Annotated in this window: 50 protein-coding genes and 3 pseudogenes (1 of these 53 cut by a window edge); 21 read left to right on the top strand and 32 right to left on the bottom strand. The window is 68.5% G+C overall.

Translation table 11 applies throughout. The annotated features are described in order from the left end of the window. Positions 1-142 precede the first annotated feature (142 nt). The 3 genes and pseudogenes from ASG51_RS09835 to ASG51_RS09825 form a co-directional block, all read left to right on the top strand. Positions 143-571, top strand: a pseudogene (locus tag ASG51_RS09835) (transporter); the annotation flags it as partial. A 1-nt stretch (position 572) separates the two neighbouring features. Beyond that, a pseudogene (locus tag ASG51_RS09830) lies at positions 573-1,001 on the top strand (transporter); the annotation flags it as partial. Between the two features lies 1 nt (position 1,002). Continuing rightward, the coding region (locus ASG51_RS09825) for a transporter (protein ID WP_162245241.1) at positions 1,003-1,450 on the top strand (448 nt) is incomplete at its 5' end. A gap of 49 nt (positions 1,451-1,499) precedes the next feature. Here ASG51_RS09825 and ASG51_RS09820 read toward each other — a convergent pair. Continuing rightward, entirely contained in the window at positions 1,500-2,768 is a 1,269-nt protein-coding gene (locus tag ASG51_RS09820) for an EAL domain-containing protein (protein ID WP_056274574.1), read from the bottom strand. A 174-nt stretch (positions 2,769-2,942) separates the two neighbouring features. On the opposite strand from ASG51_RS09820, the gene ASG51_RS09815 reads away from it, so the two are divergent. Further along, complete coding sequence (locus ASG51_RS09815) at positions 2,943-5,069, top strand: adenylate/guanylate cyclase domain-containing protein (protein ID WP_056380513.1); 2,127 nt, start codon at positions 2,943-2,945, stop codon at positions 5,067-5,069. Positions 5,070-5,079: 10 nt separating this feature from the next. Here ASG51_RS09815 and ASG51_RS09810 read toward each other — a convergent pair whose 3' ends face one another. The 3 genes from ASG51_RS09810 to pyk all read right to left on the bottom strand — a co-directional run bounded on the left by ASG51_RS09810 (position 5,080) and on the right by pyk (position 7,984). Next, a complete protein-coding gene (locus tag ASG51_RS09810) occupies positions 5,080-5,475 on the bottom strand; it encodes a DUF3307 domain-containing protein (RefSeq protein WP_056380830.1) in 396 nt (131 codons plus the stop codon). 116 nt (positions 5,476-5,591) lie between these two features. After that, positions 5,592-6,245, bottom strand: a complete 654-nt coding sequence (locus ASG51_RS09805; RefSeq protein WP_162239171.1) for a FecR family protein — start codon at positions 6,243-6,245, stop codon at positions 5,592-5,594. A gap of 317 nt (positions 6,246-6,562) precedes the next feature. Continuing rightward, on the bottom strand, positions 6,563-7,984 hold the full coding sequence (gene pyk / locus ASG51_RS09800) for a pyruvate kinase (protein WP_056380511.1): 1,422 nt from the start codon (positions 7,982-7,984) through the stop codon (positions 6,563-6,565). 498 nt (positions 7,985-8,482) lie between these two features. Here pyk and ASG51_RS09795 point away from each other — a divergent pair, with 498 nt between their 5' ends. Continuing rightward, complete coding sequence (locus ASG51_RS09795) at positions 8,483-9,502, top strand: PAS domain-containing protein (RefSeq protein ID WP_056274578.1); 1,020 nt, start codon at positions 8,483-8,485, stop codon at positions 9,500-9,502. Positions 9,503-9,774: 272 nt separating this feature from the next. Here the strand turns inward: ASG51_RS09795 and ASG51_RS09790 are convergent, their stop codons facing one another. From ASG51_RS09790 to ASG51_RS09760, 7 genes are all read right to left on the bottom strand, one after another. Beyond that, positions 9,775-10,017, bottom strand: a complete 243-nt coding sequence (locus ASG51_RS09790) for a hypothetical protein (protein ID WP_156389646.1) — start codon at positions 10,015-10,017, stop codon at positions 9,775-9,777. A 256-nt stretch (positions 10,018-10,273) separates the two neighbouring features. Further along, on the bottom strand, positions 10,274-10,855 hold the full coding sequence (locus ASG51_RS09785; RefSeq protein WP_056380507.1) for a helix-turn-helix transcriptional regulator: 582 nt from the start codon (positions 10,853-10,855) through the stop codon (positions 10,274-10,276). A gap of 393 nt (positions 10,856-11,248) precedes the next feature. Next, positions 11,249-11,776: a gamma carbonic anhydrase family protein gene (locus tag ASG51_RS09780; protein ID WP_056380505.1), complete on the bottom strand. Its 528-nt coding sequence runs from the start codon at positions 11,774-11,776 to the stop codon at positions 11,249-11,251. 13 nt (positions 11,777-11,789) lie between these two features. Further along, positions 11,790-12,575: an enoyl-CoA hydratase gene (locus ASG51_RS09775; RefSeq protein WP_056380502.1), complete on the bottom strand. Its 786-nt coding sequence runs from the start codon at positions 12,573-12,575 to the stop codon at positions 11,790-11,792. Then, positions 12,572-13,807, bottom strand: a complete 1,236-nt coding sequence (locus ASG51_RS09770; protein WP_056380500.1) for a CoA transferase — start codon at positions 13,805-13,807, stop codon at positions 12,572-12,574. Before ASG51_RS09770 ends, ASG51_RS09775 begins: the two co-directional genes overlap by 4 nt. Positions 13,808-13,871: 64 nt before the next feature. After that, entirely contained in the window at positions 13,872-15,173 is a 1,302-nt protein-coding gene (locus tag ASG51_RS09765) for an MFS transporter (protein ID WP_056213782.1), read from the bottom strand. A 307-nt stretch (positions 15,174-15,480) separates the two neighbouring features. Then, a complete protein-coding gene (locus tag ASG51_RS09760) occupies positions 15,481-16,656 on the bottom strand; it encodes an aminotransferase class V-fold PLP-dependent enzyme (RefSeq protein ID WP_056213781.1) in 1,176 nt (391 codons plus the stop codon). Between the two features lie 221 nt (positions 16,657-16,877). On the opposite strand from ASG51_RS09760, the gene ASG51_RS09755 reads away from it, so the two are divergent. After that, complete coding sequence (locus ASG51_RS09755) at positions 16,878-17,606, top strand: GntR family transcriptional regulator (protein WP_056380498.1); 729 nt, start codon at positions 16,878-16,880, stop codon at positions 17,604-17,606. Between the two features lie 52 nt (positions 17,607-17,658). On the opposite strand, the gene ASG51_RS09750 is transcribed toward ASG51_RS09755, so the two are convergent. Continuing rightward, positions 17,659-18,705: a threonine aldolase family protein gene (locus ASG51_RS09750; protein WP_056380496.1), complete on the bottom strand. Its 1,047-nt coding sequence runs from the start codon at positions 18,703-18,705 to the stop codon at positions 17,659-17,661. Positions 18,706-18,836: 131 nt separating this feature from the next. Between ASG51_RS09750 and ASG51_RS09745 the strand changes: the two genes are divergently transcribed. After that, positions 18,837-21,851: an FAD-binding and (Fe-S)-binding domain-containing protein gene (locus ASG51_RS09745; protein WP_056380495.1), complete on the top strand. Its 3,015-nt coding sequence runs from the start codon at positions 18,837-18,839 to the stop codon at positions 21,849-21,851. A gap of 109 nt (positions 21,852-21,960) precedes the next feature. Then, positions 21,961-22,791: an oxidoreductase gene (locus ASG51_RS09740; RefSeq protein ID WP_056380492.1), complete on the top strand. Its 831-nt coding sequence runs from the start codon at positions 21,961-21,963 to the stop codon at positions 22,789-22,791. A 26-nt stretch (positions 22,792-22,817) separates the two neighbouring features. Here ASG51_RS09740 and ASG51_RS09735 read toward each other — a convergent pair whose 3' ends face one another. Then, positions 22,818-23,711, bottom strand: coding sequence for a hypothetical protein (locus tag ASG51_RS09735; RefSeq protein WP_244480109.1), 894 nt, complete (start codon positions 23,709-23,711; stop codon positions 22,818-22,820). A 440-nt stretch (positions 23,712-24,151) separates the two neighbouring features. Here ASG51_RS09735 and ASG51_RS09730 point away from each other — a divergent pair, with 440 nt between their 5' ends. Beyond that, positions 24,152-24,439 carry a hypothetical protein gene (locus ASG51_RS09730; protein ID WP_056213765.1) on the top strand — a complete coding sequence of 96 codons (288 nt, stop codon included), beginning with the start codon at positions 24,152-24,154 and terminating at the stop codon, positions 24,437-24,439. A 22-nt stretch (positions 24,440-24,461) separates the two neighbouring features. On the opposite strand, the gene ASG51_RS09725 is transcribed toward ASG51_RS09730, so the two are convergent. The 4 genes from ASG51_RS09725 to ASG51_RS23325 all read right to left on the bottom strand — a co-directional run bounded on the left by ASG51_RS09725 (position 24,462) and on the right by ASG51_RS23325 (position 29,183). After that, positions 24,462-25,181 (bottom strand): hypothetical protein, encoded by a 720-nt coding sequence (locus tag ASG51_RS09725; RefSeq protein WP_056380488.1) that lies wholly within the window; start codon positions 25,179-25,181, stop codon positions 24,462-24,464. A 200-nt stretch (positions 25,182-25,381) separates the two neighbouring features. After that, positions 25,382-26,818 (bottom strand): MATE family efflux transporter, encoded by a 1,437-nt coding sequence (locus ASG51_RS09720; RefSeq protein WP_200941334.1) that lies wholly within the window; start codon positions 26,816-26,818, stop codon positions 25,382-25,384. Further along, a complete protein-coding gene (locus ASG51_RS09715) occupies positions 26,811-28,724 on the bottom strand; it encodes a monovalent cation:proton antiporter-2 (CPA2) family protein (RefSeq protein ID WP_056380483.1) in 1,914 nt (637 codons plus the stop codon). The genes ASG51_RS09720 and ASG51_RS09715 overlap by 8 nt, the downstream gene beginning before the upstream one ends. A 189-nt stretch (positions 28,725-28,913) precedes the next feature. Continuing rightward, a complete protein-coding gene (locus ASG51_RS23325) occupies positions 28,914-29,183 on the bottom strand; it encodes a DUF1127 domain-containing protein (protein ID WP_082513967.1) in 270 nt (89 codons plus the stop codon). Positions 29,184-29,363: 180 nt separating this feature from the next. Between ASG51_RS23325 and ASG51_RS09710 the strand changes: the two genes are divergently transcribed. The 3 genes from ASG51_RS09710 (at position 29,364) to ASG51_RS09700 (ending at position 33,000) form a co-directional block, all read left to right on the top strand. Then, entirely contained in the window at positions 29,364-30,788 is a 1,425-nt protein-coding gene (locus ASG51_RS09710; protein ID WP_056380481.1) for a PLP-dependent aminotransferase family protein, read from the top strand. 137 nt (positions 30,789-30,925) lie between these two features. Next, positions 30,926-31,927 carry a 4-hydroxy-3-methylbut-2-enyl diphosphate reductase gene (gene ispH / locus ASG51_RS09705; RefSeq protein WP_056213754.1) on the top strand — a complete coding sequence of 334 codons (1,002 nt, stop codon included), beginning with the start codon at positions 30,926-30,928 and terminating at the stop codon, positions 31,925-31,927. A gap of 92 nt (positions 31,928-32,019) precedes the next feature. Continuing rightward, a complete protein-coding gene (locus tag ASG51_RS09700) occupies positions 32,020-33,000 on the top strand; it encodes a homoserine kinase (RefSeq protein ID WP_056380479.1) in 981 nt (326 codons plus the stop codon). Positions 33,001-33,058: 58 nt separating this feature from the next. Here the strand turns inward: ASG51_RS09700 and ASG51_RS09695 are convergent, their stop codons facing one another. Further along, positions 33,059-33,541: a peroxiredoxin gene (locus tag ASG51_RS09695; RefSeq protein ID WP_056351505.1), complete on the bottom strand. Its 483-nt coding sequence runs from the start codon at positions 33,539-33,541 to the stop codon at positions 33,059-33,061. 218 nt (positions 33,542-33,759) lie between these two features. On the opposite strand from ASG51_RS09695, the gene ASG51_RS09690 reads away from it, so the two are divergent. Next, entirely contained in the window at positions 33,760-34,368 is a 609-nt protein-coding gene (locus ASG51_RS09690; RefSeq protein WP_056213748.1) for a YqgE/AlgH family protein, read from the top strand. A 9-nt stretch (positions 34,369-34,377) separates the two neighbouring features. Here the strand turns inward: ASG51_RS09690 and ASG51_RS09685 are convergent, their stop codons facing one another. Continuing rightward, positions 34,378-35,193 carry a hypothetical protein gene (locus ASG51_RS09685; RefSeq protein WP_347379732.1) on the bottom strand — a complete coding sequence of 272 codons (816 nt, stop codon included), beginning with the start codon at positions 35,191-35,193 and terminating at the stop codon, positions 34,378-34,380. Between the two features lie 595 nt (positions 35,194-35,788). Here ASG51_RS09685 and dnaK point away from each other — a divergent pair. The 4 genes from dnaK (at position 35,789) to ASG51_RS23320 (ending at position 40,284) form a co-directional block, all read left to right on the top strand. Continuing rightward, complete coding sequence (dnaK, locus tag ASG51_RS09680; protein WP_056213744.1) at positions 35,789-37,702, top strand: molecular chaperone DnaK; 1,914 nt, start codon at positions 35,789-35,791, stop codon at positions 37,700-37,702. A 155-nt stretch (positions 37,703-37,857) separates the two neighbouring features. Next, entirely contained in the window at positions 37,858-39,018 is a 1,161-nt protein-coding gene (dnaJ, locus tag ASG51_RS09675; RefSeq protein ID WP_056213741.1) for a molecular chaperone DnaJ, read from the top strand. A gap of 178 nt (positions 39,019-39,196) precedes the next feature. Then, positions 39,197-39,832, top strand: a complete 636-nt coding sequence (locus tag ASG51_RS09670) for an rRNA adenine N-6-methyltransferase family protein (protein WP_056380475.1) — start codon at positions 39,197-39,199, stop codon at positions 39,830-39,832. 122 nt (positions 39,833-39,954) lie between these two features. Next, positions 39,955-40,284 (top strand): hypothetical protein, encoded by a 330-nt coding sequence (locus tag ASG51_RS23320; protein ID WP_244480108.1) that lies wholly within the window; start codon positions 39,955-39,957, stop codon positions 40,282-40,284. Positions 40,285-40,326: 42 nt separating this feature from the next. Here the strand turns inward: ASG51_RS23320 and deoA are convergent, their stop codons facing one another. The 4 genes from deoA to ASG51_RS09645 are packed head-to-tail and all read right to left on the bottom strand — an operon-like array spanning position 40,327 to position 43,643. Beyond that, complete coding sequence (gene deoA, locus ASG51_RS09660) at positions 40,327-41,640, bottom strand: thymidine phosphorylase (RefSeq protein ID WP_056380473.1); 1,314 nt, start codon at positions 41,638-41,640, stop codon at positions 40,327-40,329. Next, the gene (gene deoC, locus ASG51_RS09655) at positions 41,637-42,380 is read right to left on the bottom strand and encodes a deoxyribose-phosphate aldolase (RefSeq protein WP_056380472.1); all 744 of its coding nucleotides are present in this window, start codon (positions 42,378-42,380) and stop codon (positions 41,637-41,639) included. Before deoC ends, deoA begins: the two co-directional genes overlap by 4 nt. Next, positions 42,380-43,210 carry a purine-nucleoside phosphorylase gene (locus tag ASG51_RS09650; RefSeq protein WP_244480107.1) on the bottom strand — a complete coding sequence of 277 codons (831 nt, stop codon included), beginning with the start codon at positions 43,208-43,210 and terminating at the stop codon, positions 42,380-42,382. Before ASG51_RS09650 ends, deoC begins: the two co-directional genes overlap by 1 nt. A 4-nt stretch (positions 43,211-43,214) precedes the next feature. After that, a complete protein-coding gene (locus tag ASG51_RS09645; RefSeq protein ID WP_056380828.1) occupies positions 43,215-43,643 on the bottom strand; it encodes a cytidine deaminase in 429 nt (142 codons plus the stop codon). A gap of 203 nt (positions 43,644-43,846) precedes the next feature. Between ASG51_RS09645 and ASG51_RS09640 the strand changes: the two genes are divergently transcribed. Then, positions 43,847-44,068 carry a DUF2093 domain-containing protein gene (locus ASG51_RS09640; protein ID WP_056213726.1) on the top strand — a complete coding sequence of 74 codons (222 nt, stop codon included), beginning with the start codon at positions 43,847-43,849 and terminating at the stop codon, positions 44,066-44,068. A gap of 223 nt (positions 44,069-44,291) precedes the next feature. Here ASG51_RS09640 and ASG51_RS09635 read toward each other — a convergent pair whose 3' ends face one another. The 4 genes from ASG51_RS09635 to ASG51_RS09620 all read right to left on the bottom strand — a co-directional run bounded on the left by ASG51_RS09635 (position 44,292) and on the right by ASG51_RS09620 (position 49,980). After that, positions 44,292-46,454, bottom strand: a complete 2,163-nt coding sequence (locus tag ASG51_RS09635; RefSeq protein ID WP_200941333.1) for a TonB-dependent siderophore receptor — start codon at positions 46,452-46,454, stop codon at positions 44,292-44,294. 442 nt (positions 46,455-46,896) lie between these two features. Beyond that, entirely contained in the window at positions 46,897-47,880 is a 984-nt protein-coding gene (lpxK, locus tag ASG51_RS09630; protein WP_056380466.1) for a tetraacyldisaccharide 4'-kinase, read from the bottom strand. A 10-nt stretch (positions 47,881-47,890) separates the two neighbouring features. After that, complete coding sequence (locus tag ASG51_RS09625; RefSeq protein WP_056380826.1) at positions 47,891-49,198, bottom strand: 3-deoxy-D-manno-octulosonic acid transferase; 1,308 nt, start codon at positions 49,196-49,198, stop codon at positions 47,891-47,893. A 5-nt stretch (positions 49,199-49,203) separates the two neighbouring features. Continuing rightward, positions 49,204-49,980 carry a lysophospholipid acyltransferase family protein gene (locus ASG51_RS09620; RefSeq protein WP_056380465.1) on the bottom strand — a complete coding sequence of 259 codons (777 nt, stop codon included), beginning with the start codon at positions 49,978-49,980 and terminating at the stop codon, positions 49,204-49,206. 317 nt (positions 49,981-50,297) lie between these two features. On the opposite strand from ASG51_RS09620, the pseudogene ASG51_RS09615 reads away from it, so the two are divergent. Together ASG51_RS09615 and ASG51_RS09610 are read left to right on the top strand one after the other, a co-directional pair. Continuing rightward, positions 50,298-50,798, top strand: a pseudogene (locus ASG51_RS09615) (VIT1/CCC1 transporter family protein); the annotation flags it as partial. Positions 50,799-50,898: 100 nt separating this feature from the next. Continuing rightward, a complete protein-coding gene (locus tag ASG51_RS09610) occupies positions 50,899-51,798 on the top strand; it encodes a metallophosphoesterase (protein WP_056380825.1) in 900 nt (299 codons plus the stop codon). 27 nt (positions 51,799-51,825) lie between these two features. On the opposite strand, the gene ASG51_RS24610 is transcribed toward ASG51_RS09610, so the two are convergent. The 5 genes from ASG51_RS24610 to ASG51_RS09590 all read right to left on the bottom strand — a co-directional run bounded on the left by ASG51_RS24610 (position 51,826) and on the right by ASG51_RS09590 (position 55,677). After that, entirely contained in the window at positions 51,826-51,978 is a 153-nt protein-coding gene (locus ASG51_RS24610; RefSeq protein WP_200917569.1) for a hypothetical protein, read from the bottom strand. A 330-nt stretch (positions 51,979-52,308) separates the two neighbouring features. Then, on the bottom strand, positions 52,309-52,884 hold the full coding sequence (locus ASG51_RS09605; RefSeq protein WP_056213717.1) for a hypothetical protein: 576 nt from the start codon (positions 52,882-52,884) through the stop codon (positions 52,309-52,311). A gap of 154 nt (positions 52,885-53,038) precedes the next feature. Next, the gene (locus ASG51_RS09600; RefSeq protein ID WP_056213714.1) at positions 53,039-53,494 is read right to left on the bottom strand and encodes a hypothetical protein; all 456 of its coding nucleotides are present in this window, start codon (positions 53,492-53,494) and stop codon (positions 53,039-53,041) included. 90 nt (positions 53,495-53,584) lie between these two features. Then, positions 53,585-55,108, bottom strand: coding sequence for a chromosome partitioning protein ParA (locus ASG51_RS09595; RefSeq protein WP_277996203.1), 1,524 nt, complete (start codon positions 55,106-55,108; stop codon positions 53,585-53,587). 290 nt (positions 55,109-55,398) lie between these two features. Then, the gene (locus tag ASG51_RS09590; protein WP_056380460.1) at positions 55,399-55,677 is read right to left on the bottom strand and encodes a hypothetical protein; all 279 of its coding nucleotides are present in this window, start codon (positions 55,675-55,677) and stop codon (positions 55,399-55,401) included. Positions 55,678-56,152: 475 nt separating this feature from the next. Here ASG51_RS09590 and ASG51_RS09585 point away from each other — a divergent pair, with 475 nt between their 5' ends. After that, positions 56,153-56,609, top strand: the 5' portion of a protein-coding gene (locus ASG51_RS09585; RefSeq protein WP_244472664.1) for a Crp/Fnr family transcriptional regulator. 311 nt of this gene lie beyond the right edge of the window; 457 of the gene's 768 nt are visible here — the first part of the coding sequence; the start codon lies at positions 56,153-56,155; the stop codon falls past the right edge of the window.

Below are 56,609 nucleotides of genomic sequence, written 5' to 3'. Positions count from 1 at the left end.
CGTGATCCGAACGCCATTCAGATTTCGCACCGGAAACGAGACCTACGAAAACTCCGGAGCCGTCCGCAGGTGCGACGGTCCGCCGACCGGGACAATGGGCGCGGCACCCGCCGTTCGGACGACCCTGCGCGCCCTCCAATCGCTGGCGCGCCGCCTGTCGGCTGCCGTCGCCCTGCTGGCCCTCGCCGGCGCCCCCGCGATGGCGGGGTCCGCGGCCCAGCCGGGCCAAACCATCGGTGCCGCGGCCGGCGCCCAGCTCCCGGTGGGTCTCTACTTCGTCAACACGTCCAGCTTCGGGGTGCGCGACACGCGCCCGCTCGACTCGGAATCGAACGTCAACCTGCCGGCCTTCGTCTGGGCGACGCCCTGGACCCTGTTCGGCGCGCGCCTGAACCTCATCGCGATCCAGCCCGTCGTGGCGTCGAGCCCCCGCGGCACGCCCTACCAGAGCGGCATCGGCCAGCCGCTGCTGGCCGGCCAGCTCGCCTGGAACCTCGGCAACAATTTCGGCGTCAGCTACCTCTTCGGCCCCTGGCCCGGGCGCTGCACGCCACCGTGGAGATCGACGCGGNCCGCCGCGATCCCGTGCGAACGGGCGTCGTGGCGTCGAGCCCCCGCGGCACGCCCTACCAGAGCGGCATCGGCCAGCCGCTGCTGGCCGGCCAGCTCGCCTGGAACCTCGGCAACAATTTCGGCGTCAGCTACCTCTTCGGCGGCTACCTGCCGATCGAGACCCGCTTCCTGACCCAGAACGCCTCCCTGAGCCACCGCTTCGCCGCCAGCTACACCGGGGACGGCCTGAAYCTCACGGCCAACCTGCTCTACGGGATCTTCCTCGACTCGATCTCGCCGCAGGGCGGGGTCTATCCCGACTATCTCAACCTCGATCTCACCGCGACGAAGAAGTTCGGCAAATGGGAGGTCGGCCCCGTGGCCTTCGCCTCCACCGACCTGCCGACCCGGTTCCCGGGCTATCGCCGCCAGGGCCAGATCGCGGTGGGNCCAGAACGCCTCCCTGAGCCACCGCTTCGCCGCCAGCTACACCGGGGACGGCCTGAACCTCACGGCCAACCTGCTCTACGGGATCTTCCTCGACCCGATCTCGCCGCAGGGCGGGGTCTATCCCGACTATCTCAACCTCGATCTCACCGCGACGAAGAAGTTCGGCAAATGGGAGGTCGGCCCCGTGGCCTTCGCCTCCACCGACCTGCCGACCCGGTTCCCGGGCTATCGCCGCCAGGGCCAGATCGCGGTGGGCGGCCTCGTCGGGTACAATTTCGGCCCGGTGAACCTGCAGGCCTACGTCACCCAGGACGTGGTCGAGCGCAATTACGGCGGCCGCGACACCCGAGGCTGGCTCCGGGTCATCGTGCCGATCTACAAGGAGAGCACCAACGCCGCCGCGCCATCCGTCCCACTGACGGGCCCGGGGCGGATCGAACGCCGATAGCGGTTCTCGAAAACCGTTCCTCGGAGCCGCGCCGCGCCCGTCGCTTCGGTCAGGCGATCAAGCGGAGGGCGGCCTGATGGTCGGTCGGGGCGGGCCAGGTCGCGATGGCGCTCAGGGCGCCTGCCAGGGGGGCCGGCCGACCGAAATAGAAACCCTGGCCGAAGGCGCAGCCCATGCCGGCGAGAAGGTCGGCCTCGCCGGCCTGCTCGATTCCCTCGGCCACCACGGACACCGCCAGATCGTCGGCCAGCCGGAGAATCGTCTGCACGATGCCCCGGCTGGTCTGGTCGGCCAGGAGGGTGCGCACGAAGGCGCGGTCGATCTTCAGAGTCGTCACCGGCAGGGTGCTCAGATAGCTCAGCGAGGAATAGCCCGTTCCGAAATCGTCGATCGCGATCCCGAGGCCGGCGTTCCGGCACTGCGTGAGCGCGGCAGCGGCACGCTCAGGATCGTCCATCAGCATGCTCTCCGTGACCTCGATCTTGAGGCTGGAGGGGGCGATCCGGGTCCGCGCCAGGAAGTCGGCGATCATCTCGGGGAACGAGGCGCCGGCGAGGTCGCGCCCCGAGACGTTGACGGTCATGAAGAGCGGACCGTCGAGCGCGCCGGGATTGGTCTGGGCGGCGAGCAGGAGCTCGGGGAAGACCCGCCCGACTTCCTCGAAGGCATACGCGGTCAGGTCGACGATGAGACCGGACGCCTCGGCCGCCGGGATGAACTCGATGGGCGGCACCAGGCCCCGGGTCGGGTGGCGCCAGCGCATCAGGGCCTCGAACCCGGCCAGCCGCCGGGACGACAGCCGCACGATGGGCTGGAAGTACAGCTCGAACTCGCCGTTGCGCAGGCCGGCGCGGATCTCGCGCTCCAGCGACAGGGCGCCGAGGGCGGCCGCGAAGGTCTCGGACGGGGGGGCATCGGCGCCGAGGACCGGCGGCGGCGCCGTTCCCTTCATCTGCTCGAGGATGGCCACCGTCTGCCGGTAGCGCGACAGCACCACGCCCAGGCACATCCGCAGGATCGGATCGGTCTGCGCGATGCGGTGGGCGAGCTGCTCCTCCGTGATGACGACGAGTTCGCTGTCCTCCAGGGCTCGCACGGCGGCGGAGCGCGGCTGGTGATCGAGGATCGCCATCTCCCCGACGATCTCGCCGGGGCCGCGATGCGCCAGGATGAGGTCCCCCTCCGGACGCTCGAGGACGATCTCCAATCGGCCGCTCACGATGAGGTAGGCCGCATCGCCCAGGTCGCCGGCCGAGAACAGGCGCGCACCGGCCGGGAGGTGATGATGGTCCAGGGACTTCGCTTGGGAACGCGGCACGGAAGGTTCCAGGCTGGGCACAGTGATGGCCCGGGGCGAACCGTGCCGGGGGCCGGTTAAGAGCTGGCGAACGGCAACCGCTTTGTTTCACGCGCCGTCTCCTATCCTTAACGAGATCTCAGCACGGCGGCGCGAGACTGATCGCGAAGACGCCCCGCGCGGAGCCTGCACCCGATGTTCCTGTCACGACGCCTGGCCCCGGTGGGCGTGGGCCTTGCCCTGGTGCTGGCCCTCCTGGCCGTGCGGACCGTCGTTCCGGAGCCGTTCGAGCGCCTGCGGCAGGCGGCCTTCGACAGCGCCCAACGGATCAGCCCCCGCGCGACCGACGGCGCCGCGGTTCGGGTCGTCGACATCGACGAGGAGAGCCTGAAGCGGCACGGCCAGTGGCCCTGGCCGCGCCACGTGGTGGCGGACCTCGTCGCGGCCCTGCAGAACCTCGACGCCGGCGTCGTCGCCCTCGACATGGTCTTCGCCGAGCCCGACCGCACCTCGCCCGCGCTCCTGGTGCCCGACTGGGCGCGGCGCTTCGGCTTTCGCGCGGCGGAGCCCGAGACGGCCCTGCCGGACCACGATGCCGCCCTGGCGGCGGTGTTCGCCCGGGGCCGCGTCGTCGCCGGCTTCGCGCTGACGCCGGACGCGCAGGGCGAACCCGTCACGCGCAGCGCCGGCTTCGCGACGATCTCCGGCGATCCCGGCGAGACGGTCCCCAACTTCCGAGGCTCGGTCCAGAACCTGCCCGTGCTCGATGCGGCCGCCGCCGGCCACGGCAGCTTCACCATCGCGGCCGGCAGCGACGAGATCATCCGGCGCCTGCCGCTGCTCGCGACGGTGGGAAACCGCCTGGTGCCCTCCCTCGCCCTCGACGCCCTGCGGGTGCTGCAGGACGAGGAGAGCTTCAAGGTGCGGGCGGAGCGCGATGGCGCGACCCTGACCGGCTACACGATCCGCGTCGGGGCGGTCGATCTCTCCGTCGACCGCTCCGGCGCCCTGGCCCTCCACTTCCCGAAGGCCCGCTCGACGCCGACGATCGCCGCCTGGCGCCTGCTCGATCCCGATCAGCGTCCGGGCCTGCGCCCGGAGATCCAGGGCCGCGCGGTCTTCGTCGGCACCAGCGCGGTCGGCTTGTCCGACCTGCGCCCCACGCCGATGACCCCGTTCGAGCCCGGCGTGAACCTGCACGCGATGGCCCTCGATCAGGTCATCGGCGGGCAAGCGCTCAGTCGCCCGGCCTGGGCGCTGGGTGCGGAGATCGTGGCGGCGCTGGTGCTCGGCCTCGCCGCCGCCCTGGCCTGCGGTTTCGGGCGGCTCAGCAGCGCCGGGCTCGGCATGGCCTTCCTGGCGCCCGTGCCGACCTTCGCCGCCCTGGCCCTGTTCGCCCGGGGCGGCCTGCTCCTCGACCCGACGCTGCCGTCCCTCGGCCTCCTCGTCGCCCATGCGGGCGGGAGCCTCGCCCGCTATGCGGGCTCGGAGCGTTCCGCCCAGCGCCTGCGCACCGCCTTCACGCACTACCTGTCGCCGGACCTGGTGGCGGTGCTGGCCAGCGACCCCGGCCGGCTGAAGCTCGGCGGCGAGACCCGCGAGATGACGTTCCTCTTCACCGACCTCGAGGGCTTCACCGCGATGACCGAGGCCTCCGGCGCCGAGGCCCTCGTCAACCTGCTGAACGCCTATCTCGACGGCCTGTGCTCCATCGCGATGGCCCATGGCGGCACCGTCGACAAGATCGTCGGCGACGCGGTGCACGTCATGTTCAACGCGCCCCTCGACCAGCCCGACCATGCCGCGCGGGCGGTGGCCTGCGCGCTGGCCCTCGACGCCTTCGCGGAGGCGTTTCGCCAGCGGCAACGGGCCCAGGGCGTCCCCTTCGGCGCGACCCGCATCGGCATCAATACCGGACGTGCCGTGGTCGGCAATTTCGGCGGGACGCGCCGCTTCGACTACACGGCGCACGGCGATGCGATCAACGTTGCGGCGCGGCTCGAATCCGCCAACAAGGCGCTCGGCACCCGCATCTGCATCGCCCGCACCACCTGCGACCAGGTGTCCGGCGTCAGCTTCCGGCCCATCGGGACCCTGATGCTGAAGGGCAAATCCGTGGGCGTCGAGGTCTTCGAGCCGACGGGACAGGCCAGCGACGCCCTGGACGCCTATCGCGTGGCCTTCGGACGGTTGGTCGCGGGGGACGCCGGCGCGGCCGAGGCGCTGCTGGGCCTGCACGCGGCCAACCCCGACGACCCGATCCTGGCGCTCCATGCCCGCCGCATCCGGGCGGGCGAGCGCTCCGTCAGCATGGCGGCCTGAGACGAGAGTCTCAGGGGAGGACGAGGAGCACCACCAGGGCGATGTTCGTGAGCTGGTGCAGGAACTGATCGAAGCCCATCAGCCACCAGAAGCGCGGGTCGGTCATGGGCCAGCGGGTGCGGTGGGCGACCAGGGTCTTAGCCCGGTCGATCAGTCCGTGGACCACGAAGTCGAGGAGCGCGAGCCACCACAGGGCGGGTTTGTAGAGCAGGGCGATCGCCAGGGTGCCGAGGGCATGCGTCCCGGCATGGACGGCGAGCGGCGCCGCCCAGCCCGCGACCCGCTCCTTGCCGCGGGCCATCCAGTCCGTCTGGACGACGAAGTCGATCAGGTAATGCTTGGCCGCCATTGCAACCAGGAGGGCCGCCAGGGTCGACAGGGGGACGGGCATGTCGAGGGCCTGCACCAGGGCGGTCTCCAAAGGGTCGGGCGGCGCGGGACCGCGATACCGCCCGGGCATCGCCGCAGGCTACCGGAACGGTGGGTGGAATCCCACCGCCCCGGCGCCTGCCGCAGGATTCGTCAGCGGTTCAGAGTGGGGACGAACTGCGCCTGTTCGCTGATCGTGACCGTCGCCACGGCGCGCTTGGTCCGGTCGTCCGGCCAGGGGGCGGCCGCCTCGGGTGCCCGGCCCTTGTAGACCATCGTCCCCTGACCCTTGCGCATGAGCACGCTGCCGCGCTTGGTCTTGAGCATCACCTCGCCGTCGAGCACGAGCACGCCGTAGCCACCGTCGATGGCGCCGCCCCAGACCGTCGTCCCGCGCACCCCGAGGGTGCCGACGGCGGTCTTGATCGCGACGTTGCCGCCGGTCGGCCCTTCGATTTTGCCGCCGACGAAGAGGAAGGCGCCGCGCGCCACCGAGAGGGCGAGCTTCCCGCCCTGCGCGCCGGGCTTGTAGACGAAGTCGTCCACGGTGAGCCTGCCGTTCTCGCCGAGGGTCAGCACGGTGTCGTCGGCGAGCTTGGCCTCAAGGCGCGACTCGGCACCGGTGCGGATCATGTCCTTGAAGAACACCGGCCCCTGGGGAGCCATGTCGCGGGCCTGGCCGGACTGGGAGGCGACGGCTTGGCGGTCGACCTTGGCGACCACGCCGACCTGCTGGGGTGCGGCGATGGCCGGCGCGACGCCGACGAGGAACAGGGCAGCGAAGGTGCCGAAGGATTTCAGGGTCACGGTCATCGTCCACGAGACAGGGGCGGGAGAGCAGGCACGTGGACGGGATAGCGAAGGTCCGCTCGGGTTGAACGACGGCAAGGCACCGGTACACGTCCCCGGGGTCTACGCCCGCGCCGTTAAGCATCGCTGAATAGCCTGACCCCGTTGAAGCGCGTCCGACCTTCGTCTTGCGAAAACGCGCCTAGACGCTGGAGGACGGGCGAAACACGGCACAGTTGCCGGTATTGTCGAAGAGTTGTGCCCGGGTGCTCGGCCGGTTTCGATCCACGCCCACCGCGCCGCCCGACAGGGACCGGCTCAGGCGGAGGGGGGGTTTAGGCGGAGGGGACTTGCGCGACACGAATGTTGTTGGTGGTGCCGGCCACCGCGAAGGGGATGCCGGCGGTGATCACGACGCGGGCGTGGGGCAGGGCGAAACCTTCCTCCACCGCGTGAGCGAGCGCATTGGCCACCATCGCCTCGTAGGAATCCACCTCGTCGGCGCGCAGGCTGTGCGCCCCCCAGAGCAGGCACAGCCGGCGCGAGGTCGCGAGATCCGGCGTCAGGGCCAGGATGGGCACCTGCGGCCGGCGTCGCGCGATCCGGGCCGCGGTGGTGCCACTGAGCCTGTAGGCCACGATGGCGGCCGCCCCCACCGCGTCGGCGAGGGTCGCGGTGGCGCTGGCGACGGCGTGGGGCGGCGTCTCCTCCTCGCCCGGATCGGTGGCGGTGATCAGCGAGCGGTAGAGCTTGTGCGTCTCGGTCCGGTGGATGATGCGGGCCATCATGGTCACGGTCTCGACCGGATACTGGCCGGTGGCGGATTCGGCCGAGAGCATCACCGCGTCCGCCCCGTCATAGATGGCGGTGGCCACGTCCGAGGCCTCGGCCCGGGTCGGCGTCGGGGCCGAGACCATGGAGTCGAGCATCTGGGTGGCGACGATCACCGGTTTGACCGCCAGCCGGCAGGCCCGGATCAGCTCCTTCTGGCGTCCGGGCACGTCCTCGTGCGGGATCTCGACCCCGAGATCGCCCCGCGCCACCATGACGGCATCGGACAGGCGGATGATGTCGTCGATGCGCTCCAGGGCCTGGGGCTTCTCGACCTTGGTCATCAGCCCGGCCCGGTCACCGATCAGGGCCCGGGCCTCGATGAGGTCGGCGGGCTTCTGGACGAAGGAGAGCGCGACCCAGTCCACCCCGAGCTCCAGCCCGAAGGCGAGGTCGGCCCGGTCCTTGGCGGTGAGCGGGGAGAGGTCGAGGAGGGTGCCGGGCAGGTTCACGCCCTTGCGGTTCGAGAGCGTTCCGCCAGTGATCACCTCGGCGGTGAGGCTGTCACCGGTCAGGCCCGTGACCCGCACGCGCACCCGTCCGTCGTCGATGAGCAGATCCTGGCCCGGGGCCACCGCCAGGAAGATCTCCCGGTGGGGCAGGGGGATGGCGTGCCGGTCGCCTTCGGCGCCCTCCAGCACGAAGCGCACCGTCTCGCCGGGCGCGACGTCGAGGCGCCCGCCCGCCAGGGTGCCGAGGCGGATCTTGGGCCCCTGCAGGTCCTGGAGGATTCCGATAGGCCGGCCGGTCTCCCGTTCCAGGGTGCGGATCGCCGCGTAGACCCGGGCATGGTCGTCCTGCGTGCCGTGACTGAAGTTGAGGCGGAAGGTGTCGACCCCGGCGACGAAGAGCCGGTGCAGCATGTCGGGTGTCGACGAGGCGGGTCCGACGGTCGCGACGATCTTGGCGTGGCGGTTGCGGCGCATGAATCCCACGGCCGCGCACGGCCGCCTCCCTGGATCGAAGGCAGAGGATCACGCCGGGATGCACCGTCCTGACGGTGATCCCGACGGGTGAGGCAAGCGGTGACGATGTCGGCCCGCCGGAACGTCCGGCGACCATCGGCTGAGGCGAAAATCCTAGCGCAGGGCAACGCCAGGGTAAACGCCGGACGGCCGTCCGTCTCGCCGGACCACTCCCCGCTCGGAAACGCGCTGCGATGCCGGACACGAATCCCGGGACGCCGACGGTCTGATCGTCACGCGCCCGATCGGTGCCGCCCAGCGCGTCCGCAACGGTACGGCGACTCCTGTCGGTCTGGGGGATCGCACGCGACCAAGCTTTCGCCGCCGCAGACGCAACTTCAGATTTAGTATTCGATTACCTGTCGTTGAATGATCCGGGAAATTTCGCCTTTCGCATCGAATGCCGTAAAAATAAAACCTTCATTGGATGTTTTCTTCGCTGCGAGGCCTATTGCGACGATGGACGTCGACAGCCTGCCATTCTCGTCGAAGCAATTCCTGCGTCTCCTCGACAGCCAGGGCATCAGCGGCACGTGGGAATGGCACTTCGCCAGCGACCAGCATGTCTGGTCCTCCGGCCTGTTCCGCATCCTCGGCCTCGATCCTCAGACGACCCGCCCAAGCTACGACCTTTTGATCGGCCTTGTGCATCCGGAGGATCGTGGGAGGATGGCGAGCGGCTCCGGCCTCATCGGGGCCATGTCGCAGGAAAAGCAGACGATCCGCGTGATCCGTCCGGGCGGCTCGAATCGCGTCCTGTCGCTTCGCAGCGAGATCCACCTGGCCCCCGACGGACGTCCCCTGGGGATTGCCGGAAGCGTCCTCGACGTGACGGAGCGGGAAAATCTGAGACGGGCCCTCGCGGCGGAGCGGCGACGCCGGCGAGCGCTGTTCGACCGCACCCGGACCCTGACCTTCTCCAACGATCCGGACTACGCCTACACCTTCACGGAAGAAGCCTACGAATTGACCGGCCTCTCACCCGAGGAGACGGCGGACGACGCGTTTCTGGCGATCGTGACCGAGGAGCGGGAACACTGGCGCGCCGTAAGCCTCGCGGCGCACCAGGTCGGACAGGTCTACACGATGAAGCCGGTCCTCTATATCGCCGGCGGGAAGCGGGAGCGCTTCGAGATCTTCACGGTTCCGATCGTCGATGGGCGCGGCCAGGTGGTGGACTGGAGCAATCTCGCGCGGCCCCTCGGCACACGGGGAAGTCCACCCGTCGGGATGCTGCTGAAGGGGCTCGAGCAGGCGATCGCCGGACGTCACCTGCGTGCCGCCCGCGCCCTGCTGGACTGGTCCATGTCCGATCTCGCCAGGGCCGCAGGCCTCTCCTTGTCGACCGTGAAACGCATGGAGGAGCATCCGGACGGCACGGCCCAGCAATCCCGGCACAAGGCCGTGGAGACGCTGCGACGGTTCGGAATCCGGTTCTCCGTCATGGACGACGGCCTGATCGCCGTCGGGCATCGCTGAGGGCGACGGATCTCTGCGCCGCACGCGCCCGCCGGAAGATTCCGCGACGAGACGATTTCACGGCGCGACGATCGCGAGGACGGACCCTGCCGCCGAACGCGCGGTCCCGTCGCGGACCGGCGCGCATCGATGGCGCGCCGAGCGGGATCGCATGAGGCGGTTCGGTCGCTCAAGCACCGGCGGAGGATCGGTTCAACACGAAGACCCGCCCCCGATGGCCCGGGGACAGGCCTCGTACCGCGCCCGACCCTCGTCGCGCTGCATCGCGCCACTCAGAGGCTCCCGTCGCCGTGATGGCCGTCCTGGAGGCGAATGGCGATGTCGGTTCCGTCCGCGTTGAAATCCTGACGCGCGGTGGTGGGCTCGGCCGGTATGGCGGGTTTCGTCTTCGCCGCGTCCAGGGCCGTGTACTTTGCGGGGAGACGCTGCTGTCTCGTGGCCGCCGAGGCCGGTGCGGAACTCATGGCCGCCAGGGACAGGCCGACCAATCCGAGGATAGGAATGGAATGTTTCATCGTTTCCTCCCGTCGTGTTTTACGACGGCACGAAGATCGCCCGATCCCAGGAACTGTCATCCCCCAAACTGACTAAACAACTCCAGTATTCGCACAAACCTTCGCCCTGATACATTCTATATCTACGATCATGATCCTCGATTGACCCTATCCCAACGATTGCATGACAATATATATTTGTGAACATGCGCGGTCGGGCTGCGATCACCGTGAACCGCATGCGGAAGTGTGGCGAGCGGATGGAAGGGGTCGCCGATCAGGGCAGGCTGGAGAGCCGGGACACCAGCATCACCAGTTCGGCCTGCCGATGGGTATGGGTCTTGGTGAAGATCGAGCGGAGCTGGGTCCGCACGGTGGCGACGCGGACACCCTGGAGCCCCGCCGCTTCCGCAAGGGTCGCGCCCTGGGCCATCAGGGTGGCGAGTTTCGCTTCCGTGCGGGTCAATCCAAAGACCTGCTCCAGGGCGGCGCGGTTGAGGAGTGGCGTCGCGTCGAGGTCGATCAGCAGAAGGACCGAGTGCGGCCCGTCAGCGCCGTCGACCGGAAGCGGCACGGAACTCATGATCAGCGGGCGCTGGTCGGGGCGCTCCACCAGGATCCAGTTCTCACTGTCCAGTTGGAAGCGTGCCCGACCCTGCCCGAGCAACCGCTTGACGATCCCGCGCCCGAGCCCGTTCAGAACCTCGACCTCGACCTCGGACCGGCTCAAGCAAAACAGACTCTGGAAGATGTGGCGTGCGCTTTCGTTGATGGCCAGCACGTGTCCATTCGTCGAAAGCACGAGCCCGCCGTAGCCCATTCGGTCGAAGACCCGCAGGAATGGCATCCCGACAAGCATGGTCGCGACCTGCCTCTCCCTACCCGGTCCGGCGCAGCACCTGCCCTGGATAACGGTAGGCAATCTTCGCGCATGGTCAATACGCCTATGTTTGCGTCGATACTTATCGTTCTCGCGAAATCATATTCACGCGCATGATCGAACCTCTTCCGAACGGCACGATGTGCAGACGTCTTCTCGACCGACGGGGCGCCTGCACGCGGGCGCACACGACGTTCGGGTATCGGCGGGTCCCGGGCCGGTGCCGAGATTGCGCCGAAGCGGCCGATTCGGGCGACGAGCGGATCGGGCAGGGCGGATTCGTCGACCGTTCCCCGCGATCGTTCGACCTGTGATCCACCGGTCAGGCCGGCGATGGCCGCGCCGGTTCGGCGACGGCCTCGGTCAGGTGCCTCAGGGAAGCTCGCGCAGATCCTGGCGGAAGCGGCGGCCGTTGGCGACGTAGTTTCCGGCGGTCTGCGTCAGGCGCTCCGCGCTCTCCGCGTCGAGCGTACGCACGGCCCTGGCGGGAGCGCCGACGATGAGGCTGTTGTCGGGAAACGCCTTGCCCTCGGTCACCAGCGCATTGGCACCGATCAGGCAATTGCGACCGATGCGGGCGCCGTTCAGGATCGTGGCCCCCATGCCGACGAGGCTGCCGGCCCCGGTGCAGCCATGCACGATGGCACGATGCCCGACGGTGACATCGTCTCCGAGGTGCAGGGGAAAGCCGGGATCGGCATGCAGCACCGCCCCGTCCTGGATGTTGGTGCGGTCGCCGATCCGGATCTCGTCGTTGTCGCCGCGCAGGACGGCGCCGAACCAGATCGAGACCTCGCGGCCGAGATGGACGCGCCCGATCACGTGGGCCCCCGGGGCGATCCAGGTGCTGTCCGCGTCGGCGAGCTGCGGCCGATGCGGGCCGAGGGCGTAGAGGGTCATGCGGCGTCCTCGCTCAGGTGCCGGTCCAGGCCGCGGGCCGCTTGGCCAGGAAGGCCTCGACCCCGGCCGCGAAGTCGCGGCTGCCGTAGCATTCCGCGATGAGGTCCGTCGCCTCGGCCTGCGGGTCCCGCTCCAGGCGGCGCAGCATCGCGCGGGTGACCCGCATGGTCACGGGGGCATGTCCGAGCAGGCGCGCGCAGAGCGCCGCCACCTCGGCGTCGAGACGATCGGGTTCCGCCACAGCGGCGAGGTAGCCCAGCGGCGCCAGGGACTCGGCGGTGGGCATCTCGGCCAGCAGCATCATGCGGGTGACGAGGCCCTGGCCCAACGTCGCAGTGAGCCGGCGCAGGTTGGCCGGCGAGAGGCAGTTGCCCAGGGTCCGGGCGATGGGGACCCCGAAGCGGGCCCCGGCCTGCGCCACCCGGAGGTCGCAGGCATTGGCGATGGCGAGGCCGCCGCCCACCGCCCAGCCCTCGATCACCGCCACGGTCGGCACGCGGCAGCGCTCCAGCCCTGCGACGTAGCCCTCGATGCGGGCCTCGTAGGCGACGCCGTCCGCGCCCGTGAAGCCGACGAACTGCTCGATGTCCGTGCCGGCCACGAAGGCCTGACCGCCGGCGCCCCGCAGCACGGCGACGCGCACGGACGGGTCCGCCTCGATGCGCGCGAGGTTCTCCGCCAGGGCGTCGTACATCGCGAAGGTGAGGGCGTTGCGGGCGGCCGGCCGGTCGAAGGTGAGGTGGGCGACGCCGCCCTCGACCCGGTAGCGGACGGCCCCCGCGTCGGTGGTCGCGCTCATGCGGCGAAGGCCCCCTCTGCGCGCAGGCGCTCGACCGCCGCCTCGGACAGGCCGAGCTCCGACAGGATCTCGTCGGCGTGCTCGCCCAGGAGCGGCGCGTGGCGGCGGACCTGGGCCGGCGTGCCCGAGAGCTTCACCGGGAAGCCGATGTTCGGCACGTTGCCCTCGATCGGATGGGGCACCTCGATGCGCATCTGGCGGTGGCGGCCGTGCTCGCTCTCGAAGGCCTCCGGATAGGTGTTCATGCGCCCGGCCGGGATGCCGGCGGCCAGCAGATCGGCCACCCACTCCTCGGCGGTCTTGGCGGCGAAACTCGTCTCCAGCTCGGCGATCAGGACCTCGCGGTGGGCGAGGCGCCCGGCGATGTCGCCGAAGCGGTCGTCGGCCAGCAGATCCTCCCGGCCGAGCACGTCGCAGAGCAGGCGCCAGAGCTTCTGGTTCGTCGCCCCCATGACGAAGTAGCCGTCCGCCGCCCGCACCGCCTGGTAGGGCGCGCTCATGCGGTTGGCCGTGCCCAGGGGCTCCGGGGTCCGGCCGGTGCCCCAGTACTCGCTCGTATCCCAGATCGAGAAGGCCAGCGCCGAATCGAACAGCGACGCGTCGATGTACTGGCCCTCGCCGCTGGCCTGCCGGCCGATATAGGCGCTGAGGATGCCGTAGACCGCGAACAGCGCGCAGCCGATATCGGCCACCGGCACGCCGGCCTTCACGGGCGGCCCGCCGGGATGGCCGGTGACGCTCATGACGCCGGACATCGCCTGGGCCATGAGGTCGTAGCCAGGGCGCTTGGCCCAGGGGCCGGTCTGCCCGAAGCCCGAGATGCTGGCGTAGATCAGGCCGCGGTTGCGCGCCCGCATCGCGTCGTAGCCGAGGCCGAGCCGGGCCATCACGCCGGGGCGGTAGTTCTCGACCACGATGTCGGCGGTCTCGGCCATGTCGAGGAGGAGGTCGCGGCCCGCCGGACTCTTCAGGTTGAGGGCGAGGCTGCGCTTGTTCCGATTCATGTTGAGAAAGCCCATGCTGTCGGGCCCCTTCATCTTGAATCCCATGGCGCCCCGGGTCTGGTCGCCGGTGCCGGGCGGCTCGATCTTGATCACGTCCGCCCCGAGATCGGCGAGCAGCATGCTGCAGACCGGCCCCGCCATCACCTGCGTCACGTCGAGGACGCGCAGGCCCGCCAGGGGCAGGGGACGGGAACTGGGGCGGGATGTGTCGTGCACGGGTTCGTCCATCGTGCTCGGCTCCTGTGTTGCTCGCGTAACCCTCCCCCTCTGCGGGGGAGGGTGGGATCCAGCGCTATTCCGCCGGGACGGCCCGTCCCAGCGGCACCGCGGGCTCCTCCACGAACGGACGCTCGGGGTGCATGGTGAAGGCGAGGCCGGCGCCGAGCAGGCAGAGGCCGACGGAACCGGCGAAGGGCAGGGTCCAGCTTCCCGTCATGTCGACGATCATCCCGAAGACGATCGGCGAGATGATCGCCGCCACCGCCGAGCCGGTGTTCATCAGGCCGGCCGCCGTGCCCGAATATTTCGGCGCGATGTCCATCGGCACCGACCAGATCGGGCCGATGACCAGCTCGGCGAAGAAGAAGCCCGAGCTCAGCAGCAGCGCCACCAGGGTCAGGTCGCGGGTGAAGAACACGCCGGCGAGGCTCGCCGCCGCGCCGAGGAAGCCGACCACGATGACGCTCAGGCGGGCGAGCTTGAGGTTGCCGGTCTTCTTCAGGATGCGGTCGCTGAAGACGCCGCCGAGGGTGTCGCCGACGACGCCGGCGAAGAACACGCCCGAGGCGAACAGGGCCGAGTTCTTCAGGTCGAGGCCGTAATTGAGCTTGAAGAAGCTCGGCAGCCAGCCGAGGAACAGCCACAGGGTCCAGCCGTAGCAGAAGTAGGTCAGCGTCACCGGCAGCATGCGCAGGGTCAGGCGGCTCCAGGGAATGTTCTGCTTGGCGCCGACCTTGCTCGGCGGCGGCAGGACGGCCAGTTCCTCCGGGGTGATCGCCGGATGGTCCTTCGGATCGTCGCGGAAATACAGGTACCAGACCACGACCCAGGCGAAGCTCGCCACGCCCAGGACGACGAAGCCGAGGCGCCAGCCCACATGGTAGATCAGCACGGCCACGATGGGCGGTGCCACCGCGTTGCCGAGCCGGGCGAAGGCGTGGGTGATGCCCTGCGCGAAGCCGCGCTTGCCCGGCGCCGTCCAGTTCTGCATGGCGCGGGTGGCGGTGGGGAAGGTCGCGCCCTCGCCGAAGCCCAGCAGCACGCGGGCGAGGAACAGGCTGATCAGACCGCCGACGAGGCCGGTGAGGATCGTGGCCGAAGCCCAGATCAGGCCGCAGACCAGGAGCGTGCGCCGGGCGCCGAACTTGTCGCCCACCGAGCCGCCGATGACCTGGAAGATGGCGTAGGGATAGGCGAAGGCGGACAGGATCAGGCCGAACTGGGTGTTCGAAAGCCCGAGATCCTTCATGATCTCGCCGCCCGCCGTCGCGATGTTCACCCGGTCGAGATAGGTGACGAAGTACATCAGGCAGAGCAGGAACAGGACCATGTTCGACGCGGAGACGCGTCTTTTCGCTGGTCCTGACGCGGTCATGCGTCCTTGATCTGGCGTCATCGGGGTTTCCTCCGGTTGAACGCGTCCTCCCGCCCGGTCTGATCGCCGGGCTGTTTGTGGGGGTGCGTCGGGGTGGTGTGATGAGGGCGTCGGGTCTTCGTTTCTCCGAGGGTTTCGCCTTTGGCACTCGGTCATCCCGGGGCCGCGCAGCGGAGCCCGGGATCCAGAACCGCAGGGTTCATCGCGTCCGGCACCGTCGGCGGATCAGGATTCCGGGCTCGCCTTCGGCGCCCCGGAATGACGGTCTGTCAGACCCCGATCCGTCGGGTCCGCCGGAGGTGGCTCCTCAATCGTCCAGCCCGGAACGCAGGGCATCCATGGCGGCCAGCACGCCGCCGCGGGTGTGGGGCACGGCACCGGCCTTCAGGCCCATCTCGACGCCGGACAGGGCGGCCATCAGCATGAGGTCGTTGGTCTCGCCGAGATGGCCGATGCGGAAGACCTTGCCGGCGACCTTCGCAAGGCCGGTGCCGAGGGACAGGTCGTACTTCTCCAGGATCAGGGTGCGCAGGGCGTCGGCGTCATGGCCCTCCGGCATCACCACGGCGGTGAGCACCGGCGAGTACTCCGACGGCTCCTGGCACAGGACCTCGAGGCCCCAGGCCTCCACGGCGGCGCGGGTCGCGGCGGCGAGGCGCTGGTGACGGGCGAAGACCTGGGGCAGGCCCTCCTCCCTCAGGATGGCGATGGCCTCGCGCAGGCCGTAGAGCAGGTTGGTCGCCGGCGTGTAGGGGAAGTAGCCCGCCGCGTTCGGCTTCAGCATCTCCTGCCAGTCCCAGTAGGAGCGTGGCAGGGTGGCGGTCTTGGTGGCGGCGAGCGCCTTGTCCGAGAGCGCGACGAGGCCGAGGCCGGGGGGCAGCATCAAGCCCTTCTGCGAGCAGCTCACCGAGACGTCGACGCCCCAGGAATCGTGGGCGTACTCGGCCGAGCCGAGGCCCGAGATGGTGTCGACGAGGAAGAGGGCCGGATGATGGGCCCGGTCGATGGCCTTGCGGATCTCGGCGATGCGGCTGGTGACGCCGGTCGAGGTCTCGTTGTGGACCACCATCACGGCCTTGATCGACTTCGCCCGGTCCTCGGCCAGGATCGCCTCGACCCTGGCCGGATCGACGCCCCGGCGCCAGTCGCCCGGCACGAACTCGACCTCGATGCCCCAGCGGGCCGCCATCTGGCGCCACAGGGTGGCGAAGTGGCCGGTCTCGAACATCAGCACCCGGTCGCCGGCCGAGAGGGTGTTGACGATGGCGGCCTCCCAGGCCCCGGTGCCCGAGCCGGGATACAGGATCACCGGCGCGCGGGTCTGGAACACGGCCTGCGCGCCCTCCAGCACCGCCCGCCCGAGCTTGGCGAAATCGGGACCGCGATGGTCGATCACCGGCATGTCCATGGCGCGCAGGACGCGCTCGGGCACCGGGCTCGGGCCCGGGATGTGCAGGAAATGGCGTCCGGTCCGTGTCGTCATGGGGGCCTCGCAGGCTTTGAGGTGCGCCAGACGAAGCTGGCAGGTCGCGGGACGGGGGCAGCACGGTCGCGTCGAAGGGCGAGCAGCGCTGGATTGTCGTCGATACGATCCGCGTCCGGTTGAATCGACCAAAAATTTGCATTCATTTTTGCGCGACACAAGCATTATTTTGCGCTCGATCGCCCTCGACCGCGGCGCGACCGGCTGATATTTCTGGAACGATGATGCTCGATTCCGTCCCGGATTCCGCGGTCGACCCGGAGGCTGCATCCCCGCCCCGGATCGCGGGCGCGGGGGTCGCCTCGCTGCACGGGACCTTGCTGGCGCAGCTTCGCGACTACGTGGTCGAGGGCAACCTCGCCCCCGGGGCGCGCGTGCCAGAACGGCTCCTCTGCGAACGCTTCGGCATCTCGCGCACCCCCCTGCGGGAAGCCCTGAAGGTGCTGGCCTCCGAGGGGCTGATCGACCTGCTGCCGAACCGGGGCGCGCGGGTCCGCCAGCTCGGCCCCGACGAGATGGTGGCATTGTTCGACGTCATGGGCGGTCTCGAGGCCCTGGCCGGTCGCCTCGCCTGCGAGAAGATCACCGAGGCGGGCTTTGCCGAGATCGAACGCCTGCACCACGAAATGTACGCGGCCTATCTCCGCCGCGACCTGCACGGTTACTTTGCCGGCAACCAGGCGATCCACGACCGGATCGTGGAGGCCGCCGACAACGAGCCCCTGCGGACGACCTACGCGAATTTCGCCGGGCGCCTGCGCCGGGTGCGCTACGCGGCCAATCTCGACAAGGACCGCGACCGCTGGGGCGAGGCCATGCGCGAGCACGAGGAGATCCTCGACGCCCTGCGGCGCCGGGCGGGACCGGAGCTCAGCGACATCCTGTTCCGTCACCTGCGCAACAAGCGCCGCGCGGCCGCCGTGCGGGAGACCGCGACGGCCGGTGCCTGATGGCCACGATGGGGTCCACGCCGAATCCTTCGCCGGATCTCGGCGAAGCCGATCAGCCGGCGCGCGCCGACAGGCGCTCGGCCTCGGCGCGGATCACCTCGGCCGCTCGCAGGATGCTGGGCTCGTCCACCTCGAGATGGGTCGTGGCGCGGATCTGATGGGCTCCGATCGCCCGCACCCGGACACCTTCTGCGAGGCAGGCCTGGGCGAAGGCGGCGGCCGTGACGCCGAGGGGCTCCACCGAGAAGCACAGGATGTTGGACTGGGCCGCACCTTCGTCGATGGCGAGGCCGGGCGCCCCCGCGATCCGGTCGCGCAGCAGGGCCGCGTGGGCGTTGTCGCGGACGAGCTGGTCGACGTGGTGATCGAGGGCGTAGAGGCCGGCGGCCGCCAGGATCCCGGACTGGCGCATGGCTCCGCCCAGGCGGTACTTCCAGCGCCAGGCCTCGGCAATGAACGCCCGCGTCCCGCACAGGACGGCCCCGACCGGGCAGCCGAGGCCCTTGCTGAGATCGATCCAGGCGCTGTCGAAGCCCTGGGCGTAGTCCTTCGCGGCGATGCCGGTGGCCGCCACCGCATTGAGGAGACGGGCCCCGTCGATATGCGCCCGCAGGCCCCGCTCATGGGCGATGTCGCGGATGCGCCGCATGTCCGGGAGCGCCCAGACCGAACCGCCGGAGAAGCTCGTCGTCTGCTCGATCGAGACCAGGGCGGAGCGCGGCGCCGTGCGGGCGGACGGGCGGATGGCCGCCGCGAAGGCCTCGGGCGTGTAGACACCCGCCGGGGTCTTCAGGGCCATCACGGAGACGCCGCCGATGGCGGCCGAGCCGGCGGCCTCGGTGTTGTAGATGTGGGACTGGTCGTCGACGATGATCTCGTCGCCGGGCCGGGTCTGCACCAGGATCGCCACGAGATTGCACATCGTGCCGGACGGCATGAAGACGCCCGCCTCCTGGCCGAGCAGGTCCGCCACCCGTTCGCAGAGCGCCAGGGTCGTGGGGTCGGAATCCGACTGCTCATCCCCCACCTCGGCCCGCGCCATGGCGTCCCGCATCCCCGTCGTGGGCCGCGTCTGGGTGTCGCTGAACAGGTCGATCATCTTGCAAGCCCGTTTGCATTCAAAATATCACCGGTATCTTAGCTCCGGCGACCGAGACCGCTACCCCATCCGGCGGCCGCAGCCCGGCATTCCGATCCGGATGCCCATCCGCAACGCGAGGACGATGACGCATGACCGCCACGGCTGAGCCATCGACCACGCCGCGGGCGGCGAACCGCACGCCCCGCGCGGCCACTCGACTGAATGCCGGGCTCGCCCGGCGGCTGGCCGAGGCCCTGCAGGGCGAGGCCCGCTTCGATCCCTTCACCCGGGGACGCTACGCCACTGACGCCTCGATCTACCAGATCGTGCCGGCCGGCGTGGTGCTGCCGCGCTCGGCCGCCGACATCGCCGCGACCCTGAAGATCGCCGCCGAGCACGACGTGCCCGTCATCCTGCGCGGCGGCGGTACCTCACAGAACGGCCAGCCGATCGGGCACGGCCTCGTGGTCGATTGCTCGCGCCACTTCAACGGCATCACCGCCTACGATCCGCAAGCGGGCACCATCACCGTCGAGCCCGGCATGGTGCTGGAACGCCTGAACACCCGGGTGAAGGCGGACGGCTGGTTCTTCCCCGTCGAGCCCTCCACCGCCACCCGCTGCACCATCGGCGGCATGGCCGGCAACAATTCCTGCGGCGCGCGCTCGCTCCGCTTCGGCAAGATGAGCGACAACGTCCTGGCCATGGAGGCGCTGTTCCCCGACGGCACCGCCTTCGGCTTCAGTCTCACGGGCCACGACAGCACCGGGGTCACGGGCCCGGACCGGGCCACGCACCTCGCCGCCACGATGCGCGCGCTCGCCGAGGCGGAGCGCGACGAGATCCTGGCCCGGTATCCGCGGGTGCAGCGGCGGGTCGGCGGCTACAACCTCGATGCCCTGATCGAGGCGCGGCCGAACCTCGCCCACCTCCTCGTCGGCTCCGAGGGCACCCTGGCGGCCACCACCGGCGTCACCCTGAAGCTCTCCCGGCTGCCCGCCCACCGGGTCATGGGCGTCTGCCACTTCCCGTCCTTCCGCGCCGCCATGGAAACCACGAAGGCGCTGGTCGACCTCGATCCCGTGGCGGTGGAACTCGTCGACAACAACGTGCTGGTCCTCGGGGCCGACATCCCGCTGTTCCGCACGACGCTCGCCGACATCACCCGCGGCACGCCGAACTGCCTGTTGCTGGTGGAATTCGCCGGCGACGACCGCGACGCGCTGCTGGCCGACCTCGTGCGCCTCGACGCCTGCATGAGCGACCACGGCTTCCGGAACGCCGTGGTGAAGGTGCCCGAGCCCGTCCGGCAGAAGTCGGTCTGGGAGGTGCGCGAGGCCTGCCTCAACATCATGATGTCGATGAAGGGCGACGCCAAGCCGGTCTCCTTCATCGAGGACTGCGCGGTGCCCCTGGAGCATCTGGCCGACTATACCGACGCCGTCACCGAGGTGTTCACTCGGCACGGCACCCGCGGCACCTGGTACGCCCATGCCTCGGTGGGCTGCCTGCACGTGCGCCCGATCCTCGACATGAAGCAGGGCGGCGACGTCGCCAAGATGCGGGCCATCGCCGAGGAGGCGAGCGCCGCCGTGCGCCGCTTCAAGGGCTCCTATTCAGGCGAGCACGGCGACGGCATCTCGCGCTCGGAATACATCGCGCCGATGTTCGGGGCGCGCCTGACCCGCGCCTTCGAGGCGGTGAAGGACGGCTTCGACCCGGACAACCGCCTCAACCCCGGCAAGATCGTCCGGCCGCTGCGCATGGACGACCGCTCGCTGCTGCGCTTCCAGCCGGGCTACGCCGTGACCGAGCCCACCGTACCCGCCCTCGACTGGTCCGATTGGGGCGGCTTTGGCCCCGCCGTCGAGATGTGCAACAGCAACGGCACCTGCCGGAAGCTCGCCGGCGGCGCCATGTGCCCGTCCTACCGCGTCACCAAGGAGGAACAGCACCTGACCCGGGGCCGGGCCAACTCCCTGCGGCTCGCCATCTCGGGCCAGCTCGGGCCGGACGCCTTCACCAGCCCGGAGATGAAGCGGACCCTGGACCTCTGCGTCTCCTGCAAGGCCTGCCGGCGCGAATGCCCCACCGGCGTCGACATGGCCAAGATGAAGATCGAGTTCCTGCACCATTACCACGCCCGGCACGGCCTGCCGCTGAAGGAGCGCCTGGTGGCGGCCCTCCCGCTCTACGCCGGCACGGCGGCGCGGCTGGCGCCGCTTCTCAACCTGCGCGACCGCCTGCCGGCCCTGGCCCGCCTGTCCGAGCGCTGGGTCGGCCTCTCGGCCCGCCGGACCCTGCCGCAATGGCGCCGGCCCTGGCGCGAATCGGGCGAGCCCGCCCATCCCGCCGACGTCACCGGCGATTTTCGCGACGTCGTCCTGTTCGGCGACACCTTCAACCGGGCCTTCGAGCGCGAGAACCTGGAGGCGGCCGAGCGGGTGCTGGTCGCCGCCGGCTACCGCCTGCACCGGGTCTTCCCCCATCGCGGTCGCCGCCCCCTCTGCTGCGGACGGACCTACCTCGCCTCGGGCCAGACCGACCGGGCCCGGGCCGAGGCCCGGCGGACGCTGAGCGCGCTGCTGCCCTATGTCCGTTCCGGCGCCCGGATCGTCGGCCTCGAGCCGTCCTGCCTGCTGACCTTCCGTGACGAGTTCGCCTCGCTCCTGCCCGGCCCCGACGCCGCCGAACTCGGGCGCGCGAGCGTCCTGTTCGAGGAACTGCTCGCCGCCGACCTCAAGGCCGGTCGGATCGACCTGCCGCTCGCCGACCAGGGCGGCCGGGTCGCCCATCTCCACGGCCATTGCCACCAGAAGGCCTTCGCGGCCATGGGTGCGGTGGAGACGGTCCTGCGGGCGGTGCCCGGTCTCGACGTCCGCCCGATCGAGTCGAGCTGCTGCGGCATGGCCGGCGCCTTCGGCTACGGCGCCGAGACCATCGACGTGTCCCTGGCCATGGCCGAGCTGTCACTGTTCCCGGCCCTGCGCCAAGCCGGCCCGGACGATCTCGTGGTCGCCGACGGCACGAGCTGCCGCCATCAGATCCACGACGGCCTCGGCCTCACCGCACGTCACGTCGCGCGCGTTCTCGACGACGCCCTTGTGACCTCGACACGTCCTTCGCCCGCGTTGCGAAACGGAAAGCCGTTTTTGCCGCTGTAATACCAACGATGCGCGTGTGCCACGGCACGCCCATCCGCTTGCCATTTTAAATTTAGATCGTCATTTAAAAGGGGACGGGCCGGTGGATCGGACCCGCTGGGAGAGGGTCATGAGCCAAGCCATTCGCGAGCAAGCCGTTCGAAAGACGGCCATCGTCACCGGAGCCTCCTCCGGCATCGGTCTCGCCAGCGTCCGTGCCCTCCACAAGGCCGGCTATCGCGTGTTCGGGACGAGCCGACGCAGCAGCGCCGTCCTCGGCGATGCCGGCACCCTCCTGACCTGCGATCTGACCGACGAGGCGTCGGTCGCCGCGATGGTGAAGACGGTGCTGGACGAGACCGGCCGGATCGACCTCCTCGTCAACAATGCCGGCTTCGGCATCAGCGGCGGGGCCGAGGAATCCTCGATCGCCCAGGCACAGGACCTGTTCGACGTGAACCTGTTCGGCGTGATCCGGGCGATCCGCGCGGTCATTCCGACGATGCGCGCGCAGAAGAACGGCCGCATCATCAACATCAGTTCCGTGCTCGGTCTGATTCCGGCCCCCTACATGGCGCTCTACGCTGCCAGCAAGCACGCGGTGGAAGGCTATTCGGAATCGCTCGACCACGAGGTCCGCAGTCAGGGTATCCGCGTCGTCTTGGTCGAGCCGGCCTATACCCGCACGGCCTTCGACCAGAACCTTCTCGTTCCCGATGCCCAGCTCGACCTGTACATCGAGGCCCGGGCCGGTGCCGACCGGACGATGCGGGCGGCCATGGTGACCGCCGACGCGCCGGAGATCGTGGCCGACGCCGTGCTCGCCGCGGCCGAGGCATCCGTGCCGCGGCGCCGCTACACCGCCGGCAAGGTCGCGCGCCAGATCAGTCTGCTTCGCCGATTCGCCCCCGCCCACCTCTTCGACAAGAGCCTGCGCAAGCAGATGCAGCTGACGAACTGAGGCGGCAGACTTTCCGCACCCGGCGCTCAGAACTCCATGCCGAACTTCACCCGGACGGTGTGCCGCTCGAACTGGTTCAGGCCGAGCGCGCGACCGGCCAGGCTCGGGTCGGCATCGCGGCCCCAGACCTGTCCGGCATACGCCACCGTGAGCCAGATCTTTTCGGTGAAGCGGTGGTGCAGGGCAGGGCCGACGAACAGGGCCTCACTCTCCAAGTCATTGAGAAACGTGCCGTTGTAGCCCCGCAAGTAGCGGATCTCGGGCCCGAGATAGGTAGTCTCCCCAACGCGGGCGACCAGGGCGTTCGACCAGAGGAAGGTCGATGAGCGGTAGCCCGGGGCGTCCGGGCCGCGCTGGCGACCGGCCGCCGGCTCGAAGCTGATGTTGCTGCCGTACCAGAGCTTGTTCGGCACGAGTTGCAGATCGAGCTGGAGCACGGTCTCCATGTCGAAGATGTCGGCACCATTTCCCTCGATGGGCAGGACGCGGGCGAAACGCGGACGAAGCTCAAGCGCGAGCCCGAGGGGCTGATCCTTGTCGCCCTTCAGGAACTGGTACTTCACCTCGACGGAGACGCCGTCGAACGTTCCGTAGGACTTGTCGTCGAGATCGACGATGTTGCGGACCTGACGAAAGGTGCCGAACGCGCCGAACTCGATGCTCAGGCGGTCGATCGGATCGAACTGGTAGCCGAGCTTGGTGTCGAGGACGCGGTAGTGGCCTCCGCCGGGGCCCGATAGCCGCTTGCCCAGGCGGGAAATCGTATCCACGACGACCTCCTGCTCGCCCTTCTCACCGGCATCGGAGCCTTCCGTAAAGCCGAAGAGATGCTCGGTGTCGACATCCTGAGACTTACCGTCGTCACCGCCGCCCTTACCGTCCCGTGTCTCCTTGTCCGCCTTGGCATCCTGGTGGCCCAATGGCTTTTTCTGCGGTGGGGTCCCCTTTCGGGAGGGCGCTGACCGGCCATCCTTCGATGCCCAGACCGATGGTTTAGCGGTTGCGGGATCGTCCATTTCAGCGGCGCCAACGACTGTCGACGATAGAGCCAGGACCATACCCATGATGGGTATGATTGGACGCACGCAACTCCCAGTCATCAGGCAAGATCCTGCTTCGTCCCCCGACATGATGACTGGCGGACCCTCGTCATGACCTTAGACACGCCCGCGTTGATCCTGCCTGCTGCGAATGAGACACAGATCCAAGAAATGACGATACTGATGGATTAAGAACGCAGTTTCTTACGCGCAGGACGCCCGGAGGAGATCGCATCGGGAATTTACCGGATCCGCGTCTTCCGATCGGAACGGGCGCGGTGTGGGACGGTTTCCTCGACGCATCAGCCGGGAGATTGAACATGCGGATCATTGCGACAGCGTCGGCCCTCGCCCTCCTCACCTTTGGCAGCGTTGGAGCGGCCGAAGCCAAGGGCTGCATCAAGGGCGCGATCATCGGCGGAATCGCCGGCCACTACCTCGCCGAACGTGGGGTCGTCGGGGCGGTCGCGGGCTGCCTCGGCGGCCGATATCTGGCGAACCGTCAGGCGAAGCGGCAACGCGACATCGATTACGGTTCACGCGTGGAGCCCCGCGGCGCGGGTTATGGGCCGTCCCAGGGACCAGCGCGCCGCAACTACAGCTACTGACTCGAGGCCGGGGCCATCGAGCTTAAGGCCTGCTACCCAGCGACGCGAACCGCAGCGGGGCAACGGGGCGCGTCGCCATCCAGAGAACGTGGCGCGGTCCGTCAGCCCCGCCGTTCGCGCGGATGCGGAATTCATCGACGGCAAAGCCATGCAGGCGTAGGCGCGCCTTGAAACGTCGGTCGGGTTTACCGGACCAGACTGCGAGGATGCCGTCGCTCCGAAGGGCGTAGTGTGCCCGCTTCAAACCCCAGGCATCGTACAGGCGGTCGTTCTCCCGTCGTGTCATGCCGGACGGACCGTTATCGACATCCAGCAGAATTGCATCGAAGCGCTCGGGTCCCGATTGGATCAGGCGATTGACGTCGGTCTCGACGATCTCGACTCGTGAGTCGTCGAGACTGTCACCGAAGAGATGGGCGAGGGGACCTCGTGCCCAGGCGACGACAGCCGGGATCAGTTCGGCGACCACGATCTTCGCGTCCGGTCCGAGGGCATTCAGGGCAGCGCGCAGGGTGAAGCCCATGCCGAGTCCGCCGATCAGGATGCGTGGCGCCGCGCGACCAGCGAGTCGTTCACAGGGGATGGTCGCGAGGGCCTGCTCCGAGCCGCGATCGAGGTTCGTCATGAGTTCCGCTTTCCCGACCTGGATCGAGTAGGCGTCTCCCTGGCGCAGGAGATTCAGCGGAGCGGAACTACCGGGAATGAGGCTGGTGTCACAGAGGACCCAGGGGGGTGACGACATCGACGCTGGACTCCCTCCGCGACATCGTACGGACGCGGCTGCCACCGCCTCATCCGAAATCTCGCGAAGGTCAACCTCGGTAGCGGCCCCACATTTCTCCATCGGAGAGGGTTCGTACACCCCGAAGCGTTCGCTCAAGGGGACGGATCCAGCACGATCCTGAAACCCGGCTCGCGGATAGGTCTCCCCGGCGGCAGAATTCAGATCAGGGCGCCGGACTGCGCCGGTGCGGCGGCGCGGGTGGCCTCCGTGCCGACATTCGGGTCCTCCACAGCCTTAGTCGTGGAGAGCACGACACCGGCCCGTCGCTCCAAGGTGACGACGGTGCGGAAGGCAAGGGCGATCCCGGCGAGACCGAACAGGACGGAGCCGAGGCCGACCCCGGCAATGACGCCTTTGGGACCGTAGAAATGCGCGCCGATGAGGGCCGGCGGTACGGTGCCCAGGGTGGCGCGTCCCCAGTTCAGGGCGGTGGAATAGAATGGGAACCCGAGATTGTTGAAGGAGGCGTTGGCCAGGAACAGCAGCCCGGTGAAGAACCAGACGCCACCACTAACGAGACAGAAGAACCCGAACAGGTCGGCCGCAACGCCCTCAAGCGCAAAGAGGCGTGTCAGAGGGTCGGCTCCCAGGATCAGGGCTGTCCAGACCACCAGAACGTAGACGGCGGTGACCAGCGTGCCATCGCGCAGAACGCCGCGCATGCGATCGAACCGGGCCGCACCCCAGTTCTGACCCAGGATCGGTCCAATCGAGCCAGACATGGCGAAGAGGCCGCCGAACGCCACCGGAGTCAGGCGGTCGACCACCACGTTGCCAGCCACCGCGACTGCGCCGAATTGCGCGAGCGCGTGGGCGATGAAGGCGCTCGCCACCGAGGGCGCGAGATTCGTCAATACCGCCGGCAGGGCGATCCGCATCACGACGGGCGCGTCCGCGATGACGTCGGCGAGCTTCGGTCGCGCGAGCATCCGATGCTGACGCACACCCCACAGGCCGATGATCGCAAAGGTGGCGCGGGCAAAGCAGGTCGTGATGGCCGCCCCGTCAACGCCGAGGCCAGCACCGAAGATCAGCAGTGGGTCGAGTCCGGCGGTGACGATGGCGCCGCCAAGGGTCACGTACATGGCCTGACGCGCAGCCCCGACCGCTCGCAGCAGGCCGGAGAACATCATGCCAGGCCCCATCAGCAGGTTGGAGGGCAGCGTGATCCAGAGAAAGCGTGTCGCCACCGGAAGAGTCTCGGCGTCGGCACCGATCCAACCCAGGAAGGTAGGCAGGCATGGCAGCATCGCCACGACGAGGACGCCGGAGACGACAATTCCCTGGAGGGTCCCGGAGGTGGCGAGGCGCCGCGCGCCCTCCTCATCACCGGCCCCAATGGCTCGCGAAACGAGAGCACCAGCCGCGATCATGAGGCCGATATTGATGGCGATGGCGAAGAACTGGACGATGGTGGCAAAGCCCACCGCCGCCGTCAGCGTCGGCTCTCCGAGCTTGGAGACGTAGAGCAAGGACAGGAAGTCGACGACGAAGATCGCCATCAGTCCGATTGAACCAGTGGCGCTCATGGTCACCACGTGGCGCAGAATGGATCCCTCGACGAACCGCGCCGATCCGGATGTCACCTCAGGCATCCGTCCGGGATTCCTGCTGCCGACTCTGGAAGGCTTCATCGGTCTCGAGGGTGCGGGTCGCCGCCTCTTGCCTCTGGGATCCAATGATGTCGCGCGTCTCCGCATTGAGTGCACGGGAAGGCCGCTTCGGCTCCGTCAGCGGCTCCGGCTTGATCTCATTGAGGCCGCGGGCCCAGCTCATGGTGTCCGGCAGCGCGCCCGCCTGCTGAAGTACGAGGCGAGCGACGTCGCGCTTGCGCACGTCCTCGGCGGTGGCGGCGGCCGCCTCCGTGTCGAGACCGAGACCTTCCAGGGTCGCCCGACCGAAGGCGAGGGCGGAGTCGACCGTTTCTCGGAGCTGGAAGTCGACGTCCCGGTTCATCAGCTCGACCGCATGCATGCGATCGAAGGCCCGCACATAGGTGCGCACGCTCGCGAATTCCTCGTGGACGATATCGACGATCTTCAGGGCGGCCTCACTGTCGTCGACGCAGATGCAGACGAGTTCGGCCCGGCCGATGCCGGCGGCGCGCAGCACATCGAGGCGGGTCCCGTCTCCGTAATAGATGCGGAATCCGAAACGGGCGGCACTGCGGATCTGCTCCACGTCCTTGTCGATCACCGTGACGCTGATGCCCTCGGCGAGCAGCACCTGTGTGAGAATCTGTCCGAAGCGGCCGAAGCCGATGACGAGGACGCGGGCCTCGGTGCTCTCGATGGCCTCCGGCAGCGCCTCGGGCCCTTCGGGACGTCGGGCAAGCAGGGCGTCCAGAGCCTTCGCCGCCACTGGACCGACCAGCATGGTCAGTGCCGCGAGCGCCACCGCAAAGCGTGTGCTCGCAGAATCCACGAGGCCGAGTTCGCCGCCCGCCGGCAACAGCACGAAGGCGAATTCTCCCGCCGGCGCCAGGATGGCTCCACCGCGCACCGCATCGAGCCAGGGCGAGCCGAACAGGCGGAACAGGCCCGCCACCACAGCGACCTTGAGCAGGATCGCACCGGCTGTTGCCCCCAGCAGGGTCGGCCATTCGGCCTTGAGCAAGCCGCCATCGATCGACATGCCCACGCTCATGAAGAACAGGCCGAGCAGCATGCCGCGGAACGGCTCGATGTCGGCCTCAAGCTGATGGCGGAAGTTGGACTCGGCCAGAAGCACGCCTGCCAGAAATGCGCCCATCGCCATCGACAGGCCGACATGCTCCATCAGCATTGCGGTGCCGAGCACCACGAGAAGGGCCGCGGCCGTCATGACCTCGCGGGCGCCACTGGCCGCCAAGAGGCCGAAGAACGGATTGAGGCCGTAGCGCCCGACCAACACCACGGCAAGGATCGCCGCGCCCACCGTACCGGTGGATTGCAGGGCTGAAAGGAGCCATCCATCGCCGCCGCCCGTGCCGGATGAGGCGACCAGCGGCATCAGCGCCAGGATCGCGACCACGGAGATGTCCTGAAACAGCAGCACCGCGAAGGCCCGCCCGCCATAGGGCGTCCCCATATCGCCGCGCTCTTCCAGCAATTGGAGCGCGACGGCTGTGGCCGAGAGGGCGAGCGCGATGCCGATCACGAGGCTCGCCGAGGGCTTGGCCCCCATCAGGATTCCGACGCCTGCCAGAGCTGCCGAGCAGACGACGAGCTGGGCAGTGCCGAGGCCGAAGATGTCCCGTCGCATCGAGACGAGTCGCGAGATCTGGAGTTCGAGCCCGACGATGAAGAGCAGCAGCACAACGCCGAGTTCGGCGACGCTCGCCGCCGTCTCGGGCTCCGCGATCAGCGAGAAACCGAAGGGCCCGATGACCACACCGGCGACGAGGTAGCCGAGCACGGCGCTCTGACCGATGAGGCGGAAGATCGGCACGCCGATCACCGCCGCCGACAGGAACGTCAGCACGGGAGGCAGGAAGCTGACGTGGGTCGTGGCGCTTGCCATGAAAATCCGAGGTTGGATGCGAATCCAAGACGGCGATGGCCGACCCCGCTCGGAACGATCCAAGCGTGCCAGGCGGGTCCGTCTTAACCAGCGGGAGCCCAGCCGTCACGTTAGGGGAAGGAGGAAGCTCCCCGCAAACAACCCGAAGGGTCTCCCACAGTGCGAATCGGCACCTTCCTGGATCCGGCGTCAGTCGCATCGCGGCGGCCATTCTCCGCGCGGAACGCGCCGGCCCGCCCGGCGCTCGTTTCGGCGGCCGATCAGGAAACTCGACGCATCGCCTTCAAGCGGCAGGATCTCGGAATCCAGTACGTCCTGGCGGCTGAGCCCGATGTCCCGGAGTTCGCGATCCGACATCACCGATAGCTGTCGGACGACCCGCCGATTGATCGCAGAGCGGGAAATTCCGGAAGCCGCAGCGGCGAATATGGCGCCCAACCGCGCCGTAGCCACCGCCATGACGGTCCGGGTCCTACCAGCGGTGACAGGCCCAGCGATGGTCGTACGGAAGCCGTCCATGATGCGCGTCCTTTGTTCGAAGCGCGTGGCGATGCCGCGACTCTGCGTGGAAGAGGATGGGCACGACAGGGACAGTCCAGTACGGTTGGGATGAATTGTCCGGGACAAGGATCAGGACAGATGAAGACGTTCCCCTCGTCGAAGCGCTCTTTGGTCGAGACGGTGGCGGGGGCGATCACGGATCGGATCGACAGCCGCCAGCTCATGCCCGGCGCACGCCTCCCCTCGGTCCGCGCCTTCGCTGAAGCCATGGGAGTCTCGAAGTCCACTGTCGTCGAGGCCTACGACCGGCTCGGGGCCGAGGGCGCGATCGTGGCGCGGCGCGGTTCGGGGTTCTACGTGGCGGGCAAGACCCGCCCGCTCTGCCTCAAGGCGGTGGGACTGCAGCTCGACCGAGCCGTGGATCCACTCTGGATCACCCGGCAATCCATGCAGGCCGGCCCGGACCTCGTGATGCCGGGCTCCGGCTGGCTGCCGTCGTCCTGGATGCCCGATGAGGCGATTCGGCGCGGCCTTCGTCAGCTCGCACGCGGTTCAGCAACCAACCTGGTCTCACACGATCAGCCCCTCGGCTTTCCACCCTTACGCGCCCAGATCGCCCGGCGGCTGGCGGAGAAGGGGGTCGAGGCCGGCGCCGATCAGGTGGTGCTGGTCGACTCGGCGACGCAGGCTCTCGACCTGCTCTGCCGATTCCTGCTCGAACCCGGCGATACCGTGCTGGTCGACGATCCTTGCTACTTCAATTATCACGGCCTCCTGCGGGCGCAGCGTGCCCGGGTCGTCGGCGTTTCGATGACCCCGAGCGGTCCTGATCTCGCTGCCCTCGCCGCGCACCTCGCCGAGCATCGGCCGCGCTTCTACGTCATCAATTCTGCGCTTCAGAACCCGACCGGCTCCACCCTGGCGCCAGCCATCACCCATCGCATCCTGAAGCTCGCCGAGGCGCACGATACGCTCATCATTGAGGATGATATCTTCGGGGATTTCGAGGGAAAGCCGTCTCCACGCCTCGCCGGTTTCGACGGGTTGGAGCGCGTCATTCAGATCGGCAGCTTCTCAAAAACGCTGTCGGCTGCCATCCGTTGCGGTTTCATCGCGCTGCGCGAGGACTGGGTGGAGCCTCTGATCGACCTCAAGCTGGCCATGAGTCTGGGGAACAGCCACCTGTCGGCGAGCCTGATGCACGCGCTCCTGACGGACGGCACGTACCGCCGGCACCTCGCCGAGGTCCGCGAGAAATTGGGACGGGCGATGGCGCCAGCTCTTCGGCGCCTCGAAGGATGCGGACTGACGGCGTGGCTGGAGCCGTCCGGGGGGTTCTTTCTGTGGATGCGTCTGCCGGACGGAATCGATTCGGCAGACGTTGCCCGGCGTGCCCTGGCACGCGGACTCGTGCTCGCACCGGGAGGCGCCTTCAGCCCCTCGTCGCTCGGCAACAGTTTCCTGCGCTTTAACGTCGCCCAGTGCACCGACCCACGTCTGATCCCCATGCTCGAGGCCGCCCTGAACGAGTGCGTGGCGGCGCGATCCGAGCCGGTGGGTTGACGGAAGGCTGGCGGAAAATTTTCCGGGTCCTGTGCGCCACGCGTACCCGCTTTCGCCGGACCGGAGGTGCCCGCAGGGGAGTTTTCCGTTATGACAGGTTGACAGGGGCGTCCCCGCCTCGCCACATCCCGGCTATCATGAGCGACGCGAATCTGACGACCTCCTCCGCCTCCGGTGACACGGGCAAGCCACCTCTGGAGATCCTGCTCTGTGCGCCGCGCGGTTTCTGCGCCGGTGTTGTGCGGGCGATCGACGTGGTGGAACGGGCACTCGCCATCTACGGACCTCCGGTCTACGTCCGTCATGAAATCGTCCACAACAAGTACGTGGTCGAGAGCCTGAAGCGGAAGGGCGCGGTGTTCGTCCGCGAGCTCGACGAGGTTCCCGACGGCTCTGCTCCGGTAATCTTCTCGGCTCACGGCGTCGCCAAGACGGTGCCACACAACGCTGATTCCCGCGGCCTCACTACCATCGATGCCACTTGCCCGCTGGTAACCAAGGTCCATCGCGAGGCGGAGATTCACCACAAGCGCGGCCGCCACGTGCTACTCGTCGGCCATTCCGGTCACCCTGAGGTGGTCGGCACCATGGGCCAGTTGCCGAAAGGCTCGATCACGCTGGTTGAGGACCTCGATCAGATCGCCGCCCTGGAGCCGGAAAACCGCGATAACCTCGCTTGGGTGACGCAGACGACCCTGTCGGTGGACGACACGCACCACATCGTCGAGGCGCTGAAGAAGAAGTTTCCGACGATCACCGGCCCGCACAAGGACGATATCTGCTACGCCACCACCAACCGCCAGGAGGCGGTGAAGCAGGTAGCGCCGCTCGTCGATGCGGTCATCGTGGTCGGTTCCTCAAACTCTTCGAACTCGCAGCGCCTGCGCGAGGTCGCCGAACGCGTCGGCTGCCCGATCACCCGCTTGGTGCTGCGGGCCGAGGAAATCGATTGGCCGGCCTTTGAGGGCATCCGCAAGCTCGGACTCACAGCTGGTGCCTCGGCACCGGAGGTGCTGGTGGAGGAGATCATCGACGCCTTCGCAGCGCGCTACACTGTGACGGTGGATACGGTTTCAACGGTGGTCGAGGACATGTCCTTCCCGTTGCCGCGCGAACTGCGCAGCGAAGCTGCCGAATAGGCAGACAGCGCTCCTGATAGACCTAGCTTCAGCAGGGGCGCCGTTCGGCGCCCCTGTCCATTTCGTCCCCGAAATTATCAAGCGAACGTGCCGTGGCAGTCTACACTGAGGTCTCCGACGCGGCGCTTACCGCCTTTCTCGCGGCCTACGACATCGGTACGCTGCTTTCCTACAAGGGCATCGCCGAGGGCGTGGAGAATACGAATTTCTATCTCCACACCACTGGCGGCTCGTTCATCCTGACTCTCTACGAGAAGCGCGTCCGAGCGGACGACCTGCCGTTCTTCCTCAACCTGATGGAGCACCTCGCCGCTCGCGGCCTCGCGTGCCCACAGCCGATCCGCGATCGCACCGGAGTTGCACTGGGTGAGCTCTGCGGCCGACCCGCAGTGATCGTGACCTTCCTCGACGGTGTCTCGGTGAAGCATCCCGGCGTCGATCACTGCCATGCCCTCGGTCGGGCGCTCGCCGGGTTGCACGCGGCAGGTGCCGATTTCGGGATGCGGCGCGTCAACAATCTCTCGGTCGATGCATGGGAACCGCTCTTCCGTCTTTCGGAGCCTCAAGCGGACACCGTTTCACACGGCCTGACCGAACGGGTTCTCGGTGACCTCGCCGTGCTCCAGGCGTCGTGGCCCTTGGGTCTTCCGTCCGGCGTGATCCACGCCGACCTCTTCACCGACAACGTGTTCTTCATCGGCGATGAACTGTCGGGGCTGATCGACTTTTATTTCGCCTGTACCGACGCCTTCGCTTACGATCTGGCCATCTGCCTCAACGCCTGGTGCTTCGAGGCGGACGGCAGCTTCCACCGCGACATGGGCGCGGCTCTGATCGCGGGCTACGAGGCGGTGCGCCCCTTGGTTTCGGCCGAGGTCACGGCCTTGCCGATCCTGTGCCGGGGCGCGGCCCTACGCTTCATGCTGACCCGACTCGTCGACTGGCTCAATGTGCCGACCGGCGCTCTGGTCCAGCCGAAGGATCCCCTGGAATACGACCTCCGGCTGACCTTCCATCGCACTGCGACGGATGCGCGGGATTACGGTTGGGCCGGCCCGGGACCGTCAGCCTAAGGGCCTCCCCGGACGTCTCATCTTGCCGGCGGATCCATGGCATCCGCCGGCGCATGGGTCAGATCACTTTGAGAAGAGCCTCGGCACCCGACAACTCGGTCTTGGCCGGGGAGTCCTCGACGTTGAGAACACGTACGACACCGTCCTCGACGAGCATGGCGTAGCGCTTCGAACGGGTACCGAGGCCGAACCCGGCACCGTCCATATCGAGCCCCATCGCCTTCGCGAACTCGGCATTGCCGTCAGCGAGAAACTCGAGGCCCTCGGCCCCACTCGCCTTCTGCCAGGCATCGAGCACGAACACGTCGTTGACCGAGGTGATCGCGATGGTGTCGATGCCCCGAGCCTTGATCTCGGCCTGCTTCTCCACGAAGCCGGGCAGGTGGTTGCGGTGACAGCTCGGCGTGAAGGCACCGGGGACCCCGACGAGGACAACGCGGCGGCCCTTGAAGAGGTCGTCGGTGGTCTTGGCTTCCGGGCCGTCCGCCCCACTCACGCGGAACGTGACCTGGGGGAGGTGGTCGCCAACCTGAATGGTCATCCGTCGTCTCCTGAAGATCGCTGGGGCATCCGAACCTTCGGATCCCTGATCACTGTCGCAGCGTCGTACCCGGTCGACACACTGGGCCCGCCCGTGAAAAATCGTCTAGCTTGCAGGGGTTAGCCTGTCGAGTTTCCACTGCCGCCGATGTGGCGGATATCCATCGGCGGAACGTGCCGTGCCCTGGACAAAGGCGCCTGCCCGCGTAGCATGCGCCAATGCAGCGTTCACAGGCCCGCACGGGCGATCCCGCCTATCTTGATGGTCAGTTTCTCGTCGCCATGCCGGGTCTGACGGATTCACGCTTCGCCCGGTCGGTCATTTATCTCTGCGCCCATTCGGCGGACGGAGCCATGGGGATCATTCTCAACAAGGCCGTCACTGACCTCAGTATGCCCGATCTGCTGATCCAGCTCGATATCGCGAGCGAGACCGATGCGATCCGGCTCCGCGAGCGCGTCGGGCACATGCCCGTGCTGATGGGCGGCCCGGTCGATGCCAAGCGCGGCTTCGTTCTCCACACTGACGATTTCCATATCGATCAGTCCACGCTGATCATCGATGATGGAATCTGCCTCACGGCGACAGTGGACATCCTACGGGCGATCGTGGCCGGAGACGGTCCGGCCAGTGCCGTCTTGGCCCTTGGCTATGCGGGATGGCAGGCGGGGCAACTCGAGAACGAGATCCTGGCCAATGGCTGGCTGGTCTGCCCGGCCGACCCAGACATGATCTTCCACACGGCTCTCGAAGCCAAGTACGAGCGCACGTTGCGCAACAACGGCATCGATCTCGCGATGCTGTCAGTGAGCGCCGGCCATAGCTAAGGCTTCGCGCTACTGATCGGCGAACGGAGCGCCACCCGTATCCGGATTCATGCCCTCCACCGGCGGCTTGCGGCGCGGGCGTGGCGGGGATGCCGAGGCGCTTGGTGACGCGGTGTTGGTGTTGACCCCGAGGCGGGTAGCGAGTGCCAAGGCCCGCGCTTCGGTGAAACGCAGGTTGCAGAAGCCATGCGCCCCTTCGCGAGCATAGGTTCGGCACATCTGCTCACGATCCGATGAGAAGGCCGCCTGTTCGGTGACCACGGGGCGAAGCTCGGGGCCGCGCAAGCGCTGGCTGATCAGCTTGTAATTCTCACGCACGGCCCGGTCGGCACCGCCGCGTGCGGCCTCGAACTCGCTCGCTCGTGGAACGAGCGTCGCGGCAGCCGGTCCCCACAGACCCGTTGGGGTCGTGGCGCAATCGGCCGCTGCGAAGGTGCAGACAGGACCGGACATCGATTGCACCAGGATGGCGCCATCGAGGACATCGAACCGAAGGGGACACTCGCCGCCGGTGACCTCGAAGCGGCCGACGCCTTCCGGGCGGCCCTCCGACGAGACCGCCAACGGCGCCCCCCCGTTCAACGGAACCTTGCAGGCTTCGACCGGCTGCGAAATCTTATTGCCCGGCAGGACGATGCGGGCCGTGGTGCCCGCTCCGGCCCGTTCCAGCTTCAGGCTACCCGTGAGCCCGTTCAGCATCAACTCCTGGCCCATCAGGTTGTCCTCGGAGGGCGCTTTGAGGACGATGGGCTGACGGGGAACCGGGGGCGCCTTCGGCGCCTCGGTGGCGGATGGCGGAATTCCCTCGCCGGGGGCACCCGGCATCGGAGACTGCGGAGCCGAGGGTACCCCCCGTGGAGGTACTGGCGGCTTGGCCGCCCGCCCAATCCCGAACAACTCCTCGAAGAACGACTGCGCACAGGCCGGGTGAGGAACCGATGCCAGCACCGGGAGAAGAAGAAGCACGCGGGTCAGACGCATCGAAACTTTCAGGCCTATATCCGTGGAAACGGCGTGATGCGCAGGCAAGCACGTTCAAGCCCCACTTACCATGCAACGATTGTCTTGCCACGGCAGCGATGCCGCTCCTTGCCGACGAGACATCGGGGACCCCGCTGGCGCCGTCGTTGCGAAGACCGCGGCTGGCGGCCCGTGAAGCTGTCGGAATTCCAAGTCGATGAGGGGGGTAACGCGGTTCCGCGCAATCGGATGCACCTCCTCGCCGGGCTCTGCCTTGCGGCCTCGCGACACCCTTCTTATATCGGCCGAGACGCGGGATTAAGACCCGGCTCTGCACCGTTCCGGGGCGCAAACCGGTGTCCAAGCCCGTTCTCACACAGTCAGTTTTGCAAAGCCATGGGCCGAGCTGCTTCGGGGCTCGGCGGTCTGCTTGACCAAACGACAACAGAGGGATCCCACCATGGGTAAGGTAATCGGTATCGATCTCGGCACCACGAACTCCTGCGTGGCCGTCATGGAAGGCACGCAGCCCAAGGTCGTCGAGAATTCGGAAGGTGCGCGCACCACGCCGTCGATCGTCGCATTCACCGACGAGGGCGAGCGGCTCGTGGGCCAGCCCGCCAAGCGTCAGGCGGTCACGAACCCAGAGCGCACCTTCTTCGCCATCAAGCGTCTCGTGGGTCGGACCTACGACGATCCGATGACGCAGAAGGACAAGGGTCTTGTCCCCTACAAGATTGTTCGCGGCGACAATGGCGATGCCTGGGTCGAGGCGGACGGCAAGAAGTACTCGCCCTCGCAGATTTCCGCCTTCACCCTGCAGAAGATGAAGGAGACGGCCGAGGCGCATCTCGGTCAACCGGTGACGCAGGCCGTCATCACGGTACCCGCCTACTTCAACGATGCCCAGCGCCAGGCCACCAAGGATGCTGGCAAGATCGCCGGTCTCGAGGTCTTGCGAATCATCAACGAGCCGACCGCGGCGGCCCTCGCCTACGGCCTTGACAAGAAGAAGGCTGGCACCATCGCAGTTTACGACCTCGGCGGTGGCACCTTCGACGTGTCGATCCTTGAGATTGGTGATGGCGTATTCGAGGTGAAGTCCACCAACGGCGACACCTTCCTGGGTGGCGAGGACTTCGACAACCGTGTGGTCGAGTATCTGACAAGCGAGTTCAAGCGCGAGCAGGGCATCGACCTCACGAAGGACAAGCTCGCCCTCCAGCGCCTCAAGGAAGCCGCTGAGAAGGCCAAGATCGAGCTGTCGTCAGCGACACAGACCGAGATCAACCTGCCCTACATCACGGCCGATGCTACGGGTCCAAAGCACCTCGCGCTCAAGCTCAGCCGAGCGAAATTCGAATCCCTCGTGGACGATCTCGTCCAGCGCACCATCGAACCCTGTCGCAAGGCGCTCAAGGATGCCGGCGTTTCGGCCTCCGAAATCGACGAGGTGGTGCTGGTCGGTGGCATGATCCGCATGCCGAAGATCCAGGAAGTCGTGAAGTCCTTCTTCGGCAAGGAGCCCCACAAGGGCGTCAACCCGGATGAGGTCGTGGCCATCGGCGCGGCGGTTCAGGCCGGTGTGCTCCAAGGCGACGTCAAGGACGTGCTGCTCCTCGACGTGACCCCGCTGTCGCTGGGCATCGAGACCCTGGGCGGCGTGTTCACTCGCCTGATCGACCGCAACACCACGATCCCGACGAAGAAGTCCCAGACCTTCTCGACGGCCGAGGACAATCAGAACGCGGTGACCATCCGGGTCTTCCAGGGCGAGCGCGAGATGGCGGCCGACAACAAGCTGCTCGGCCAGTTCGATCTGATGGGCATTCCTCCGGCCCCGCGCGGCATGCCGCAGATCGAGGTGACCTTCGACATCGACGCGAATGGCATCGTGAACGTCACGGCCAAGGACAAGGCGACGAACAAGGAACACCAGATCCGCATCCAGGCGTCGGGTGGCCTGTCGGACGCCGATATCGAGCGGATGGTCAAGGACGCCGAGGCGAATGCCGAGGCGGACAAGAAGCGCCGCGAACTCGTCGAGGTGAAGAACCAGGGCGAGAGCCTGATCCATGCCACCGAGAAGTCGGTGAAGGAGTACGGCGACAAGGTCACTGCGGACGACAAGGGCGCCATCGAGACGGCCATCACCGCGCTCCGCACCGCCCTCGAGGGGGACGATGTGGAGGTCATCAAGGCCCGCACCACCGACGTGATGCAGGCTTCGATGAAGCTTGGCGAGGCGATGTACGCCGCCAACCAAGCCGGTGAGGCGGGGGCCGAAGCCGGCACCGGTGAGGCGAAGAAGGACGACGTCATCGACGCCGACTTCCAGGAAGTCGATGACAAGGACCAGAAGAAGCGGGCATAACGCCTACATCTGAAGACGGGGCCGGAGCGATCCGGCCCCGAGCCATGTTCGGCTTGTCCCGATGAGCGGAACCAGCCGCGTTTCAGGCGCACCGGCGTTTAATGGGGACGGTGCGGTCCAGTCGGATCGAAGCGCCGGGGACTTTGAGGACGGGAATGTCGAAGCGGGATTATTACGAGATTCTGGGCGTCTCCAAGACCGCGACTGACGGCGAGATGAAGGTCGCCTTCCGTAAGCTCGCCATGAGCTATCACCCGGATCGCAATCCGGGAAATGCAGAGGCCGAGCTCAAGTTCAAGGAAATCAACGAGGCTTATCAGTGCCTGTCTGACGGTCAAAAGCGTGCCGCGTACGACCGCTTCGGCCACGCCGCATTCCAGCAGGGTGGCGGCGGCGGTCCCGGATTCGGAAACGAGTTCGGCGACTTCATGTCGGATATCTTCGACAACTTCTTCGGTGATGGCCGGGCCGGCGCTGGCGGCGGGCGTGGCGGCGCGCGCGGCGGCCCGGCACGCGAGCGTGGCGCCGATCTCCGCTACAATCTCGAGATCTCCCTCGAAGAGGCGTTCAGCGGAAAGGCCGAGACCATCAAGATGGCGACCTCGGTCACCTGCGAGGTCTGCTCCGGCTCCGGTGCCAAGGCCGGCTCGAAGCCGCGTCCCTGTCAGACCTGCGGTGGCTATGGCCGTGTGCGTGCGGCCCAGGGCTTCTTCGCCATCGAGCGCACCTGCCCGAACTGCCACGGCCGCGGCGAGGTGATCGACGATCCCTGTAGCGCCTGCAGCGGTGCAGGCCGCGTGACGCGCGAACGGACCCTCGCCATCAACGTACCGGCCGGCGTTGACGACGGCCTGCGGATCCGTTTGGCCGGCGAAGGCGAGACGGGCCTGCGCGGCGGACCGGCGGGTGACCTTTACGTCTTCCTCTCGATCAAGCCGCACGAGTTCTTCCAACGTGACGGCGCCGACCTGTTCTGCCGCGTGCCGATCTCCATGGTGACCGCGGCGCTCTCGGGCGAAATCACCGTGCCGGTTATCGATGGCTCGCAAACCCAGGTCCGTATCCCAGCCGGCACCCAGACGGCGAAGCAATTCCGTATCAAGGGCAAGGGCATGCCGGTGTTGCGATCGCGCGACGTCGGCGACCTCTACATCCAGGTTTTCGTCGAGACGCCGCAGAACCTCTCGAAGCGCCAGCGCGAATTGCTCCAAGAGTTCGATCAGTCGGCCTCCGACGAGAACCATCCGGAGAGCGCGGGCTTCTTCTCCAAGGTCAAGGATTTCTTCGACGGGCTCGGTGGGGTAGCCAGGACATAGACTTGCAATATCCTTCGGATCAAAACCGTTCGGCCACGGTTATCGCATGTGGCGGTCGAGCACCGCCTGCACGATCCTTGTGTGCGCCCCGGCGGGTTCGATGTTTGCAAGCTTGACTGCCGGAGAGCTTCGTCGTCTAGCCTTTCCCTCCCAACCCGTGATCTGAGGACATAGGGTCTTGCCGCCGCTACGCCGCTCCAGCGCAAAAGCCGACCTCGCTTCCGGTGCCAACCGTACACGGCGGGATCCGCTGGAGGACGAGGCGCGATTCCTGCGTTCCTGGTTCGAGCGTCCCCTCGTCACTGGCGCTGTGACGCCGTCTGGCAAGATGCTCGCCCGCACGATGGCCTCCTACGTCGATCCGCGCATCTCCGGCCCTGTAATTGAACTCGGACCTGGGACGGGACCCGTCACCGAGGCCTTGATCCGGCGTGGCGTCGAGCAGGAGCGCCTGATCCTGGTCGAGTATAATCCGGATTTCTGCAAGCTGCTGCAGAAACGCTTTCCCCGCGCGACGATCTTGCGCGGCGACGCCTACAACATTCGCGAAACGTTCGGCACGATGCTGGCGGAGAAGGCGGCGGCGATGGTTTCAAGCCTTCCGCTCTTCACGAAGCCCTTAGAGCAACGTCTCGATCTCTTGAACGCTGCCCACGAAATGATGCATCCGAGTGCGCCGTTCGTGCAGTTCACCTACGCGGTGGTCCCGCCGATCCCGGCCCGGTGCGATGCCGGCACTTACACGGCCAGTCGTTCGAACCGAGTCTGGCTCAATCTTCCGCCAGCGCGTGTCTGGGTCTATCGCCGACCCTGAGGGCGATCGTTGGATTTCCGAACGCAGGCTGAAGAGAGGTCTCAGTTCGCGTTCAGTGCCAGAGCACTATCCCGGATGCCGAGGGCGAGACCCGCCTTGGCAATCGAGACAGGAGCTTCACGATGATCACCTTGCGCGCAGTTTCTTTGCGGGGAATGAGAACTCTGTTCGCCGTGATGAGCTTCGCCGGCGGCCTCGCACTCGCGACGAATGCGCAGGCTTTGCCCCTCGTGGCGCTGGTCCACGGGGATCCGCAAACCGCAATCACCCCGGTGCAGTACTGGGGCGGGCATGGTGATTGGGGCCATCATCGCCGCCATCACGAGGACCGCGGCTATGGTCACCAGCGCCGGCATTTTGGCTGGGGGCATCGCGATCACGGCTGGGATCATTACCGCGGTTGGGAAGGGCGTCGTCACCATCACCACAGTCGCGGACGTTACGACTACTGACCGCTCCGGCTTCCGGTGCTTCACCGAAGAGCCGGCGCCTGCCTATCCCGCGATCCGCTCCAGGACCGCAGGCGTTCGCTCCACGGGTGTCGGGTCGATGCGGTAGGCCGCCAGCAAAGCGGCTTCGGCTCGCTCGGCGGAGGCTGCATCGGCTGCATGGACCATCGCAAGCGGCTGGCCTTGCTCGATCCGAGCTCCGATACGGGGCAGCCCGGTGAAGCCGACACGTGGATCGATGTCGTCCTGCGGGCGGGTTCGACCACCACCGAGACCGATCACCGCAATGCCCAGATCTCGCGTCGCGATCGAGGCGACGTAGCCGTCCGTCATCGCAGCGATCGCGCGCGTGATCGGCGCCTTTGGCAGATAGCGCCCGGTCCGCTCGACGAGGTCGACGGGCCCTCCGAGCGCAGTGACCATCCGGGCGAAGACTTCGAGCGCGCGGCCTGACGCTCTCGCGTTCTCCAGGCGGGCAGAGGCGTCCGCGACGTCGGAACTGAGGCCGCCGACCACCAGCATCTCGGCGGCAAGCGCCAGCGTCACGGCGTGGAAGGCCGGCTCGCACGAGCGCCCGGTGAGATAGTCGAGGGTATAGGCGACCTCCACGGCGTTTCCGGCCGCCGACGCGAGGGGCGAGTCCATGTCGGTGATCAGCGCCACCGTACGCAGGCCCGCACCACCCGCCACATCGACGATACTTCGCGCAAGACCCTCGGCTTCCGGGCGCTCGGCCATGAAGGCGCCCGAGCCCACCTTGACGTCCATCACCAGGCCGTCGAGGCCGGCAGCGAGTTTCTTGGACAGGATGGAGGCGGTGATCAAGTCGAGGGACTCGACAGTGCCCGTCACGTCCCGAATCGCGTAGAGGCGCCGATCCGCGGGCGCGAGGTCTGCGGTCTGTCCGATGATGGCGCAGCCCACATCGGCGGTCACACTCCGGAAGCGGTCGAGGCCCGGCATCGCGTCGTAGCCCGGGATGCTCGCGAGTTTGTCGAGGGTGCCGCCGGTATGCCCGAGGCCGCGTCCCGAGATCATCGGGACGTAGCCGCCGCAGGCCGCGACCATCGGTGCGAGCGCGAGGCTGACCGCGTCCCCCACTCCGCCGGACGAATGCTTGTCCAGGACGGGTCCGGGTAGGTCCCACCGCAGGACGGTGCCGGACTGGGTCATCGCCCGGGTCAGCGCCACGCGCTCCGACCGCGACAGGCCGCGGAAAAACACCGCCATGGCGAAGGCAGCGGCCTGCCCCTCGGTCACCCGCCCGTCCGTCAGGCCCGCGACGAAGTCCGCGATGTCCTCGGCCGGGATCGCGCCGCCGTCCCGCTTGGTGCGGATGAGTTCTTGGGGCAGCCTCATCGGCCGGGCTCGGCGGAGGCCGCGACCAAGGCCGTGCGCAGGCTGCTGGCGCCGAGGCGAAATGTGCGGGGAGAAACCCAGGCCGGCCCCATGATGCGATCGGCGAGGGCGAGGTAAGTGCCCGCATCCGCGACGGTTTTCAGGCCTCCCGAGACCTTGAGACCGACGGGATGCCCCCCCGCGTGGTCCCGGATGGCGCGGAGCATGGTCTCGGCGGCCTCCGGGGTCGCCGAGACCGCGCTCTTGCCCGTGGAGGTCTTGAGGAAATCCGCCCTGGCCTCGATGGCGAGGCGGCTCGCGGCCGTGATGGCATCCGGGGTCGCCAGGACACCGGTCTCCAGGATGACCTTCAGCAGACGACCGTTGTCGCAGACGTCGCGGATCGCGGCGAGCATGGCGCGCGCCGTGCCGGTCTCGCCAGCGAGGACGCTGCGATAGGGCAGGACGAGATCGATCTCGTGGGCGCCATCGGCCAGCGCTTCGGTCGTATCCTCCACCGCCCGCTCGATGTCGTCGCCGCCGGCGGGAAAGTTGATGACGGTGGCGACGCGGACCGGCGTGCCGGCCAGCAGTCCGGCGGCGCGGCTCACGTAGTGCGGCCAGACGCAGACGGCGGCGACGGCGCTCGCCCGGGCGTCGCGGCAGAGCGCGTCGATGGCGGTCTCCGAGCAGGATTCGCTCAGATCGGTGAGGTCGAGGAGGGGCAGGGCCCGCCGGGCGATGGAGGCGTCGTCGGTCATCAGGGGGCACTCGCGGGGAGGCGGGCGACGAAGGCGGCGACCAGGCGGGCGAGGGCGTCGCCGGCCCGGGCGGCGACGGCTTTGGTCTCCGCGTGGTGGGGATCGCCGCCGTCGATCCCGGCGCCGAGGTTGGTTACGACGGACAGGGCGGCGACGGGCAGGCCGTAGAAGCGGGCGAGGATGACCTCCGGCACCGTCGACATGCCGACGAGGTCGGCCCCGAGGAGGCCGGCCATGCGGACTTCCGCCGGGGTCTCGAAGCTCGGTCCGGCGAACCAGGCATAGACGCCCTGGTGCAGGACGACGCCGGATTCCCGTGCTGCATCAAGGAGATGGGCGCGCAGGGCGGCGTCGTAGGCGCCCACCATGGGCACGAAGCGGGCGTCGCTGGCCTCGCCGATCAGCGGGTTGAGGCCCGAGAGGTTGAGGTGGTCGGTGAGCGCCACGAGGCTGCCGGGACCGACCTCCGGCCGCAGGGAGCCGGCGGCATTGGTGAGGAGAAGCGCTTGTGCTCCAAGGACTTGCGCGACGCCGAGCGGCACCCGCATCACGGCGGCGTCGCCGGTCTCGTAGGCGTGGGCGCGGCCCTCGAAGACGAGGACCCGGCGTCCGGCGAGGGTCCCGGCATGGAGGCGGCCGCCATGGCCGCTCACGCCCGGGGCCGGAAACCCCGGAATCTGCCCGTAGGATACCGAGAGGGTCGTGTCGAGGTCACGCACGATTCCGCCGAGTCCGGTGCCGGTGACGATCGCGCAGGCGAAGGGTCCGCCGAACCCCTGCGCGCGCAGCAGACCGGCGGTGGCCTGGACCCCCGGCTCCGGTTCACGCAAGGATTCATCCCCCATCGGTCCCCCCGGGAGCGGCGCCCAGGTTGTCCGGGCCGAAGGAGTCGGGCAGCAGGGCCCCGACGGTGAAGGCGGCGCGCAGGCCCGCCGGGTCGGCGACGTGGACCCGGACCGCGGGACCGGCGAATTCGCGGATGCGCTGCCGGCAGGCGCCGCAGGGGGTGACGAGGCCGGGCCCCGGGCCGAGGACCAGCACGGCGGCGATGCGCCGGCCGCCCGAGGCCACCATGGCGGCGATGGCGCCGGCCTCGGCGCAGGTCCCCACCGGATAGGCGGCGTTCTCGACGTTGCAGCCGGCATGGAGGGCGCCCGACTCGTCGAGGAGCGCCGCCCCGACGGGAAAGCGCGAGTAGGGGGCGTAGGCGCGCCCCTGCGCGGCCCGGGCGGCCGCGAACAGGCGGGACAGGTCCGGACTCATGACGTCCGAAATCTTGGCGTCCGAAATCTTGGCGTCCAAAGTCGTGGATTCCGGGGTCATCGGGGCGGGACACGGCACGGCATCCCGCGACTTAGGCACCAAGGGGCGGGGCTGTCGAGGCCCGGCGCGGCGGATGCATCGACAGCGCGCCCCCGGGCTCCTAAGACGGGGCGAATGGAAGACGGGCCGGGAGGCGGGGGACCATGTTGGGACGTTTCGAGCGCGGCGCCTCCGGCGAGGCGGTGGTGGAGTACGGCGACGGCACCATGCGGGTGATCAAGCCCGGCAGCTTCGTGCGCTGCGCGGTGACCGGCGAGGCGATCCCCCTCGATGCCCTGCGCTACTGGAGCGCGACCCGACAGGAGGCCTATGCCAGCCCCGAGGCGGCGATGCAGCGCCTCGCCGAGACGGGACGTCCGGATTAGGGGATTTTCGCGCAATTAATAGGTCAGAGACCGGGTAGGTTCTGCACATACGAATTTGATGAAGGCTACCGCGGGTGCAGCCCTAACATCGGATTGCCTCGTACGACCAGCTTGGGCGGATTTTCGCTGGTCCGCTTACCGGCGGTTCAGGCATTACAGTGGTCGTAGACGCCAAACAGATGGGTGATCCGTTTCAGAGGCCCCTTCTTGGCAACGATAAAGGTCAAAAGCGTGCTGCGACACCGCCCATGATCGTGCGCGGCGTACCCGGTGTAGCGTAGCGGTTCTGGAAGGCGCGGTCGTAATAGTTCGTGTCGAGTAGGTTGTCGACATTGAGATAGACCCGCACCTGCGGAGTGATCCAATAGTACGAGATCAGGCTTAAGATCGTGTAGTCCGGCAGACGAAAGGTCGAGAGGGCGGTGCCAGCCTTGCGCTGACTGACATAAGTCACGCCACCACCAAGACCAAGCCCCCGTAATTCTGCCCCTTGGAACTCGTAGACGCTCTGCAGGGCGAGGGTGTCGGCAGGGATGTTGGCGATCCGCGTGCCCACGGGCAGCGTGTTGTCGCGGCTCACGGAGGCATCCGCATGGGTATAGGTGCCGATCACCCGCCAGCCGGGTGCCAGATATCCAGCAACGGTCAGGTCGAAGCCCCGGCTGCGCACCTCGCCCGCCGCCACGCTGAAGTTTGGATCGACGGCATCGGCCGTGAGGACGTTGGTGCGCCGGATGTCGAACAGAGCCGCCGTGGCGCTCAGTTGCCCGTCGAGTAGGCTGAGCTTGGCGCCGACCTCGTAGCCTTCGCCTTGCTGGAAAGCAAAGGGGCGTCCCGAGCGATCCGTGCCGGTATTCGGCAGGAAGGAACGGCCGTAGCTGCCGTAGACCGAGACCTCATCGGTGAGATCGTAGGTGAGGCCGAAGCGCGGGGTCGCGACCGTATCCTGCAGGCTCGTGGTGCGGCCGGTGCGGTAGTCGGTGGAAACGAGGCCTAGATTCTCCACGCGCACGCCCAGAAGGGCATGAAGGCGTGGGGTGAGGTCCATCTGATCCTGAACGTAGCCACCGAAGCTCTCGGTGTTCTGCAGGAAGTTGGTGATCGAAGTGAGTGGAGGGCGGGTGGATTGCCCGTAGCGGGGCGAGAGGAGGTCGAGGATGAAGGGGAAGAGGTTTGCGTTCGAGCGGTCGAAGATCTCGCGATAGCGGTACGTGTCGTACTCCAAGCCCATCAGCAGAGTATGGCGGAATGGGCCGGTCTCGAACTTGCCCGCGAGGTTGAGTTGCAGGTCGAGATCCGACCAACTCAAGTCGCGATGCTCAAAGGTTCGGCGTAGGGTACGCCCATCACTGAGGACATTCATGGCGCCTACGCCGTCGCCAAAGAGCTTCCCACCCAGCGCCTGGACGCCGGCAGTGACCACCCAGTCCTGATCGAGCTTGTGCTCGATGCGCAGCTGGCCAAGGGCGTTATCGTTGCGCACCGGCGGGATGCCGGGCTCGCCAATGAAGCGGTTGCGCGGCAGGGCGCGGATGTTACCGTTGATCGGCACGACGCCCCGGTCGAAGGTCGCCGTCGTGCTGGCGAACTCGCCCTCCAAAGTGATCGTGGTGTCAGCGGTGGGCTTCCAGGCGATGACGGGAGCGAGGTAGAAGCGGTCGCCGTGTACGAAGTCGCGGAAACTTCCGTTGTCCTCAACGGCGCCCGTAATGCGAGCGAGCACCCGGCCTTGCTCGTCGAGGGCGCCAGTCGCATCGAAGGTACTGCGCTTCTGGTTGAAGCTTCCGAACTGCGTGCCGATCGCAAGGGCTCGCTCGGCCAATGGCTGCTTAGTGACGATGTTGAAGGTCCCGCCGGGATCGCCGCGTCCGTATAGGAAGGCAGACGGACCCTTCAGCACCTCGATTCGCTCAATGGAGACCACGTCCGGCGAGGGCGGGTAGCCCCGATTGATTGGGAAGCCGTTGCGGTAGTACTCGCCCGTATTGAAGCCACGGATGGTGAACTCCGTCAGGCCAAGGCCCGCGAAATTGTTGGCCCGGCCGACGCCGGCAAGATCGAGGGCGGTGTCGACCCGCGTCGCGGCGGCGTCCTGCAGAACCCGATCCGGCACGACGACGACCGTCTGCGGCACCTCGCGTATCGGCGTGTCGGTGCGGGTTGCGCTGACGCTGTCCCGTGCAAGGTAGCCATCGACCTTGCGTGCTGTTCCGCCCGCAGACGCTCCGGAGCCGGCCACCGAAAGTTCGTCGAGCTGAACCTCTTGTGAAGCATCTGCGGCGAGCTGAGCTACGGCCAAACTGGGCCCGAAGCTGACTAACGAACCCGATTGCGCCAGAAGCACGAAAGCAGCGGACGAGGCCAGCGTAGTGGTTCTCTTGGGCATTTTGCTCGACACGTTCACGCACGCAAACCAACTTGAATCAATTCGGTCCGTTACGGTCCAGAAACACATGCGGTCAAGCTTGCAGGTTTCCGAGCACACACGTCTAGTTTCGAGGTATTCGAATATACCTTGGCCTTGGTCTAGAAGCGTTATAATCTGTCGCGTCTCGCAGGAGATGTGTTGCATACGCGTGACAGCGATGGAGGTCGTTCGCCGGGCCAGCAGTTCCATTTGTGTTGCAGCCGGTTTGAGGCGGCATCCCGCCTGCGTACTTCTGACGAACAGCGCATCCGCTGGACGCCCTGACGGATTGCTACTTTCAAGAAGTGCTCATAGTTGGCCGTATAATCGCCTGGGGTCGTCAGTGACCTGTCCGCTTCGAACTGCAGATCGAATTGGGCGCCAGGCGAGAAAGTCTTTCAAAGATCCGACTTGATCTTTGCTATCGCCCAATCCCCACAACCAACCCCCGCAACTGCCCTAGCAAAACCCCCTCATCGGCAAACGCCAAAGTAACAGGCAGCACCGCGACGCGGGCGGCGAAGGGGGCGGTGAGGCGGACGTGGTCCTTCTCGGTGGTGACGAGGTCGGCGCCGAGGCGGGTGGCTTCGGCCGCGAGGGTGGTTTCGTCGGCGGGGCCGTAGGGGTGGTGGTCCGGGTAGGCGCGGGTCGCGACCAGGGTGGCGCCGGCCTCTTCGCAGGTTGCGAAGAACTTTTGGGGGCGGCCGATGCCCGCGAAGGCGAGGGCGCGGCGGCCTGTCAGGTCGGCGCCGGGGATCAGGCGGGCGCGGTGGACCGGGAGTCCGCGGGCCGCCGCCGCCGCCGCCACGGCCTCGCCCCGGTCTCCGGTCCCGATCAGCACGAGGCCGTGGATGTGGGGCCATTGCCGGGCCAGGGGCACCCGCAGGGGGCCGGCCGGGAAGGGCCGCCCGTTGCCGAGGCCGGCGCCGGCATCGACCACGGCGAGCGACAGCGTCTTGGCGAGGCTCGGGTTCTGCAAGCCGTCATCCATGACGATGACGTCGGCGCCGGCTTGGACGCAGAGGGCGGCGCCGGCCGGGCGGTCCCGCGACAGAATCGTCGGCGCGGCCCGGGCCAGGAGCCGGGGCTCGTCGCCGGTCTCTTCGGCCGTCTGGCGGGACGGATCGACCCGCACCGGCCCGGCGAGGCGCCCACCATAGCCGCGGGTCAGGAAGGCCGGGTTCGCCCCGAGGGCGCGCAGGTGGGCGGCGAGCGCCAGGGCGGTGGGGGTCTTGCCGGCCCCGCCCAGGGTGAAGTTGCCGACGCAGAGGACGGGGCAGGGGGCTCTTTCGCCGGGCCGGTCCATCCGCGCGGCGGTGTGCCGGCCGTAGAGGGCGCCCACCGGGGCGAGGGCGCGGGCGAGGGGATGGCCGGGGCCTGCGTCCCAGAAGGCGGGGGCGCGCATCAGCCGGCGCTCACGGGGCCGCCATCGCCCGGAGCGTCATCTGGGCGATGAAGGGATCGAGCACCGCCAGGGTGCGGGCGACGGCGCCCTCGAAGGGCTGGAGCGCGGCTTCCCCCGCCCGGCTCATCGCCGCGATGCGGGGGCCGTCGGCCAGGAGGGCGTCCAGGGTTTTCGCGAGGGCGTCGGCGTCGGTCACCGTCAGGGCGCCGCCGGCTTCGTCCAGGGCGGCATAGACCTGGGTGAAGTTGTGGATGTGCGGCCCGTGCAGCACGGCGGCCCGCAGGCGGGTCGGCTCGATCGGGTTCTGGCCGCCATGGGGCACCAGGGAGCCGCCGAGATAGACGATGCGGCCCAGGCGGTAGAACAGGCCGAGCTCGCCCAGGGTGTCGGCGACGTAGAGCTCGACCCCGCCATGGGGGCGCCCGCCCTGCGAACGCCGGGCGCTGGTCAGGCCCTCGGCCCCCGCGCAGGCGGCGACGTCGCCGCCGCGATGGGGATGGCGCGGCACCACGATGGTGAGGAGGCGCGGCCAGCGTTCCTTGAGGCGGGCATGGGCCCGGGCCGCCATGGCGTCCTCGCCCGGATGGGTGCTCGCCGCGACCCAGACCGGCCGGTCGCCGACGAGGTCGCGCAGGTGGGCGAGCTGCTGGCCATCCGCCGGGGGCACCTCGGAATCGTATTTCAGGTTGCCGGCGATGCTGACCCGGGGGGCGCCGAGGCGGCGGAAGCGGTCGGCATCCGCGTCGGTCTGGGCAAGGCAGATCGCGATGCGGGCCAGCAGCGCCTCGGCGGTCCGGGGGGTGCGGGCCCAGCCCCGATACGAGCGCTCGGACATCCGTCCGTTGACCACGAGGAGGGGGATGCCGTGCCGGTGCAGGCCCAGCACCGTGTTCGGCCAGATCTCGGATTCGGCGACGAGGGCGAGGTCGGGCCGCCAATGGGCGAGGAATCGGTCCACCCAGCGCGGCGCGTCGAGGGGCATGTACTGGTGCACGGCCCCGGCGGGCAGGCGCCGCCCGATCAGGTCGGCCGCGCTGCGGGTGCCCGTCGTCACCAGCACCGAGAAGCCGCGGGCGATCATGCCGTCCACGAGGCCGACCAGGGACAGAGCCTCCCCGACGCTGGCCCCGTGCATCCAGACGAGGCGGCCCGTCGGCCGGGCCCGGCCCGGCAGGCCGCGCCGCTCGGCCAGGCGTCCGGCATCCTCCTTGCCCCGGCGGGCGCGCCAGCCGAGCAGCCCCACCAGCGCCGGCTCGCCGAGATAGAGACCGGTGCGGTAGGCCCGCAGGAGCGCCGTGAGGGGCGGGGCCTTCGCCATCGCCTTCACGCCGGTTCCCCGACCCGGCCGTCCGCCCCGACGCGGTCGGGATGGCCGACGCGGTCGTGGGGCCCGACCCGGTCGGGCCGGCCGACCAGGGTGTAGGCGCGGTCGTGGACGCGGTTCATCTCGGCCTCGAGCTGCCGGCGCAGGGCCTCCAGGGCCTCGGGCTCCACGTCCCGCGGCACGAAGAGGGGTTCGCCGAACACCATCGCGCCCCGGCCGAAGGGCAGGCCGAGGCAGGCCCGGTCCCAGCTGTCGAAGCGCCAGTGCCGGCTCGTCACCACCGCCACGGGGATGATCGGCCGGCCGGAGAAGCGCGCCAGGGTAAGGATGCCGGCATCGGCCCGGCGCGAGACCTTCGGCACGTCGGCGCTGAAGGCCACGCTCTCCCCGTCCTTCAGGGCCCGCAGCATGGCGCGCAGGCCCTCGGCGCCGCCCTTGGCCCGGGCGTCCCGCAGGACGCGGCCGCGGGCGCCCGAGGCCCGGATCACCCGGACGCCCATGCGGGTGAGCGCGATGGTGTTGATGTTGCCGTCTGCCGACCGCGAGATGATCGTGGCGATCCGGTCGTGCGGCCGGCGCATGAACGAGATCATCGTGTGCTGGCCGTGCCACATGCCGGCGATGAAGGGGCTGTGCGCGTCGAGCCAGGCATCCGGCGCGGCCGGCTCCACCGTGAAGCGGTTGGTGCGCCGCACGAGGCGGAGGTAGCCGCCCGCGAGGATGCCGAGGGCCTGCTGGACCGCCGGGGCGCGGCCGATGCGTTTGACGAGGCTCATCACGTCGCTTTCGCGTCGCCGACGGACCGGCGATGCCGTCGAGGAGGGGATGTCCGCGGAGCCGTCCCGCGCGGCGCGCCGGACGGGCAGGCGGCTGTCTAGCTCCGATCGCGCGGCCGGCGCAACGGCGCTGTGGCGGCCGAATCCGCCGTTTCGGGGGCGAAACCCGGCGCAGGGCGCTTGTTTGGATTGATTCCAAGCTATAGATTGGAATGAGTCCAAAGAGGAACGCGCTCCGAAGGGAGCCCATCAGGACAGGACGCGCGATGATGATGATCTCCCCCGCCCAGGGCGCCCCGGAGCCGATGGCCGCGATCGATGCCGCCGCGGCGGAGGCGCACCGCGCCTTCGTCCTGCGCTACGTCCAGCCGGGGCTCGCCGGGCTGATCGACGGCTCGGTCTCGACCCTGGCGCCGATCTTCGCCGCCGCCTTCGCCACCCACAGCAACGGCGCCACCTTCCTGGTGGGGCTCGCCGCCTCCATCGGCGCCGGGATCAGCATGGGCTTCACCGAGGCGCTCTCGGATGACGGGCAGATCACCGGGCGCGGAACACCCTGGATGCGCGGCCTCGTCTGCGGGGTGATGACCACGGTGGGCGGCCTCGGCCACACGCTGCCCTACGCGATCCCCTCCACCTGGCCGAACGCCTTCGGCGTCGCGACGGCCCTGGCCATCCTGGTGGTGGTGGTGGAGCTGCTGGCGATCGCGGCGATCCGCACGCGCTACATGGCGACGCCGTTCTGGCGCGCGGCCCTGCAGGTCGTGCTCGGGGGCGCCCTGGTGCTCCTCGCCGGCATCGCCATCGGGAGCGCCTGAGGGACGGCGGGCGGATTCGGAAGGCGAGGGTTGACCCCCGGCCCCGGATGGGGCGATGCGGGGCGCGAAATCCCGATCATCGACCGCGCATTGGGGGATGATGTTCCGCCTCGCCCACCTGACCGACCCCCATGTGGGGCCGCTGACACGCCCGCGCCTGCGCCAGCTTCTGAGCAAGCGGGCCACCGGCTACGTGAACTGGCAGCGCGGCCGCAAGGACGCCCACGACATGGAGGTGCTGGCCGCCCTGGTGGCCGACCTCCAGGCGCAGGGGCACGACCACGTCGCCTGCACCGGCGACCTCTGCAACATCGGCCTGCCGAGCGAGTGGTCGACCGCGAAGGTCTTCCTGGAAGCCCTGGGGACGCCCGAGACCGTGAGCTTCGTGCCGGGCAACCACGACGCCTACGTGCGCGGCTCCCTCGAGGGCCTGCTCCTCGCCTGCGGCGCCTGGACGGCGGGCGACGACGGCACGCACGGGCATTTCCCGTACCTGCGCCGGCGCGGGCCGGTGACCCTGATCGGCCTGTCCTCGGCGGTGCCGACGAAGCCCCTGATGGCGAGCGGCCGCCTCGGGCCGCAGCAGATCGCCGCCACCGAGGCCCTGCTGCGGACGCTGGGGGCCGAACCCGAGCCGCCCTTCCGCGTGGTGATGATCCACCACCCGTCGCATCCCGGCGGCACGTCGTCCGGGCGTGAACTGAAGGATGCGGGGGCGTTCACCGCCATGGTGGCCCATGCCGGGGCGGAGCTGATCCTGCACGGGCACAATCACGTCCGCAGCGTCGCGTTCGTGCCCGGGCCGGGGGGAACGTCGATTCCGGTGGTGGGGGCCGCCTCGGCCTCGGCCCGGGGCGATGCCCGGCATCACCGCGCGAGCTACCACCTCTACACGATCACGCGCCGCGCGACGGGCTACGCCGTCGCGGGCATCGAGCGGGGCCTGACCGAGTCCGGAACCATCGCGGATCTCGGCGCCCTTCCGCTGGCCCGCTCCTGAGGCGTCGCCGCCTCGGGATCTCAGGGCTCAGGCGTCCTCCAGCACCTTCGCCTGGGCGGCGAGGCTGGCCTCGTAGCGCTCCGCCTGCAGGCGGGTCAGGCCGCTGACGAGCACGGCCTCGCCCCGGTAGACCGTATAGGTGCCGTCATGCGTCGGCTTCACGCGAATCACGTTGGACATGGCTGTCACCCCGTCAAAAAAGGTTAGACGCGATATGATTTCGGCGGAGGGGAAACATTAACGGTCGGTTCAGACTACGCAAGTCCTCGGCGGCGCTAGACTCGACAAATCGATCCCGCGATGCAGCGAACATCTTGGTATATCAGTTCAGCGGACGAAATCCCCGAACCTTCTCAACGAATGGCTACGCTTGCGCCGCACCATGGTCTCCGGGGGAAGGCGGGGGCCCGCCGGGCCCGTTCCGGCCATCCTGGGCCGCCTCGGCCCCCACCGCGGGCGGACTCGTCGCCGGACCTGATTCTTTTGAGGCGCGACGCCGCCGCCCGACCCTCAGGCGTCGCGCGACGGCCGGCCCGGGACTCGTCCGAGATTGGCCTGCAGGTAATCGCTGATCTTGCGCAGGTAGGCTTCCAGGTCCTGGACCTCGCCCTCGGCGGAGCGGGCCCGCTCCCGCGCATCAAGGGCGGCCTGATCCGCCTCGCGCCGCGCCATCTCGGCCTCGCGGACGCGCAGCTGGGCCTCGCGCATCCGGATCTCCAGTTCCATCGCCTGACGCCGCCAGGCGGACGCCTCGGCGCGGGCCCGATCCAGCTCGGCCTGCTGCTCGACCCGCTCCCGGTGGGTGAGGCGGATCAGGTCCCGCGCCTGGGCCGAGATCGTATCGACCCGCTCGTGCAGAGCCTGGATCGTCTCCATGCTGTGCTCGACCAGGCGCAGGGTCGTGGCGCCGAGTTCCGAGGTGGGCGTGATCGCCGGCACGGGCACCAGGGCAAGCGCCTGGCTGCCGCTCCGCACGGGGCTTTCCGTCTCGCGCGGGTCCGAGGCCTCGCCCCCGTGACGGACGGGCAGCCGGGCGAGCGCGAGATCGATCACGGGCGACAGGACGGGGGAGGCGGCAGCGGACATAGGAGCGGCTGGGATGGGAGCGGCGGAGATGGGTGCAGCGGACATGGGGGCAGAGACCCGGACGGGAAAACGATCATGGTGACGGTCGTTGAACAGGGTCCCGGGCGGGCGGCGTGACCACGCGGGATGGATCCGCCACCGGCGCCCCGGCCCCTCACGGCGTTCCGACCTTGGCCGGGTTCGCCTCGTCCGCCGGCGCACGGCGGGTGAAGCCCTCCACCACGGCGTCGTGCAGGCGGGCCAGCCACTCCTCCGCCTCGTCCGCCCGGCGCTCGGCGAGGTCGGCGCGGGTCTGCGCGGCGGCGACCTGCGCCTCCAGGGCGGTGGCCCGCTCCAGGGCCCGCGCGACCGTGCGTTCCAGCTCCTGCTCCAGCTCCGCGGCCCGCTCCTCGCTGATGCGAATCGCGGCCGTGGCCTCGTGGATCAGATCGAGCGAGGCGGACCAGTCCCGCGTCCGGCCGGCATTGGCCGGAGCCGGAAGGGTCTCGTCCAGATGGGCCTGCTGAGCCGGCTCGGGCGCCCCCGGCCCGCGATGGGGGCTGGGCAGGCTGCGCATCAGCCAGGCTCCGGCGGAGGAGGTTTCTCGGTCGCGAAGCGCGGTCTCGGACATCTGGGCATCCCTGCGCGGGGTCTCCGCCGCGCCGTCTCTTGAAGGGGTGGAGGGGTCGGGTCGGCGAGGCTGGATCGGTCGGGTCGGGCGCTATTTCTCGGGCGGGGGCGAGAAGGGACGGACGTTGCTCGGCTCCGGCGGGGGCGCGGCCGGGGCCGGCTCGCTCCGCGCCCCCTCGTCCCCCGCGAAGCTGCGGGCCGAGCGACGCAGGGCCTCGTGCTGCTTCTGCAGGGCGACGCGGCTCTCGCGGGCGATGTCCAGGGCACCCTGCGCGAGCTTGCGCTCGGAACGCTCGTGCTGGAGCTCCTCGATCAGGCGGTGGTTCACGGTCTCGAAATCCGCACGCTCCACCTCCTGGCGGTGGACGAGGTGGTCGATGCGGTCGGACAGGCTGGAGACCCGGCCGAGGGCCTGTTCCAGGGCCGCATCCTTGGCCGCCATCGCCTTGGTCAGCATCTCGCAGCGGTGCTCGAATTCCGAGCGGGCCCGCTGCATCTCGAGGAAGCGCTCGTTCTGCCGGGCGAGGTCGACCTGGGCGCTCTCCAGCCGACGCTCCAGGGTGACGCGCTCGATGGAGGCTTCCTTGAGGCCGCGCTCGGCCGAGCGGCCGGCCTCGTCGCGCTCGCGGAGCTGCGTGCGGAGCTGGGCCAGCATCTGCTCGGTGTTGGCGAGCCGGCTCGTGGCGGCTTCCACCCGCATGGCGAGGCTCGCGCGCTCGGTGCGATGGTTCGCGACCTCGGCCTCGTACTGGGCCTCCGCCTTCTGGGCGGCGGCGATCTCCGCCGCCAGCTGCTGTTCGACGTTGTGCAGGGCGACGCGGCTGGACTCGGCCTGGCCCTCGAACTCCTGAGCGCGGGCGCTCAGTTCCGCGAGCTGGGCCGCCTGGGCCTCGCTCAGGTTCTGGAGCCGGAGGTTGTCCCGGTCGAGGGCGTGCCGGCTCTCGCGCAGGTCCTGCAGCTCGCTGTCGGACCGGGCCAGCGCCTGGTCGAGGGCCTTGGCCTCCACCCGCAGCGCCTTGCTCTCGCCCTGCAGGGCCCGGCTCTGCTCGGTCTCGGCGAAGAGGCGCCGCTCCAGGTTCTCGGCCTGCAGGGTCTTGTCGCGCAGGGCGATCCGCACCTCCTCGGCCGCCGCGTCGCGGGCCTGGAGGCTGGTTTCGAGGTGGTGCAGCTGGATCTTGGCGGCCGCCACGTCGTTGGTCGCCGCGGCGAGGCGTCCGGTGGCGTCGGCGAGATCGCGCCGGAGGGTGGCCGCGTTACCCTGCTCCATCGCCAGCAGAGTCTCGAGCTCCGCCGTCCGGACCTTGGCCCGCGGAAGCTCCTCGGTGATCGCCACGATCGGCACCAGGAGGGCGGAGAAATCCGCCTGGAGCGACTTCAGGTCGTCGAGGCGCTCGGACATTTCCGCCACGCGGAACCGCAGGCTCTCGTTGTGCTGCCCAAGGGAATCCAGCGAAAGGTCTTCACTGTCCAGTAGCGGCTCCGTCGTCTCCGCCTCATCGGCAATACGGATAAAAGGCACATCCTGTATTGGAGAACGAAGCAATGCATCGGTCTGCTGTGAAGACGGCGCCTTGCTTTCACTTGCGGTCAATTTGCGGAGCGAAAGCCAGCTCATTTCTGCGATCCAATCTCGTGGCGGACAACCCACGACCAGGATCCAACAAGGTTGCAATTTCCTGCCCCTGTCAATCACGCCAAACGCGTCCTGTTAGCAAATTCTTAACGTATGGCTTTTGTAGCGCAGCGGCGCCTGATCCGTCGCGTTGCTGGGCTCAGCTTGACAAGCGTGGCGGTCGACTTGCGGTTCGGACGGCCGATTGCAGCATTGCGGCGTGCAAGCTCGTCCGTCATCCCTCCCGCAAGCGTGAAAACGCGCTGGGGATGGCGCTCTCCACCCGCGACGCGTCAATCCGGCCCGGCGTCGCGCGCCGCCCCGACATGATCGGGCGGCGTCCCGTCCCCGGCCTGGCGAAAGTCGCCCCAGGCGTCCCGGGCGCCGCGCCATGCCATCAGGTAGAGGAGCGGAAGCCGCACCTCGACGACGAGGTCATCGTCGAGCAGGCCGGGGACGATCTCCGTGGTGGCGTCCGGAAACCGGGCGAGGACCGCCGCCTGAATCCGTCGCAGGCGCGGCAGCTGGTCCGCCGTGGGCTCGACGAGGATGTGCTTGATGATCCGGATCATGCCCGCTCATGGCATGGCGCGGGCGCGGCCGTCAGCCGGACAGCTTGTCCTATCGCGGCCGGGCAAGGGCCCTGTCTCGTCCGACGCCCGGCGGCAGCGGAATGGCGCGCTCGATCCTCCGACGCTCCCGTTACTCCGAAGCTCCTGGCCGCGGTCCCCCCGGGATTCGAACCGCGTCCAGGCCGCGCCGGCGACGAGGACGGTTCGCAATGCCGCGGGATCGATCCGGAATTTCGCAGTGCTCGGGGGTGCCCAGTGTTTGCCCGTAGCCTTTTCACGCTGGACGAAATGTCCGGTTTTCGACATTTCCCAATACCCGATTGAAGACTTCACATTCGACCGCTAACATTTACAAAATTAAGATCTACGTAAGTGCTGTCATCGGCCGGAAGGCGTGGGTGAAAACTGCATGACCCGGACGGACAATTCGCCCCCACGTTTGCCCAATCCCTTCACGCGAAAGCTCGAAAGCTTCGTGGAATTATCGGAGGCAGACCGGGCGATTCTGGAGCGGATCAGCGCGGAGCGGCGCAGCCTCGAAGCGCACACGCCCCTGGTGCGCGAGGGCGACAAGCCGGACGGTCTCTGGCTGATCCTGGACGGGATGGCGTGCCGCCAGAAGGCGCGGGCGAGCGGCCGCCGTCAGATCCTGGCGTTCCTGCTGCCCGGTGACCTCTGCGCGCTGGATGTCTCCCTCCTGGAGCGGATGGACCACAGCATCGTCACCCTGTCGCCCTGCAAGGCGGTTCACCTCGCAGCCGAGACCGTCGCGGAGATCCTGGATACCGTCCCGGCCTTGGCCTGCGCCCTGAGCCTCAGCACGCTCGTGGACGAAGCGACCCTGCGCGAATGGATGGTCAATCTCGGCTGCCAGCCGGGCGTCAAGCGGATCGCCCACCTCTTCTGCGAACTCTATGTCCGCCAGCAGCGGG

Origin of the sequence: Methylobacterium sp. Leaf465 (genome assembly GCF_001424705.1) — a bacterium.
Lineage (GTDB): Bacteria > Pseudomonadota > Alphaproteobacteria > Rhizobiales > Beijerinckiaceae > Methylobacterium.
This window is presented reverse-complemented; position numbering and strand designations above follow the sequence as displayed.

Coding starts and splice junctions, on each gene's coding strand:
- ASG51_RS09760 (WP_056213781.1), bottom strand. CDS start 16,656: ATGACGACACGGACCGGACGCCATTTCCTGCACATCCCGGGCCCGAGC.
- ASG51_RS09695 (WP_056351505.1), bottom strand. CDS start 33,541: ATGACCATTCAGGTTGGCGACCACCTCCCCCAGGTCACGTTCCGCGTG.
- lpxK (WP_056380466.1), bottom strand. CDS start 47,880: ATGCGCGCCCCCGCCTTCTGGGACGCAGGCCCCGGCCATCCCCTCGCC.
- ASG51_RS09795 (WP_056274578.1), top strand. CDS start 8,483: ATGGACGTCGACAGCCTGCCATTCTCGTCGAAGCAATTCCTGCGTCTC.
- ASG51_RS09770 (WP_056380500.1), bottom strand. CDS start 13,807: ATGGACGAACCCGTGCACGACACATCCCGCCCCAGTTCCCGTCCCCTG.
- ASG51_RS09710 (WP_056380481.1), top strand. CDS start 29,364: ATGAAGACGTTCCCCTCGTCGAAGCGCTCTTTGGTCGAGACGGTGGCG.
- ASG51_RS09725 (WP_056380488.1), bottom strand. CDS start 25,181: ATGTCGTCACCCCCCTGGGTCCTCTGTGACACCAGCCTCATTCCCGGT.
- ispH (WP_056213754.1), top strand. CDS start 30,926: ATGAGCGACGCGAATCTGACGACCTCCTCCGCCTCCGGTGACACGGGC.
- pyk (WP_056380511.1), bottom strand. CDS start 7,984: ATGCGCCGCAACCGCCACGCCAAGATCGTCGCGACCGTCGGACCCGCC.
- ASG51_RS09610 (WP_056380825.1), top strand. CDS start 50,899: ATGTTCCGCCTCGCCCACCTGACCGACCCCCATGTGGGGCCGCTGACA.
- ASG51_RS09685 (WP_347379732.1), bottom strand. CDS start 35,193: ATGCCGGGTGCCCCCGGCGAGGGAATTCCGCCATCCGCCACCGAGGCG.
- ASG51_RS09720 (WP_200941334.1), bottom strand. CDS start 26,818: ATGCCTGAGGTGACATCCGGATCGGCGCGGTTCGTCGAGGGATCCATT.
- ASG51_RS09620 (WP_056380465.1), bottom strand. CDS start 49,980: ATGAGCCTCGTCAAACGCATCGGCCGCGCCCCGGCGGTCCAGCAGGCC.
- ASG51_RS09730 (WP_056213765.1), top strand. CDS start 24,152: ATGCGGATCATTGCGACAGCGTCGGCCCTCGCCCTCCTCACCTTTGGC.
- ASG51_RS09815 (WP_056380513.1), top strand. CDS start 2,943: ATGTTCCTGTCACGACGCCTGGCCCCGGTGGGCGTGGGCCTTGCCCTG.
- ASG51_RS09780 (WP_056380505.1), bottom strand. CDS start 11,776: ATGACCCTCTACGCCCTCGGCCCGCATCGGCCGCAGCTCGCCGACGCG.
- ASG51_RS09595 (WP_277996203.1), bottom strand. CDS start 55,108: ATGAGCTGGCTTTCGCTCCGCAAATTGACCGCAAGTGAAAGCAAGGCG.
- deoA (WP_056380473.1), bottom strand. CDS start 41,640: ATGAGGCTGCCCCAAGAACTCATCCGCACCAAGCGGGACGGCGGCGCG.
- ASG51_RS09750 (WP_056380496.1), bottom strand. CDS start 18,705: ATGATCGACCTGTTCAGCGACACCCAGACGCGGCCCACGACGGGGATG.
- ASG51_RS09645 (WP_056380828.1), bottom strand. CDS start 43,643: ATGAGTCCGGACCTGTCCCGCCTGTTCGCGGCCGCCCGGGCCGCGCAG.
- ASG51_RS09715 (WP_056380483.1), bottom strand. CDS start 28,724: ATGGCAAGCGCCACGACCCACGTCAGCTTCCTGCCTCCCGTGCTGACG.
- ASG51_RS09745 (WP_056380495.1), top strand. CDS start 18,837: ATGACCGCCACGGCTGAGCCATCGACCACGCCGCGGGCGGCGAACCGC.
- dnaK (WP_056213744.1), top strand. CDS start 35,789: ATGGGTAAGGTAATCGGTATCGATCTCGGCACCACGAACTCCTGCGTG.
- ASG51_RS23320 (WP_244480108.1), top strand. CDS start 39,955: ATGATCACCTTGCGCGCAGTTTCTTTGCGGGGAATGAGAACTCTGTTC.
- ASG51_RS09625 (WP_056380826.1), bottom strand. CDS start 49,198: ATGGCGAAGGCCCCGCCCCTCACGGCGCTCCTGCGGGCCTACCGCACC.
- ASG51_RS09755 (WP_056380498.1), top strand. CDS start 16,878: ATGATGCTCGATTCCGTCCCGGATTCCGCGGTCGACCCGGAGGCTGCA.
- ASG51_RS09690 (WP_056213748.1), top strand. CDS start 33,760: ATGCAGCGTTCACAGGCCCGCACGGGCGATCCCGCCTATCTTGATGGT.
- ASG51_RS24610 (WP_200917569.1), bottom strand. CDS start 51,978: ATGTCCAACGTGATTCGCGTGAAGCCGACGCATGACGGCACCTATACG.
- ASG51_RS09765 (WP_056213782.1), bottom strand. CDS start 15,173: ATGACCGCGTCAGGACCAGCGAAAAGACGCGTCTCCGCGTCGAACATG.
- ASG51_RS23325 (WP_082513967.1), bottom strand. CDS start 29,183: ATGGCGGTGGCTACGGCGCGGTTGGGCGCCATATTCGCCGCTGCGGCT.
- deoC (WP_056380472.1), bottom strand. CDS start 42,380: ATGACCGACGACGCCTCCATCGCCCGGCGGGCCCTGCCCCTCCTCGAC.
- ASG51_RS09740 (WP_056380492.1), top strand. CDS start 21,961: ATGAGCCAAGCCATTCGCGAGCAAGCCGTTCGAAAGACGGCCATCGTC.
- ASG51_RS09600 (WP_056213714.1), bottom strand. CDS start 53,494: ATGTCCGAGACCGCGCTTCGCGACCGAGAAACCTCCTCCGCCGGAGCC.
- ASG51_RS09590 (WP_056380460.1), bottom strand. CDS start 55,677: ATGATCCGGATCATCAAGCACATCCTCGTCGAGCCCACGGCGGACCAG.
- ASG51_RS09790 (WP_156389646.1), bottom strand. CDS start 10,017: ATGAAACATTCCATTCCTATCCTCGGATTGGTCGGCCTGTCCCTGGCG.
- ASG51_RS09775 (WP_056380502.1), bottom strand. CDS start 12,575: ATGAGCGCGACCACCGACGCGGGGGCCGTCCGCTACCGGGTCGAGGGC.
- ASG51_RS09605 (WP_056213717.1), bottom strand. CDS start 52,884: ATGTCCGCTGCCGCCTCCCCCGTCCTGTCGCCCGTGATCGATCTCGCG.
- dnaJ (WP_056213741.1), top strand. CDS start 37,858: ATGTCGAAGCGGGATTATTACGAGATTCTGGGCGTCTCCAAGACCGCG.
- ASG51_RS09640 (WP_056213726.1), top strand. CDS start 43,847: ATGTTGGGACGTTTCGAGCGCGGCGCCTCCGGCGAGGCGGTGGTGGAG.
- ASG51_RS09785 (WP_056380507.1), bottom strand. CDS start 10,855: ATGCTTGTCGGGATGCCATTCCTGCGGGTCTTCGACCGAATGGGCTAC.
- ASG51_RS09635 (WP_200941333.1), bottom strand. CDS start 46,454: ATGCCCAAGAGAACCACTACGCTGGCCTCGTCCGCTGCTTTCGTGCTT.